Raw genomic sequence first — 41455 nt, forward strand, 5'->3', positions numbered from 1 at the left:
CCATAAAAGAGTAAACTAAAATTAATTAGTCTCTCAAAAATGAACAGTGTAGAAATTACTCCTTAGAAAGGAGGTGATCCAGCCGCACCTTCCGATACGGCTACCTTGTTACGACTTCACCCCAGTCATTGATCCTACCTTCGACACCTGCATCCCGAGGGTTAGCTCGGTGGCTTCGGGTATTACCAACTCCCATGGTGTGACGGGCGGTGTGTACAAGGCCCGGGAACGCATTCACCGCGACATTCTGATCCGCGATTACTAGCAACTCCAACTTCATGTGGGCGAGTTGCAGCCCACAATCCGAACTGGGATCGGCTTATTGGGATTAGCTCCCCCTTGCGGGTTGGCTACCCGTTGTACCGACCATTGTAGCACGTGTGTAGCCCAGGACATAAGGGGCATGATGATTTGACGTCATCCCCACCTTCCTCCGGTTTGTCACCGGCAGTCCCTCTAGAGTGCCCAGCATAACCTGCTGGCAACTAAAGGCAAGGGTTGCGCTCGTTGCGGGACTTAACCCAACATCTCACGACACGAGCTGACGACAACCATGCACCACCTGTCACCACAGTCCCCGAAGGGAAGGCCTTATCTCTAAGGCTGTCTGTGGGATGTCAAGTCCTGGTAAGGTTCTTCGCGTTGCTTCGAATTAAACCACATGCTCCGCTGCTTGTGCGGGCCCCCGTCAATTCCTTTGAGTTTTAATCTTGCGATCGTACTCCCCAGGCGGAGTGCTTAATGTGTTAACTGCGGCACTGAAACCTGTCGGCCCCAACACCTAGCACTCATCGTTTACGGCGTGGACTACCAGGGTATCTAATCCTGTTTGCTCCCCACGCTTTCGAGCCTCAGCGTCAGTAACAGTCCAGAGAGTCGCCTTCGCCACTGGTGTTCCTCCTAATATCTACGCATTTCACCGCTCCACTAGGAATTCCACTCTCCTCTCCTGTACTCAAGCTTTGTAGTTTCAAATGCTTACATTGGTTAAGCCAATGGCTTTAACATCTGACTTACAAAGCCGCCTACGCTCCCTTTACGCCCAGTGATTCCGGACAACGCTCGCCCCCTACGTATTACCGCGGCTGCTGGCACGTAGTTAGCCGGGGCTTCCTCCTTAGGTACCGTCAAAATTCTTCCCTAAGGACAGAGCTTTACGATCCGAAGACCTTCATCGCTCACGCGGCATCGCTGCATCAGGGTTTCCCCCATTGTGCAATATTCCCCACTGCTGCCTCCCGTAGGAGTCTGGACCGTGTCTCAGTTCCAGTGTGGCCGATCACCCTCTCAGGCCGGCTACCCATCGTTGCCTTGGTAAGCAGTTACCTTACCAACTAGCTAATGGGACGCGGGACCATCCTATACCACCGGAGTTTTGACTCATGCACCATGCGGTGCTAGAGTTTCATGGAGTATTAATCCCGGTTTCCCGAGGCTATCCTCCTGTATAGGGCAGGTTTCCCACGCGTTACTCACCCGTCCGCCGCTAGAAAGATTAAAAAATCATCCGAAGAATCAATTTTAATTTTCTCGCTCGACTTGCATGTGTTAGGCGTGCCGCCAGCGTTCGTCCTGAGCCAGGATCAAACTCTCAATAAAAATTTAAAGTTTGTTTTCCTTTGACCCAAAATTGAATCAAACGTTAGCTTAATTTAGCTTTATAATTTTACAACTTATAAGTTGTTGTTATCTACACTGTTCAGTTTTCAAAGACCAATTTGTTGTCGCTGTTTGCTGGCGACTCTTAATACTATATCAGGTTTCAAGTAGCTTGTCAAGAACTTTTTTTGTTTCCTTTTAAATTCTTTTTTCTCTTTAGAAAGACAAGCTTTCCTGACGACTCTTAGTACTATATCATTTTTTTTTAATGATGTCAAGAGTTTTTTATTCACCGTCTCTAGCGACATTTAATACTATATCATTTATATCTAATTATGTCAATAGCAATTTTAATTTGTCAAAATTATTATTAACATTGATATAATTATTATACATAAAATAGGAACTACTAAATAAAATTTTTTATTTCTTATTTTATGATTAAAAACTTTCATACCAATAAAGGTGCCTATAGCTCCTCCTATAAATGATAATAACAATAATGTACTTTCTTTTATTCTCCACTTATTATTTAATGCTCTTTTTTTATCTATCCCCATAAATATAAATGAAATAATAGATAATATTAAAATATAAGCAATAATTAAAGTGTTTAAATTAATTTTTTCAATCATATCAATTTTCCTTTATTTTTATAATACTTATTATATTATCATGTTTTCTAAATGAAAAAAAGTGTTTAAAATTTCAATTGAAATTTTAAACACTTTTTTTATAAATATTTTATTTAGGTTTACTTATAAACATTTGAGTAAAAACATATCCATATTTATCACTATCTTTTATACCAATTCCTATATGGGTAAAGTCAGGGCTTAATATATTCTTTCTATGTCCACTTGAATTCATTAAAGCTGTATGTGCACTTTCTACAGATTGATTACCTGCTAAATTTTCACCTGCATGAACATATTTAATACCAAAACTCTTCATCATCTCAAAAGGACTACCGTAATTTGGAGAATAATGACTAAAATAATTATTATCAACCATATCTTGAGATTTAACTCTTGCAACTTTTGTTACTTCAGTATCCACCTTTAATTTTGGTAAATTATTTTTTTCTCTTTCTTTATTAACAAGAGATACCATTTCATTCTCACTATTTGATAATGTTTTATTTGTTTCTTTTGCACTATCCTCATTCTTAACTGTTTTATTATCTTCATTTTGTTTATCTGTTTTATTATTTTTGTTTTGCTTATCTGTATTATTGTTCTCAGATTCATCTACAACAACAGGTTCTGCATCAGATTTCTTTACTGCACCTACTTCATTATTATCCAATTGAACAAGATACCAATCATCTAATTCTTTAGTTACATTTACTATTTGGTCTTTCTTTAAATTTCCAACAGTTTTAAAATTATCTCCTGACCCAGATTTAACATCACAATTGTCAGAAGTTATCTTTATGTTCTCAATATCTGTTTTTTCAAATATAGAAGATTCTTCTGAATTATTTTCTTGTTGTTTTTCTTCAGATGTACAAGAAATTAATAAAGAAGTTAATAAAAAACTCAATAAAATCATTATAATAATTTTCTTTTTCATAATTATCTCCTTTTTTCTTTTTAAAAATATGTCTAATTTACAGTTGATATTTTCATATATAGTATTTACATCTTTTTTAAAAATATTATAATGATTTCTTTTTAGAATTAATTAACAAAAGCATATAAACTTTTATATTTTTTATAATTATAATATTATATATTTTTTATATACTCTTATATAACAAGATGTAAAATATATTTAAGCTTATTTAAATTTTAAATCAATCATTTTTAAGTATATTTTAAGCTATACTTAAATAATTTTTAACAATATAACTAGTATATATAACCTATAAATAAACTTAAGAATATATTTTTGAAATAATGCTAAAATAAAAACCATGGCACTCATAGAAGTGTCATGGTTTTTACATAAGATACTATACTATTAAATCATACATTATACATATAGGTTTATCATTTCTAGGATCTATTTCTATTGCTGCATCAATATTAAAAACTTCTGCCAAATATTTTTTCGTCATTACTTGTTTTGGAGTACCAGAAGATATGACTTTACCATTTTTCATAGATATAATATAATCTGAAAACCTTGATGCTAAATTCAAATCATGTAGAACCATAACAATAGTTCTTTTTTCACTTTCATTTAAATGTTGAAGTAAAGTCAATATTTCTAATTGATGAGCTAAATCTAAATATGTTGTAGGCTCATCTAAAAGTATTAATTCTGTTTGCTGAGCTAATGCCATAGCTATCCATACTCTTTGTCTCTGTCCTCCAGATAAATTTCCAATAGGCATATCATTATAATCATTCATATTAGTAGCCTTTAATGCCCAAGTTATTATACTCTTATCTTCTTCCTTTAATCTTCCAAATCCTTTTTTATGAGGAAATCTACCATAAGAAACTAACTCTTCAACTGTTACTCTCTCAGGTGCATTAGGGGTTTGAGGTAAAATTGCCATTTGTTTAGCTATTTCTCTCGTTGAGAATTGGTCAATTTCTTTACCTGAAATATATATACTCCCATTTTTAGGCTTTAAAATTCTTGAGATTGACTTAAGAGTAGTAGATTTACCACATCCATTAGGACCTATTATAGTAGTTATTTTTCCTTTAGGGATTTCTATATTAAGATCATCTACAATAACTTTTTCTCCATATGCAATAGATAAATCTCTTGTTGCTAAACTTTTTTCATTCATTATATATAACCTTCCTTTGACAAATTTATTTAGAACTTTTTACTAGGTAAAGAAAATATGGTGTTCCAATTATAGACACTATAATTCCTGCAGGTATTTCTGTAGAAGGTAATATCATACGTCCTATTGTATCAGCACCTAATAGTAATAACCCACCTAATAATGCAGATGCAGGTAAAAATATCTTATGATTTGGACCTACTAATTTTCTAGATAAATGGGGAGCTATTAACCCTACAAATAAAATTGATCCTCCTACTGCTACACTTGCACTGGCTAAACCCACGGCTAAAATTGATAATATAATAAATTCTCTGTTAACATTTAATCCTAATCCTATTGCAGTTTCTTGCCCTGTATTTAATATATTAAGAACATTGGACTTATAATATATCATTATAAATAAAACTATAACTATAGGAAGTAGTACTAAAACATATTTCCATTCATCTCCCCATATACTTCCTGCTGTCCAAAGTTGAGTAAACTGAAACTGTTGTCTATTCAGTGATAACGTAATGAATAATGTAGCTGCATTTATTGCTGTATTAACTGCTATACCAGTCAATAAAAGACGAGTAGCAGAAATTCTTTCCTGTCTTTTATACGTTAAAATATAAATAATAATTGCAGCACATAATCCACCAGTAAAAGCTAATATAGGTAGTATTATTGTAGATATGCCCATTGTTGAAAAAATTGCTATATAAATTAATACAAAAAATCCTGCACCAGAACTAATTCCTAATATCCCTGGATCTGCTAAATCATTACCTGTCAATCCTTGTAATGTAGCTCCAGCAGTTGCCATTCCTATTCCTATAAGTACTGAAATAATAATTCTTGGTAATCTCAATTGGAATAAAACTAAATTTTGTTGATAAGTACCATTACCCATTAAAGTTCTAAATATATCTATAACACTCATATCAATTACACCAGAATTTATACTAAAAAAACCAACTGATAACAATAATAAAATTAATATAGTATATATAAGTATAACTTTAAATCCAATATCTCTAATCATTAAAAACCCATCCTTTCTTTTCTAGAAATATATAAAAAGAAAGGTACACCTATAATTGCAAATATAATACCAAGTGGTGTTTCATAGGGAGCATTTATTACGCGTCCAAATACATCGGCAAACAACATAAATATAGCTCCAAATAATCCTGAAGTAGGTATAACAAATCTATAATCATCTCCTACAAAAAATCTTACTATATGGGGAATGATTAAACCTACAAATCCCACTGGGCCAACTAAAGTTACAGCTATAGATGACAATATCAAAACTAATATTATTGAAATTATTTTAATCAATTTAGTTCTTTGTCCAAGTCCTTTTGCTAAGTCTTCTCCTAAATTTAGAATTGTAACTGATGGAGATATAATTATAGAAGCTACAGTAGCAATTAAGAACCATGGAGTAACAAATTTCAATTCTTGAAATCCAACATTAGCTACACCACCTACATTCCAATATGTAATCTGTTGTCCTACATTCCCAGTTATTGCAACAAATTGACTTAATGCAAGAAATAATAAAGATACAGTTGTACCTGCAAGAATAAGTCTATCAGGTCTTATATCCGAATTATCACTACTTGATATATAATAAGTTATTCCTACACCAATACTAGCTCCTAAAAATGAAAATAATATAATTTTTGTATATGACATATCCGGAAAAAATGAAAAAGATATGGCTAAAGCAAGTCCTGCCCCAGAATTAATTCCTAGCAAGCCAGAGTCTGCTAATGGATTTCTAGTAACACCTTGCATAATAGAACCTGCAATAGCAAATCCAGCTCCAACTAAAATATTTGCAATAGTACGTGGAACTCTAATTTCTCTAATTGTTTGATGAGCTATAACACTGGAATCAAATTCAAAAATCGCACTTATCACATCAGAAAATTTTATACTGGCTGCTCCTATAGCTATTGATAATAAAATACCTAAAAATAAAAGAGCAAATCCTATAACCATATAAATAATAAAATTATATGAATTATTTTTTTGATTTTTAAAATACTTATTTATCATAATTACATATGCCTTTCTTTAAAATAGCAATATCATTTTAAAAGTTTACTTGCTATTTTATTTTGATTTTTCTATAAGTCCATTTACAATTTCATTAAGTTGTGCTTTAGTTGAAAAAATATCTTGATATATAAAAGCTTTAGAATTATATTCTATTACATTTTCATTTTTTACAGCTTTGGTATTTTTCCAAACCGGATTATTTCCTACAGTTTCTATAGGATCTTCTTCCCATCCACCAATCATAATATAATCTCCTGAATATTGATCTAGCACTTCAAAAGAAATTGAACGCCACTGTTCACCATTAATTATTTCTTCTTCAACTTTTTCAGGTCCTTTCATTCCTAAAAGATCATACAGTACTTCTCCTCCACGACCTTGTTTATTTCCATATACAAAAACTTGTTTTTGACTTGTTTCAAAAAGAGATATAGTTTTATTTAATATTCCTGCTTCTTCTAATGTTGATTTAGATTCTTCTACTGTATTATTGAAATCTTCTAAAACAGCTTCTACTTTATCCTCTTTACCTAATGCTTTACCAATCAAATTAAGTCTTTGTTCTGTAGTAATATTTGTATAATCTACAAATATGGTTGGTGCAATTTTAGAAAGTTTGTCATAGTCAGTTTGAAAAGCTGTAATAATTAAATCTGGTTCTAAACTAGCTATTTTCTCCATTGAATATTCACCGTAAGAATCGTCACCATTAATTGAAGGGATTCCTTTTAACTCTTCTTCAAAGTATGCACCTTCATAAATATAAGTTGTCCCTACTGGCTTTACATCTAATGCTAGAGCATCCCCCATAAAATAATCAATTACTACTCTCTTAGGATCTGAAGGTATTTCTACATCTCCCATAGTTGTTGATACAACTCTTGTATCATTTTCTTTCTCTTTAGTTTTATCATCTTGAGTAGAACTTCCATTTGAACATCCTGATAAAATTAAACTAAAAATTAACAAAGCTACCCCTACATATGTATATTTCTTCATTATTTACTCCTCCTCCAATATTTTGTCTTATATAATTGTATAGAAAATGATAATCATTGTCAAATAAAAAATAATATAATTAAAGACTATTTAAAAATATTTTTAAATAGTCTTTAATTATATTATTCAGTTGAATGAGCTATTCTACTTGCTGCAGCTGCAGCAACAGCTGAAACTAAATCATCCATAAATGTATGAACTCTTTCACTATGTTTTTCTTTATTATCTAGTTCTTTTATAATACCTACTTTTTCTTTGTCTAAATATCCATAATTTGTTAATCCAATAGTTCCATATATATTTACTATAGATAAAGGTATTATTTCATCTATTCCATATAGTCCTTCATCAGTCTCTATAATTTCTTGAAGTGGATATGGTAGTTGCTTCTTTTCTGCTAACTCATCTAATGCTAATCCTGTAAGTATTGCATGCATAACTTCTCTTTTGCGTAATACTCTTTCAACATTTTCTATACAATATTCAAGAGTTAAATCCTTTTTATATTTCTTTTGTAGAAACATAGCTAATTCTGCTATATCTTTTATATTAACTCCTCTTTCTTCCATATTGTTTACAGTTAATCTGTATAGCTCTTCCGCATCGTACTTTTTCTTCATAATATCCCGCCTTTATTTTTAGTGACAAATATTATTTACCCATTTTAAATATATTTTAATAAAATAATATATTAAATAAAGAAAGGTCCTTATGTAAGAACCTTTCTTTATTAGCTTATTGTTAATATACACCTTTGTCATTTAAAAATTCATTATATTTGTGATCTGATTTTAATATATGATTTTCTATCCAATCAGCTACAAACATTAATGTATCCATTGCAACCTTTTTTTGTCTTAAATCAATATCTTCAGTTTGTATTTCTTTTATTTTATCAACAAATAAAGTATGTTGATTTTTATGCTCTTCTAATTCATTATATCCATATTTAGACATAAGTTCTTCTTCATAGTTAAAATGATAAACAGTATATTCTTCTAATTCTCTAATTATAGCCATTATTTCATCATAATGATCTCTATCATCCTTAGAAGTTACCAGTTTATATATATCATTTCCTATTTGAAATAATTTTTGATGTTGTTTATCTATTTCTTCTATATTACAACTAAAATTCTCTTTCCATTTAAACATAAAACTCCCCCAATTAAATAGTAAATTAGCTCATTACTTTACTCATGTTGTTAGAAAATTCTACTGGATCCTCTATAGGTAAACCTTCAATTAAAAGTGCTTGATTATATAATAAATTTGTATAAAGGTCTAATTTTTCTTTATTACCATTTTCATATGCATTTTTTAATGCTTTAAATACATTATGATTAGTATTAATTTCTAAAATTTTATCAGCTTCTATATTTTGATTGTTAGGCATTGATTTCAATACTTTTTCCATCTCTATTGAAACTTCACCTTCATTTGCAAGACATACTGGATGATTCTTAAGTCTCTTTGATGCTCTAACTTCTTTTACTTTATCTGATAATACTTTTTTCATATCTTCAAATAATTTATTATTTTCTTCTTTAGAATTATCTTTATTTTTATCTTCTTCTGTTTCTATTCCTAAATCACCACTAGATACAGATTTGAATTCTTTTTCTTTATAATTCATTATCATTTTTATAGCAAATTCATCTACATCTTCAATAAAGTATAATATTTCATATCCTTTATCTAATACTAATTCAGTTTGAGGTAATTTTTCTATTTTTTCTACAGAATCACCTGTAGCATAATAAATATATTTTTGACCTTCTGGCATTCTCTCAACATATTCATCTAAAGTTACTAATTTTTTCTCTTTTGAAGAATGGAACATTAATAAATCTTGTAACAATTCTTTATTCTGACCAAAGTCACTGTATACTCCATATTTCAACTGTCTACCAAAAGAATTATAGAATTTTTCATATTTTTCTCTATCATTATTTAATAGTTTTAAAAGCTCAGATTTTATTTTCTTTTTAAGATTTTTAGCTATAAATTTAAGTTGTCTATCATGTTGAAGCATTTCACGAGAAATATTTAAAGATAAATCTTCTGAATCTACCATTCCTTTAACAAAACTAAAATAATCAGGTAATAATTCACTACACTTATCCATGATTAATACACCATTAGAATATAGCTCTAAACCTTTTTCATATTCTTTAGTATAATAATCAAAAGGTATATTTTCTGGTATATATAATATTGCATTATATCTTATAGTACCTTCAACTTTAATATGAATATGTTTAACTGGTTTATCAAATCCGTAATGTTTATCTTTATAGAATTTTTCATAATCTTCATCTGTAAGCTGACTTTTGTTCTTTTTCCATATTGGAACCATACTATTTATAGTTTCTTCTTCTGTGTATTCTTCAGATTCTTCTTTATCATCTTCTTTTTGTTTATATTTAGTTACATCCATTTTTATAGGATATCTTACAAAATCAGAATACTTTTTAATTATATTTTGGATTTTATATTCTTCTAAATACTCATCATAATTTTCATCTTCAGTATTTTCTTTTAATTTTATTATGATTTCTGTTCCTATTTCTTTTTTATCGAAAGGTTCTATAGTATATCCTTCTGCTCCTTTAGAAACCCATTTATACCCTGTATCACTACCTAATGCTTTAGTTATCACAGTAATAGTATCAGCTACCATAAAAGCTGAGTAAAAACCTACCCCAAATTGTCCAATTATATCATAGCCATCTTTTAGTTGATTCATTTTTTTGAAATCAAAAGAACCACTTCTAGCAATAGTACCTAAATTATCTTCTAATTCTTCTTTAGTCATACCTATTCCAGTATCATATACAGTTAATGTTCTATTTTCCTTATCTGGATTGATTTTAATATAATAATCTTCTTGATTAAATTTTATATTATCGTCAGTTAATGCTTTATAATAGATTTTATCTATAGCATCACTAGAATTAGAAATAAGTTCTCTTAAAAAAATTTCCTTATGAGTATAAATTGAGTTAATCATTAAATCTAATAATCTTTTAGATTCTGCCTTAAATTCTCTTTTTTCCATAATAATCTCCCTTCCGTTGATGAAATTTATATATAATTATAGATTAGCACTCTCATATGAAGAGTGCTAATCTATAATTATTTTTATCATATTTTTGGGAATAAGTCAATATATATGAACTATCTTATTTACTGTTTATAAATTCATAAAATTTTTTTACCATTTCTTTATCCTTACCTTCTATATATCCTTCCGGAGTATCGCAGATAGAACTAGCTTCTATACCTAATAATCCTATAATTCTGTAATCACACTATATATATGCTTTCATTTGGTATACTACACTCATTGATAGATTTTTGCATAACTCTTTATAATTAAAATAGTAAAATAGAGAATAGTTATAATTAATATAATGTTTTATCTGATTTTCTATCTATTTCTATGATTTTAATTTTGCTATATCTTCTAATTTTTCTCTATGCAATATGCAAATCTTCCTCTGTCCTTCTTGTTCTATTATCCCTTTGTTTTGAAGATCTGTAAGTCTTCTACTCAGTGTTTCTCTACTGACTCCTATATAAGATGCTAAGTCCCTTTTAGTTATTTTTAAGTTTATTTTATTGTTACCTTCTGATAACTCTAATAAAATATTGGCTACCCTTTGTTCTACATCTTGTAGTCCTAGAGATTCTATTAAATTTTCTGCATCATTAAGTCTTGTACTTATCTCTTCTAGTATTTTTATAGCTATATCAGGATGTTTTTTTATTATTTGATTTAATTTATTCCCTTCTATAATACATACACTGGTCTTTTCTAATGTTTCTGCATTACTTTCTAAGGGAGAAGGAACGAATAAAGAAAGTTCTCCCATAAAATCTCCTGGTTCTAAAACTCTAATTATCTGTTCCTTACCTGATTCAGATATTCTAGTAATCTTTACTTTACCACTATTTACAACATAGAGTCTTTGAGACTCTTCACCTGCTAAATATATGGTTTCATATTTTTGATATTCCCTATGACTGGTTATCATAGCTATTTCAGACATCTCATCATAGGTTAGATTATTGAATATAGGTACTTTATCTATACAATTACTTTCTTCCTGATGAATCTTTTCCATTTAATCTCCCCTTTATTTTTCTCTATATTTTAATAGTCTAATTGCATTTATTATTACTAGTAATACACTTAACTCATGAACTAACATTCCAAAAGATAGGAATACTGTCCCTACTAATACTCCTATTAATAATAATGTTACTACTGCTATTGAAAAATAGATATTTTGTTTTATATTCTTTACAGTTGATTTACTTAGTCCTAAAGCATAGGATAATTTGTCTAACTTATCTGCCATTAAAACTACATCTGCTGTCTCCATAGCAACATCTTTTCCTACTCCTCCTACAGCTATTCCTAAATCTGCTGATGCCAATGCTGGAGCATCATTTACTCCATCTCCTACCATTACTGTAATTCCAGATTCTACTTGTAAGTCTTTTAATATTTTTACTTTATCCTCTGGAAGTAATTCAGCATAATAGCCATCTAAACCTAATTTATTTGCTACCCAATTGGCTACTCTTTCATTATCACCTGTTAGCATAATTAAATTTTTAATACCTTGTTTCTTAAGTTTATCTATTAGATCCTTAGCCCCTTCTTTTATAGTATCAGCTATGGATATAACTCCTAGTATATTTTCCTTATCTCCTATTATTACTGCAGTTTGTCCCTTTTCTTCCTCTTCTATAATATAATTTTCTATATCTTCTGATATATTTATTCCATTTAGTTCTATTAATTTTCTATTTCCAATCAGTACCTCTTTACCCTCTATTTTAGCCTTTAATCCATGACCAGTTATTATATCAGTATCTTCAGGAGCCGTAAGATTTCCACCTATTATTTCATCATATTTTTGTATTATTGACTTTCCAAGAGGATGTTCTGAATATATTTCCCCTTTTGCTGCTAATTTTAGTAATTCTTTTTCACTAATTCCAAAGGATTTAATCTTTATCACCTTAGGCTTTCCCTCTGTCAGAGTTCCAGTTTTATCAAAGGCTATAACCTTTGTCTTCCCTAGTTTCTCTATTATTTCTCCACCTTTTATTAATATTCCATTCTTAGCTCCATTACCTATTCCTGCTACTATTGATATTGGTGTGGATATTACTAGGGCTCCTGGACAAGCTATTACTAGAAGCGTTAGTGATAATCTTATATCCTTTGTTATTATATAAACTATTATTGCTAATATCATTATAGCTGGTGTATAGTATCTAGAAAATACCTCTAGAAACTTCTGTGTTTTTGCTTTTTTATCTTGTGCTTCCTCTACCATTTCTAAAATTCTTGCAAAAGTTGTATCATCACCAACTTTTTGTGCTTCTATCTTTAAGTATCCTGATTCTATAATTGTTCCTGAATATGCCTCATCTTCCTTTTTCTTATTTACAGGCATTGATTCTCCTGTTATAGAAGCTTGATTTACATGAGAGTTTCCCTCTATAACTACTCCATCTACTGGAATCTTTTCTCCAGAACGAACTATTACTATATCTTTTTCCATAACTTCATTAGGATCTATCTCTATTTCTTCTCCATTTCTTATAACTTTAGCCACATTTGGTGCTAAATCAAGCAATGACTTAATTGCTGATCTAGTTTTATCTAATGTTTTTGATTCTAAATAATTTCCTAACATAAATAAGAATGTAACCGCTCCAGCCTCCCAGTATTCCCCTATTATTAATGCTCCAATAACTGCAAGAGTTACTAGAGCATCAATTCCCAAAATCTTGTATTTCAATGCTCTTATGGCATTTAATGCTATAGGGTATCCTGAGAGAAAGGCAGCAAAAATCATTAGAATATCTGGTAATAATGATGAGTTTACTATTCTATCTAAAATCAATGATAATACTATAGCTATCCCAGATATTAAAACCCTTTGGCTCTTTGTAATTTTCATAACTTAGCCTTCCTTTCTCTCTAATATTCTATTATTTAATTCCTAATACATCGAATCCTAAATCTTTAATTACTTTCTTTATTTCATTTTCATCAGTTGAATTTTCATCAAATGCTACTTTTACTTTACTTGCATTAAACAACACTTCCACATTTTCCACTCCAAATGTACTTTTAACTCCTTTTTCTATTTTTATTACACAACTTGGACATGTTAATGTCTCTAATTTAAATGTTTTGTTTGTCATAATTATTACCTCCTAATATTTTTATTTTCTTTATTGTAACTACATTATAAGATGAATAGAAAAATATAACCTTGACTCTGGTCAATTTTTATAAAATAAAAACCCATTAGCTATAATTGCTATTATGGGCCTTTTGTTACAAATTTTAAAAGGACTCATTATGAGTCCTTTTAAAGCTAGTTTATCTATAATTTACATAAGTAAGATAGGCCTTAGCAATACCAATATAATATTGTGATTCTCTAATTATATGACTAACTACTACACTTACTACCACATTATCATTAATTTCACGACTTTCCTTCATCATATTACTTAAAAGAGCTACAAAATTTTCACTTTGACATAGAGTAAATTCAATTAAATCTATGATTTGATCCTCTAATTCAGGAGTTATTATATAATTTATTCTAGCTAATCTTTCAATGTATTGGGCAATAGTAGCTTCTATTGAACTTAGAGATTCATATTCTGCCTTTAACTTCTCTTGAAATTCCTCTTCTAAATTACTAGCTAATTCCCTTATAACTACTGTATGTTCAGCTTCTTGTCTCTTCCAGAACTCAGCTTCTTCTAAAATTCTTACGTGATTCTTATCTCCATAACAAAATTGCATCTATTTCTTCCTCCTTTTCATAATCATATTTAGTCAATATCATTATATGTGGAAGTTGAAATTGTGTACTTGTTATAAAGTGGAACCTAATATAGATTGTATTAATACTTTTTACCTATATACTTCTTGTTTTATCAGCTAAAATTATTGTCTTGGCCAGTTTAACTCCAGCCTTTTTTGATCTTTCCTTTAGTTCATACTCTGCTTGTGCCTCTCCACGTTCATATAAATAAAGTGCTTTGATACTTTCAACTGTTCTCCATCCCACGGATTGAAGAGTTAAATTAATTGCATCTGAAGTGAAACCCATATTTTCTATTGTTTCTTGCTCACAAATAGATACTGTCACTGCATATTTGCTACCATTTACTTCATTTAGACTTAGCCATACTGAACGATCTGTTTCGTCAAAAACCTCATATGCATATAATCTATCTAGAAATTTTTTAGTTAACCATGTAACATTATAAAAATATGTTGGAGATCCAAGTACAATACCATCTGATTCTTCTAATTTAACATATACATCTTCTAAATCATCTTTAAGTACACATTTACAAGTTTTTCTACATCCTTCACAAGCAATACATCCCTTAAAATCTAAATCTGATAAATATATTTTTTCAACTTCAAATCCTTTTTCTTTTACTCCTTGTAAAACGGAATCAACTAATATATCAGTATTTCCGTTTTTTCTAGGACTTCCTATTATACCTAAAACTTTCATTATGCACCTCCTTTCTTAAAACAACTATATATATAGTCATCTATTATTGTAACTACCTAGAAACTTAAAACCTTATCTACTACTTCCATAATTAACTTTGGAGTATTATTTACTACATCTGTCATATATACTCTTTCAGTCATTTTGTGTAAATCTTTTCCCCAGGGGCCTATATTTATTACTGGTATTCGTAATTGTTTCAAGTTTTCAAAATCTATTTCATATATATCATTCCATATAGGAGTATTTTCTTCTATATAAGTAACTACTTCTTCACCTTTAATAAGTGATGTATAACTTAAGTCTGATATTCCCATAAAGTATCTTTTAAGGTCATAGCTTTCTCCAAATTCTTTTGCTTTTTTATTTACTATTTCTTTTATATTTGAAATCTTTTTATTTACATCTAAATTTTCATTAGAAACTGGAGGATAATATGGTGGAGATATTCCTATTACTACAATAGGATCATTACTTTTTGTATATTCTAATACCTTTTTAATTAATATAAAGTTTGAATTTGGAATATTTATTTTTCCTTCATTAATATCCTCTTTTATTTTTTTTATTAATTCTTTATACTCTTTTTCAAATTCTTCTTTTCCATTTACTTTTGCTTCTTTATATATTTCATTAAAAAATTTAACTTTTGGAGTCCATGAAAGCATTTTATTATCTTTACTATAAATTTTATAATTATTATTTAAATTCTCTATTGATTCTTTAAAAGCTATTTCACATATGTGTTTTATTTTGTTTAATATTTCTTTTGGTGTTTGTTTAAGGGGTAAGATACTAAAATATCCTCCTGCTGCTTCTGGAACTGAGACATCATAATTTTCTTTAAAATCTCTTAAATATATCCAAGTTGGTGGAGGAGATACTTCCCCTAAATCAGTATCGGAAAAATTCATATTAGTTTCAATATTTATAGCAATCTTTGATAGTATAAGTAGAGGATTAAATCCTGAAAATATTTCTCCTATATGTGATTTGAAACCTTTTACATATACTATAGGCATAATTTTTCCTACAGAACCATCATATATTGTACCTATTTCTTTTTCTTTTCTTGTATGTGGTTCAGAGTTAATTAATAGTTCATATTTTAAGTTGAATTTATCTTTTAATTTATTTAATAATCCAATAGATTTTCTCATACCTATTGATAAATTTTCCTCATCTGGAACAGATAATAATAAGACATTTCCATTGAAATTTATTTTTTCACTATAATGCTTTAGTATTTCTAATTGAATGGCAGCACCAGCTTTCATATCAGCTGTACCTCTTCCAAAATACCATTTGCTAGAATTTAAATCTTCTTTTATCTCTTGTGAAAATTCTAATGCGTTATATTGTTTCTTTAATTCTTTTGGTGAATAAGCATATTTTTTAAATTTTCCATAGTCAAGACTATCAACTACATCATGATGATGTAGTAAAACTATAGTTTCTTCACCATTTCCTTTTACTAAAGCCCATATTACTTTTCTTTGAAATTCATCATTTACATCAAGTTTTCCATAGTGATTTTTATTATTCTTAAAATACTCAAATGTAGAAATATATTTATAAATATACTTTTCAATATCTTTTTCTAGTTTTGTTCCAGTATCACTTTTTATATTAACAATGTCTAATAATATTTCTTCTATTTTTTTATAATCCATTTTTATCTCTCCTAAGTTTAAATAATAGACATTTAATATTGATACCCATATTTTATTTCATATTATAATTTATCACAACACAAGTTAATTATTTTATTTTTATAAATTACATCATATATTGAATTAAATTTGACTATAATAGTTACGTAGGAGGCTTGATCATAAATGAATAAAATCTTTAAAAATATTAATTTATTATTTTACTTCTTTGTTTCTCTATTATTTATGGAAATACTATTTAGGATTGCAACTATAGGTGAAATAAAATATCAAGGTCTTATGATATCTGCTATATTTATGCTTGCTTTATCAATAATATTTTTTTTATTATCTAATTTTTTAAAAGGATGGTGTCAAAGTACTTTTGCTTCATTTTTACTTATATCAATTGGTGTTATTTATTCTTCTCAAATTGTATACTATAAATTTTTCAGAACTTTTTATAGTGTATTTTCTGCTGGAAATACATCTCAAGTTTTAGAATTTTCTAAGGATATTTTAAATGTAACTCAAAAAAATATTAAATGGATTTTGTTGCTACTACTACCATCGTTAATTGTTCTAATATTTGGTAAGAAAAGAATAATATCATATAGAGTAAAATGGTTTTATAAACTTGCATTAATTGGTTGTATTATTACTACTCATGTAATTGGACTTATAACTATATTTTCAAGTGAGAGAGAACAATATTCTCCCTATGATTTATATTTTAATAATAATTCTATAAACTTATCAGTCAATAAACTAGGTCTAATAACTACTATGAGATTAGATTTACAAAGACTATTAACTGGATGGTCTCCAAAACTAAGGAAACCAAATATAGATATTGTTGCTTATTCTAATAAGGATTTTAAAGAAGAAAAGATAGAATATAATACAATGAATATAGATTTTGATGATATGATAGATACAGAAAAAAATTCTACAATAAAAGAAATGCATAATTATTTTAACACAATAAAACCTACATCAAAAAATGAATATACAGGAAAATATGAAGGATATAATTTAATATTTATTACGGCTGAAAGTTTTGCTCCTTATGCTGTTCACAAAGATTTAACTCCTACTTTATATAAAATGATAAATGAAGGATATAATTTCACAAATTTTTATAATCCTATATGGAATGTAAGCACTACTGATGGTGAATATGTAGCTTGTACAAGTTTGATTCCTAAAAGTGGAGTTTGGAGTTTTGATAAATCATCTAATAATTATCTTCCATTTGTAATGGGAAATCAATTTAAAAAATTAGGATATAAAACATTAGCATACCATAATCATAGCTATAAATATTATAATAGACATTTATCTCATCCAAATATGGGCTATGACTATAAGGGATTAGGTAATGGTTTGAATGTAAAGAAAACTTGGCCAGAATCTGATTTAGAAATGATAGAAAAAACTATCCCAGAATATATAGATAATGAACCTTTTCACACTTACTATATGACAGTAAGTGGACATATGCAATATAATTTCTTTGGCAATCAGATTGCTCATAAAAACAAAACTTTAGTTGATCATCTTAATTATTCTACAGAGGCTAAAGCATATATAGCTACTCAAATAGAATTAGATAGAGCATTGAAATATTTATTAGATAAATTAGAAGAAAAAAATATTGCTGATAAAACACTAATAGTGTTAAGTGCAGATCACTATCCATATGGACTTAAAGACAAAACTATAAATGAGTTATCTGGACATAAAGTTGAAAAGAACTTTGAGATTTATAAAAGTCCTCTTATAATTTATACTGCTGATATGACTCCAATTACTATTGATAAACCTTGTTCTAGTTTAGATATAATTCCTACTATTTCTAATTTATTAGGACTAGAATATGACTCAAGACTCTTAATGGGAAAAGATATATTTTCTGATTCTGATCCTTTAGTCATATTTCTAAATAGAAGCTATATAACTGATAAAGGAAGATATAATGCAGTTACTAAAAAATTCATTCCAAATAAAGGAGAAGTTATAGAAAAGGAATATACTGATATGATTTCATATATAATAGATACTAAATTTTATTATTCTGCTAAAATACTTGAAACAGACTATTATAATAAAATACTAAATGAATATAAGAAAAAATCTAAATAAAATAAAGATAGATATATCTATCTTTATTTTATTTGGATGCATCTATTATTTGTTTTATAATTTGTTCTTCATTATTTTCATGTTTTACTATACCATAGCTTTCTTTGAATTTCCCATGTTTGTCCTCGAATTTTTTTATAGATTTTTCTACATTACTTCCATCACATGTTATTACTAGCTTTACTTTATTAAAGGGTACTTCTTTTAAGAATCTTCTAATTGCTGGTGCTGGTCCTCCTGCCCATAATGGAGATACTACTATATAATCTTTAGTTCTATCTATTTCGCCATCAACTTTAATACTAACTTGTTTATCTGTTGAAGCATAAAATCCACCTTTAATAAAACCTAATATTCCATTCCAATTTTTATCATCAGTAATTTCTATGACTTCATTATCAATTCCATTAGCTATTGTTTCTGCTACCATTTTACTTACTCCTGTTCTTGAAAAATACACTATATTATACTTCATAATCTCATCTCCTCTTAATCCTTTTACGACCTTTATATATACTTATAACTAAGTATAGTCATATTTTGTTAAGTATACAACAAGATTAAAAATTTTTTTTAAAACAACTATTTATATGATCATCTATTATTCCTATTGCTTGAAGATAAGAGTAAATAGTAATAGAGCCTACAAATTTGAATCCTCTCTTTTTTAAATCATTACTTATTAAATCTGATAAAGATGACTTTGATGGTACTTCATTTATATTTTTATAATTATTAACTATCACTTTATTATTAGTGAAACTCCATATATAGTTATTAAAACTATTAAATTCATTTTGTATTTCTATAAATTTATTAGCATTATTTATCAATGCCTTAATCTTTCTTTTATGTCTTATAATCCCTTTATCATTTAATAATTCTTCTATTTTTTCTTCATCATAATTAGCTATTTTTTTATAATTAAAATTATAAAATGCTTTTCTAAAATTTTCTCTTTTCCGTAATATTGTAATAAAACTTAATCCTGCTTGCATTAATTCTAATAATAAAAACTCAAAATGAACTTTATCTTCATAGACTGGAACTCCCCATTCTTTATCATGATAATCCATATAAAGCTTACTACCTTCTGCCCAATCACATCTTTTCATTTAAATTTCTCCTCTCTATATATTAAACTAATTTCTCCAAACTTTTTTACTTCTTTATTTAATGTTCAATTTTCTTTATTTTATCATATAGTAATTAATATAATGTTACATTGAAATAATAGAAATATATGATAAAATGTTTCTAGACTCGAAATATTTTATCACAATATGACAATAAAAAGGGTGTAATTCATGGTAAACTTATCAAATGATTTAACTCCAAAGAAGATGCGAAAAAATATATTAAATTTAGCATGGCCAGCAGCACTTAGAATGTTTTTACAAAGTATTGTTGGTATAGTAGATATTATTATGGTAGGTAGTATAGGAGCTCACGCATTAGCTACTGTAGATATTAGTAATAGATTTGTTTTTATAACTGTAGGAGTATTGTCTTCCTTAACTATTGGTGCAACTGCTTTAGTTGCTAGATTTAAAGGTGCTAAAGATGAAGAACAGGTAGAAAAAATAATCATTCAGTCTTTATTAACTGGGGCTATACTTTCAATATTAATTGCTATTTTAGGATTTATTTTTGCTAAACCTATATTAAATTTAATGATGATATTAATGGATGAAGTTGATCCTTACATTCTAAATAATGGTAATATATATCTAAAAATAGTTTTTACTTCTATGCTTTTTGCTCTCCCAACTTTAATGTTTAATTCAATATTACAAGGTCTCGGAGATATGAGAACTCCTTTATATATAATGGTCACTACAAATATTATTAATGTTGTTGGTAATTATATCTTTATTTTTGGTATAGGTCCTATTCCAGAAATGGGAGTAGCTGGTGCAGCTATTGGTACTGGTTTAGGTAGATTAGTAGGCTTTTTATTGGCTGGATATGTTCTTCTAAGTAAAAAGACATTAATTAAAATTAATTTTAATAGTAGAAAATGGAAAATTGACTGGAAGATTTTAAAGGAAATACTGCACATAGGACTTCCCGCTTCAATAGAGGAATTAGTTAGAAGAGGCAGTCAAATAATTTATACTATTTTAGTCGCTGGTCTTGGTACTATAACTATAGCTGCAAATGCTGTAGTTATGAATATAAACTCTTTGCCTATAATGCTTGGATTTGGTTTTGGTTTAGCTTCTACTACTTTAGTAGGTCAAAGTTTAGGTGCTAATAAAAAGAAACTTGCTGAAGCCTATGGAAAACAGACTACTATTGTTGCTTTATTTTTAATGATATTAATATCTATTCCTATGTTTATCTGGGTAGAATTTATAATTAGATTATATACAAATAATGTAGAAGTTATTTCTATGGCTAAGCCTGTTGTCCGATTAATTATAGTAGCTCAACCTCTCTATGGAATATTCTTAGTTCTTGCAGGAGCTTTAAGGGGTGCAGGAGATACTAGATATACAATGATTACCACTATAATTGGTAATTTAGGTGGGAGGATTTTATCTAGTTTATTTTTTGGATACGTTTTAAATCTAGGGCTTATGGGATTTTGGTTAGGAATGGTATTAGATATTGGTTCAAGAACTGTATTAATATTCTTTAGATTTCTATCAAAAAAATGGCAAAAAATTTATAAAAAAAGAGAAAATACTAAAGCTATGGTTACTAAATAAAAGTTATTAAAATAAACTTTGCATGAAAGCAAAGTTTATTTTTTATTCTTCTATTTGATTATTTATAACTTGATCTTATATTTTAGAAAATTCTATATGAAGCTCTTTGTCCATATTTTTATTGATATAATTAAAATACTCATCTAAAGCTTTTAATAATATATATATTTTTTCTTCTTTAGCATTCTCACCCATATGACCTACTCTAAATAATTTACCACTAAACTTCCCTATGCTTCCTCCAATTAAGATATCTTTCTCATCTTTAAGATATTTAAACATATGATCAAAATCTATACCTTTAGGTAATTCTATTGCAGTTAATGTATTTGAATAATGATCATTAGAATAAATTCTAAATCCACATTTAGTAAATGTATCTCTTATTTTACTAGCTAACTCCTTATGTATTCTTGTAAAGTCTCCTATATTAATCAATCTATCTAGTGCCACATTGATTGAATTTATAAGAGCATCGGAATGTGTATATGGAAATTTCTTATTATCTACTACATTAATCCAATTTTTTAAATTTACATAATAACCCTTTATATTGCTTTTTCTATTATTTAATATATCTAAAGCTTTACTGCTTAAAAATATAATTGTTCCTCCAGATGTAACTGATAAACATTTTTGTGTTCCTGCAAGTAAAACATCTATATTCCATTTATCCATTAATATTTCTTCTCCACCATAGGAAGATACTGCATCAACTATAGATAATATACCTTTTTCTTTTAATAAAGGACATATTTCATCTATAGGATTAGTAACTCCTGTAGGCGTTTCACAGTGTACTAAAGTAGCTATTTTAAATGGACCATTTTTATCTATAAATTTTTCTAACTCCTCAATATCTATCCCTTTTCTATAGTCTCCTTTAAAATATACTTTTTCTCCTCCATACATATCTACAAAGTCTCCAAACCCTTTACCAAATATTCCATTATAAATACACAGCACTCTGTCTCCTTCTTCTATAAAAGATGCACAGGCACTTTCTAAACCAAGTATTGCTTCTCCTAGCATAATAACTGGTATAGATTCTTTAGAATTAATTATCCTTTTAGCTTTATCACAGGTGTCTTCATAAAGTTCAAAAAAATTTTCATCCATATCTGTATTAGTATTTTTAATTGCAAGTGCATTTCTTACTTCTTCACTACATTGAGTAGGTCCTGGTGTCATTATTAATTTATCCATCTTAATACCTCCTAACATAAATTTACCTAAAATATTAAATATAGCTATACCACTATTAATTGATATAAATACACTTATAGCCTCTATCTGAATAATTCATCTCCACTTAAATTATATGAATATTGATAGAAAACCGCAATACCATTTAAACTTATGAGAAAAAATGTATCGATTCACTTATGAAAAATAAAAAACTCATTAACATTTTAAATGTCAATGAGTAAATAAATTATATTATATTATCAAATATTACAATTAATAATGGTATTAAAAGTGCAGTTATAAGTCCCGAAATCCCCATTGCGAGTCCACTCATTGCACCTTCTGTTTCTCCCATTTCCATTGCCTTTGCAGTTCCTACAGCATGAGAAGATGTCCCTATCGCAATTCCTCTTGCTACTTTATCATCTATTTTAAATATCTTACATACTAAAGGAGCTATAATAGCACCTATTATTCCTGTTATAACTATAGCCATTACAGTTATTGATGGAATTCCACCAATTGTTTGTGATATTTCTATTCCAATTGGAGTAGTTATAGATTTAGGTATGAGAGAATAAATCATTTTAATATCATAATTAAATATTTTAGTTAATGCCACTACACTAATAAAAGATGTTAATACTCCTGTAAATATCCCAATTAAAATTGGCATTTTATGTTTCTTTAGTAATTCTATTTGTTTATATAAAGGAATAGCTAAAGCAACAGTAACTGGTCCTAAAAATAACGATAATATATCTCCACCTTTTTCATAAGAACTTAATTGTATATCAAATATACTAAGAACTAAAATGATAAGTGTAATACTTATCAACAAAGGATGTAATACAGGAATTTTTGTTTTTTTATAAATATATAACCCTATCTCAAAAGCAACTATAGATATTAGTATTCCAAAATAAGGCGTTTCAATGAACCCTTCCATTATTTTTCACCCCTTTTAATTACTTGTTGTACTACTAATCCAGTAATAGCCATAACTAATATTGTAGTAAGTATAAGTATCAATGAAAAACTCAACCAAATATCAGTAAATTTGTCTAACAAAGCTATAAGTGCTACACCAGGTGCTATAAAGAAGAATGCTAAATGATCAAGTAAAAAGTTACTAACATCTTCTATCATTTCTAACTTAATCACTTTAAAGTATAATGCTGCAAACAATAATATCATTCCTATTATATTACCTGGAATAGATATTCCTAATATATTATTAATCATTTCTCCAATTATAAAAAATGTCAAAATGATAGCAAATTGTCTAAACAATTTCATATATATTTACCTCTTTCTGTATATTTTATTGTATATTAAAAAAGCTTCCAAACTTTAAGTTTAGAAGCTTTTTAGTGGTGCCCAGAGGCGGAATCGAACCACCGACACGAGGATTTTCAGTCCTCTGCTCTACCGACTGAGCTATCTGGGCAAGTGGTGGGCCTTCAGGGATTCGAACCCCGGACCTACCGGTTATGAGCCGGGCGCTCTAACCAACTGAGCTAAAGGCCCAATATCAATTTAATATGATATTGGTAGGACTAAGTGGACTCGAACCACCGACCTCACGCTTATCAGGCGTGCGCTCTAACCAGCTGAGCTATAGTCCTATAAAATATATAATGGTCGGGGTGGCAGGATTTGAACCCGCGGCCCTCTGGTCCCAAACCAGATGCGCTACCAAACTGCGCTACACCCCGTTATTTTATTTTGTTATTTTACCTACCAAAAATTTATGGCAGGGGTAGCAGGACTTGAACCCACGACGCTTGGTTTTGGAGACCAACGCTCTACCAACTGAGCTATACCCCTAAAAATCTTGGTGGGCCTTCAGGGATTCGAACCCCGGACCTACCGGTTATGAGCCGGGCGCTCTAACCAACTGAGCTAAAGGCCCAATATTGGCGGAGAAGGAGGGATTTGAACCCTCGCGCCCCGTAAAGGACCTACTCCCTTAGCAGGGGAGCCTCTTCAGCCACTTGAGTACTTCTCCATATTGGTGGTTGTCTCTAAATTAAAATGGCGGAGAGGGTGGGATTCGAACCCACGTGGGCTTGCACCCTAACGGTTTTCAAGACCGCCCCGTTATGACCACTTCGGTACCTCTCCATATTTGGTGACCCATCGGCGACTCGAACGCCGGACACCCTGATTAAAAGTCAGATGCTCTACCAACTGAGCTAATGGGTCATATATTTGGCTGGGATAGCAGGACTCGAACCTACGCATGCCAGGATCAAAACCTGGTGCCTTACCGACTTGGCTATATCCCAAAAATGGTGCACCTGGGAGGATTCGAACCCCCGGCACATGGATTAGAAGTCCATTGCTCTATCCTACTGAGCTACAGGTGCAGGTTATATTGGAGCGGGTGAAGGGAATCGAACCCTCGCGACTGGCTTGGAAGGCCAGGGCTCTACCACTGAGCTACACCCGCATATCTTTTTGGAGCGGAAGACGAGATTCGAACTCGCGACCCTCGCCTTGGCAAGGCGATGCTCTACCACTGAGCCACTTCCGCAAGTTGGTGGAGGAGACTGGATTCGAACCAGTGAAAGCACAGCTAACGGATTTACAGTCCGTCCCCTTTGGCCAACTCGGGAACTCCTCCCTATTTTATGGAGCTGGTGAGAGGACTTGAACCCCCAACCTACTGATTACAAGTCAGTTGCTCTACCAATTGAGCTACACCAGCATAAATATTAAACTCACAACTTTTAAAATTACTTTTAGTATAACTCATTACTCTTCCTAACTAAGTGATTCACACGAAATCATAAAGAAGATTTCGGTTCTCTACTCATACCAATTGAGCTACACCAGCATGTGTGTTACAAAAGTTTAATTGGCGACCTGGAAGGGACTCGAACCCTCGACCTCCAGCGTGACAGGCTGGCATTCTAACCAACTGAACTACCAGGCCAATTATGGTGGGCACAACAGGGCTCGAACCTGTGACCCCCTGCTTGTAAGGCAGGTGCTCTCCCAACTGAGCTATGCGCCCGAAACAACAAAATATTATGGTGACCCTACCGGGACTCGAACCCGGGTTACCGCCGTGAAAGGGCGGTGTCTTAACCGCTTGACCATAGGGCCATAATGGTTGCGGGGGCCGGATTTGAACCAACGACCTCCGGGTTATGAGCCCGACGAGCTACCAGACTGCTCTACCCCGCGATGAAATTTTATTTTATTGGTGCCGGAGATCGGAATCGAACCGATACGATCGTATGAGGATCGCAGGATTTTAAGTCCTGTGCGTCTGCCAGTTCCGCCACTCCGGCCAATAATGGCTCTCAGGGTGGGACTCGAACCCACAGCCTACCGGTTAACAGCCGGTTGCTCCACCATTGAGCTACCTAAGAATAAAAACTAGCAACGTCCTACTCTCCCAAGGCGTTACCACCTAAGTACCATCAGCGCTGAAGGGCTTAACTTCTGTGTTCGAGATGGGAACAGGTGTGACCCCTTCGCTATCGTCACTAGATTTATACTTAAATTTTAATTTAAGTCATGTTATTAATTTAGGATTGTACCCTAAAAATTACACAGAAAATATTTACAATTTCATTGGTCAAGTCCTCGACCTATTAGTATCCCTAAGCTAAAAGTATTGCTACTCTTACACCTGAGACCTATCAACCAGATAGTCTAATCTGGGGTCTTACTCACTAATGTGATGGGAAATCTAATCTTAAGGGATGCTTCGCGCTTAGATGCCTTCAGCGCTTATCATTTCCATACTTAGCTACTCAGCTATGCTCTTGGCAGAACAACTGATGCACCAGCGGTATGTCCATCCCGGTCCTCTCGTACTAGGGACAGCTCCTTTCAAATTTCCTGCGCCCACGGCGGATAGGGACCGAACTGTCTCACGACGTTCTGAACCCAGCTCGCGTGCCTCTTTAATGGGCGAACAGCCCAACCCTTGGGACCTACTACAGCCCCAGGATGAGACGAGCCGACATCGAGGTGCCAAACCTCCCCGTCGATGTGGACTCTTGGGGGAGATAAGCCTGTTATCCCCGGGGTAGCTTTTATCCGTTGAGCGATGGCCCTTCCACTCGGAACCACCGGATCACTAAGTCCAACTTTCGTTCCTGCTCGAGATGTATCTCTCGCAGTCAAGCTCCCTTATGCCTTTACACTCTTCGCACGATTTCCGACCGTGCTGAGGGAACCTTTGAGCGCCTCCGTTACCTTTTAGGAGGCGACCGCCCCAGTCAAACTGCCCAACTGACAGTGTCCCAAGACCGGATTCACGGTCTATGGTTAGAATTTTAGTATTACAAGAGTGGTATCCCAAGGATGACTCCATCAAGGCTAGCGCCCTGACTTCCAAGTCTCCCACCTATCCTGTACAAGTAATACCAAAATCCAATGTCAGCTTGCAGTAAAGCTCCACGGGGTCTTTCCGTCCTGCCGCGGGTAACCAGCATCTTCACTGGTACTACAATTTCACCGAGTCCATTGTTGAGACAGTGCCCAAATCGTTACACCTTTCGTGCGGGTCGGAACTTACCCGACAAGGAATTTCGCTACCTTAGGACCGTTATAGTTACGGCCGCCGTTCACTGGGGCTTAAGTTCATGCCTTCGGATTACTCCTAAGCAGTCCCATTAACCTTCCAGCACCGGGCAGGTGTCAGCCCCTATACTTCGTCTTTCAACTTAGCAGAGACCTGTGTTTTTGCTAAACAGTCGCTTGGGCCTATTCTCTGCGGCCGGATTAAGCTTTAAGAGTAAATCTTATCACCTTATCCGGCACCCCTTCTCCCGAAGTTACGGGGTCATTTTGCCGAGTTCCTTAACAATGGTTATCTCGCTCATCTTAGAATTTTCATCTCGCCTACCTGTGTCGGTTTACGGTACGGGTACCTACTTTACTCGATAGAGGCTTTTCTTGACAGTGTGGAATCAGTTAGTTCGCTACTTAAATTTCGCTCCCATTCGTATCTCAGAATTGTTTTAGCGGATTTACCTACTAAAACTCCCTACTTACTTAGACACACCAAACCAACAGTGTGATAACATATCCTACTGTGTCACCCCATCTCTCAAACGCAAAGAGGTAGTACAGGAATCTCAACCTGTTATCCATCGCCTACGCATATCGCCTCGGCTTAGGCCCCGACTAACCCTGAGAGGACGAGCCTTCCTCAGGAAACCTTGGGCTTTCGATGGGAAGGATTCTCACCTTCCTTTCGCTACTCATGCCAACATTCTCTCTTGTATATAGTCCACTACTCCTCTCGGTGTAACTTCAATCCATATACAATGCTCCTCTACCAACGCATAAAGCGTTCCGTAGCTTCGGTGGTAAGTTTGAGCCCCGGACATTTTCGGCGCAAAACCACTTGACCAGTGAGCTATTACGCACTCTTTAAATGAATGGCTGCTTCTAAGCCAACATCCTGGTTGTCTGTGTAGTCTTACATCCTTTTCCACTTAACTTACACTTTGGGACCTTAGCTGACGGTCTGGGCTGTTTCCCTTTCGACTACGAATCTTATCACCCGCAGTCTGACTCCTAAGAATATGACTATGGCATTCGGAGTTTGATAGGCTTTAGTAACACAAAGTGCCCCTTAGCCATTCAGTGCTCTACCTCCACGTCACTAATCTTAAGGCTAGCCCTAAAGCTATTTCGAGGAGAACCAGCTATCTCCGGGTTCGATTGGAATTTCACCGCTATCCACAGGTCATCCGATAGCTTTTCAACGCTAAACGGTTCGGACCTCCACGAAATTTTACTTCCGCTTCATCCTGCCCATGGATAGGTCACCCGGTTTCGGGTCTACGACATATAACTTAGTCGCCCTATTAAGACTTGGTTTCCCTACGGCTTCAGACCTTAAGTCCTTAACCTTGCTATATATCGTAACTCGTTGGCCCGTTCTACAAAAAGTACGCGGTCGCTCGTAAAAAGAGCTTCCACTGCTTGTAAACATAGGGTTTCAGGTTCTATTTCACTCCCCTTCCGGGGTTCTTTTCACCATTCCCTCACGGTACTATACGCTATCGGTCACTAGAAAGTATTTAGCCTTGGGGGGTGGTCCCTCCTGCTTCCCACAGAGTTTCTCGTGTTCCGTGGTACTCTGGAACAAAACCAAAAAGAATATGAGTTTCATCTACAGGACTTTCACCTTCTATGGTGGATCTTTCCAGACCCTTCGATTACTCGATTCTTTTCTTAACGGTAATGTCCACAACCCCAGTAAAGGAAACCCTTACTGGTTTGGGCTCTTCCCATTTCGCTCGCCGCTACTAAGGGAATCGATTTTTCTTTCTCTTCCTTGGGGTACTTAGATGTTTCAGTTCTCCCAGTGTTCCCTCAATTACCTATGTATTCAGTAATTGATACCTAAAGTTTATTTAGGTGGGTTTCCCCATTCGGAAATTCCCGGATCAAAGCCTGCTTGCGGCTCCCCGAGACGTATCGGCGCTTACCCCGTCCTTCATCGGCTTCTAGTGCCAAGGCATTCACCCTATGCTCTTAAAAACTTGACCGGTGAAATGTATAATTAGTCAAATGACTTACATTTCGCTAAAATTGTTTTAATATATTTCTGTGTAATTTTCAAGGTACAAAAGAGTAAACTAAAATTAATTAGTCTCTCAAAAATGAACAGTGTAGAAATTACTCCTTAGAAAGGAGGTGATCCAGCCGCACCTTCCGATACGGCTACCTTGTTACGACTTCACCCCAGTCATTGATCCTACCTTCGACACCTGCATCCCGAGGGTTAGCTCGGTGGCTTCGGGTATTACCAACTCCCATGGTGTGACGGGCGGTGTGTACAAGGCCCGGGAACGCATTCACCGCGACATTCTGATCCGCGATTACTAGCAACTCCAACTTCATGTGGGCGAGTTGCAGCCCACAATCCGAACTGGGATCGGCTTATTGGGATTAGCTCCCCCTTGCGGGTTGGCTACCCGTTGTACCGACCATTGTAGCACGTGTGTAGCCCAGGACATAAGGGGCATGATGATTTGACGTCATCCCCACCTTCCTCCGGTTTGTCACCGGCAGTCCCTCTAGAGTGCCCAGCATAACCTGCTGGCAACTAAAGGCAAGGGTTGCGCTCGTTGCGGGACTTAACCCAACATCTCACGACACGAGCTGACGACAACCATGCACCACCTGTCACCACAGTCCCCGAAGGGAAGGCCTTATCTCTAAGGCTGTCTGTGGGATGTCAAGTCCTGGTAAGGTTCTTCGCGTTGCTTCGAATTAAACCACATGCTCCGCTGCTTGTGCGGGCCCCCGCCAATTCCTTTGAGTTTTAATCTTGCGATCGTACTCCCCAGGCGGAGTGCTTAATGTGTTAACTGCGGCACTGAAACCTGTCGGCCCCAACACCTAGCACTCATCGTTTACGGCGTGGACTACCAGGGTATCTAATCCTGTTTGCTCCCCACGCTTTCGAGCCTCAGCGTCAGTAACAGTCCAGAGAGTCGCCTTCGCCACTGGTGTTCCTCCTAATATCTACGCATTTCACCGCTCCACTAGGAATTCCACTCTCCTCTCCTGCACTCAAGCTTTGTAGTTTCAAATGCTTACATTGGTTAAGCCAATGGCTTTAACATCTGACTTACAAAGCCGCCTACGCTCCCTTTACGCCCAGTGATTCCGGACAACGCTCGCCCCCTACGTATTACCGCGGCTGCTGGCACGTAGTTAGCCGGGGCTTCCTCCTTAGATACCGTCAAAATTCTTCCCTAAGGACAGAGCTTTACGATCCGAAGACCTTCATCGCTCACGCGGCATCGCTGCATCAGGGTTTCCCCCATTGTGCAATATTCCCCACTGCTGCCTCCCGTAGGAGTCTGGACCGTGTCTCAGTTCCAGTGTGGCCGATCACCCTCTCAGGCCGGCTACCCATCGTTGCCTTGGTAAGCAGTTACCTTACCAACTAGCTAATGGGACGCGGGACCATCCTATACCACCGGAGTTTTGACTCATGCACCATGCGGTGCTAGAGTTTCATGGAGTATTAATCCCGGTTTCCCGAGGCTATCCTCCTGTATAGGGCAGGTTTCCCACGCGTTACTCACCCGTCCGCCGCTAGAAAGATTAAAAAATCATCCGAAGAATCAATTCTAATTTTCTCGCTCGACTTGCATGTGTTAGGCGTGCCGCCAGCGTTCGTCCTGAGCCAGGATCAAACTCTCAATAAAAATTTAAAGTTCGTTTTCCTTTGACCCAAAATTGAATCAAACGTTAGCTTAATTTAGCTTTATAATTTTACAACTTATAAGTTGTTGTTATCTACACTGTTCAGTTTTCAAAGGCCAATTTGTTATCGCTGTTTGCTAGCGACTCTTAATACTATATCAGGTTTTAAGTAACTTGTCAAGAACTTTTTTGTTTCCTTTCAAATTCTTTTTTCTCTTTAGAAAGACAAGCTTTCCTGACGACTCTTAGTACTATATCAAATATCCATATGTTTGTCAATAATTTTTTTAAGATTTTTCAAATCACCTATATAATCATCTTTTATAGACCTATTATAGATTACTGCTGCTGGATGGTACAAAGGATAAACAATATATTCTTTTCTCATTATAGTCTTATTTATTTTCTTACCATGGTAATTACCTATTGTAACACTATCACTTTCTAATATTGTCTTAAAAGGTACATTTCCCAAAGTTACAATTATATCAGGTTTTATTATTGATATTTCTTCAAATAGATAATCAGAAAAATTATTTATTTCTTCTTTAATAGGTGTTCTATTAATATCTCTCCCTGTTTTTTTACTCTTCTTTGTAGGTCTATACTTTACTACATTTGTTATATAAATATCTTTTCTATCTAATTTTAATATATCTAAAAACTCATTTAAATATTTACCTGCAGCACCTACAAAAGGCTTTCTCTTTTCCTCTTCATTCTTACCAGGAGCTTCACCTATAAGTATTATTCTGCTATCTACACTTCCATTTCCTAACACTAATCTTTTTTCATTAAACTTTTTTTCTATGTTTTCATTAAATCTATTCATAATTGTTTGTTTATCCATAAATTTCTCCTTTTATAATTCTATAATTTGAATAAATAGAACTAACACATCATAAATATTACTATTATCTAATTATTTAAATGGGGGTATAAAAATGATTATATCTACAATTTTATTTGTTTTAGGTTTGATTTTAATTGTAAAGGGTGGTGATTATTTCATTGAATCCTCTATTGAAATAGCTAAAATTTCCAAATTACCAAAAATACTAATAGGAGCTACAATTGTAAGTATTGCTACAACTGCTCCAGAAGCTGTTGTGTCAATAACTGCTTCTTTTAAAAATTATACCCAAATGAGTGTAGGTAATTCAATAGGCTCTATAATTTGTAATACGGGTTTGATTCTAGGAATAACTGCTATTATAAGTCCTACTAAAGTTAAAGGTAATTTCACAAAATTAAAATCATTAATGTTAATACTATTTTTCATTATATTTTTAAAATTGTCTTTTGATAGAACTATTAACTATAGTGATGCTTGGATACTATTGATACTTTTAATTATATACATATTATTTGACTTACTAGTTATTATGCACAAAAAAAATAAACCTATGAAAGACCATGAAATTATTTATTCTAAAAAAAATTATATCAAAATCATTCTATTATTTATTATAGGTATTGTAGGTATTTTTATAGGTTCTAATCTACTTATAAATAATGGTATTGTCATAGCAACATTTATAGGTATTCCTGAAGCAGTTATAAGTCTAACATTAATAGCATTAGGAACTTCATTACCTGAATTAACCACTGCATTAACTGCCTTAAAAAAAGGTCATTCCTCACTATCTATAGGTAATATAATAGGTGCCAATATCTTAAACATATCTTTAGTTCTAGGTGCTTCTGGTTTTTTAAATGATCTTAACATATCTATACAAAATATTTACTTAGATTTTGTTATAGCATTTATATTAATATTAATACTAACACTTACATGTATATTTAGAGGTAAAGTCAATAGATTAGTAGGATTTTTACTCTTTCTGATTTACATGATATATTTATTTATTTTATATTATATATACTTTTAAAACAGCTATATAGACTAACTTTTTAAAGTTAGCCTTATAGTTAAAATATTAAGTGTAATATTGGAACAGATATTAATATTGTTATTATAACTCTTTCAACCCATATTATTAAAAAGTCTTTTAAGGTTAATGGTATTTCTGTGGCCATTATACAAGGTATTGACGCTGAAAAGAATAATATTTCTGAAACACTTACTATACCTATAAAAAATTTTGTAATCAAATCAGCTTCGGTAACTAATAATGCTGGTAAAAACATCTCAGCTATACTTAAAGCACTTGCTTTTGCTGCTAATAATGGACTTGGTAATTTCACTAATAATGTAAAAGGATAAAATATATATCCTAATATATCAAACAATGGAGTATATTCTGCTAAAATTAATCCTATTACCCCTATAGCCATCAATAAAGGTCCTATTGATAAGGCCAATTTTATACCTGCTTTTAAATTAATCCATATTGATTCAAATAATGTAGGTGATTTATCGAAAGCTTTCATTCCCTCTTTATAAGCTGTTTTAAATCTATTATTTTTAACTATTTTTTCGCTATCTCCTTTTTGACCATTATAATATAAATCTGGCTTTTTATTTAATGGATAAATTCTAGTTGTTATAGCTGTAACCACAAAGGTAATTATCAGTGTCAACCAAAAATATAATAACCACTTATCCATTATGCCTAATGTATTAGCTACTATTACCATAAATGTAGCTGATACTGTAGAAAATCCTGTTGCAATAATTGAAGCTTCTTTTCCAGTATATTTTCCTTCAGTATAAACTCTATTAGTTATTAACAGTCCAAGTGAATAACTACCTACAAATGATGCTACTGCATCTATTGATGACCTTCCTGGTGTTTTCCAAATAGGCCTCATAATAATTTGCATAAATACACCTATAAATTCCATTAACCCATAGTTAACTAAAAAGGCTAAAAATATAGAACCTATTGGTACTATTGTAGTTACTGGTATTACTATTTTGCTATAAATAAAAGGAATTAAATCCGGTTTTAACAATGCCTTGGGACCTATTTCAAAGATGCCCATAAATATGAATATAATACCAACTAATTTTAATATAGAGAAAATTGATGTAGCTTTATCTTTATTCCATGTTTTATTTATAAAAGGAAGTATACCACCTATTGTCACTATTAATCCAGCATATACTGGTCCAAATTTCGGGATAGATTTAATATAATTCACTATATGATCTAAAGGTATAGAGCTTTTCCCCATTATAGTAATAGGTACAAAAAACATAAAAATACCAATTAAAGAATATAAAATAAATTTGAAAATTTTGATACTTTCATTTTTTCCTTTGTCTTTTTTTATTTCTACCATAACATCACCTCTTATTAATTTATTATTCTGAATAATTAAGAAAAAGAAATATTTCCATTATATATATTATACTCTATTTTAATAAAAACACAAATAAAAAATGACAATAGGATTATTGTCATTTTTATCTATTATTTATCTTTCTAAAAACTAAATATGAATATACTGTTGTAAAAAACACTAAGACTAAAGCTCCTCCAATTGTTAACCAGATTGCAATTTCTCCTGTAATAAATCCTGAGATAATAAATAGTATTCCTAATACTACAAATACATATCTAGATGCTCTATGAGTTTTCTTCCATACTTCTTCACTTGCAAGAGTCCAAGGATTTCTTATACCAAAGAAATAATTATGCCTTATTTGCCCCATATAATTACCTATAATTATGAATAATATTCCCACCCCAAGATTTACTAAGAGCTGTATATTCATATCATGACCTAGTGATACATATATTGAAATCCAATGAATCACTATTAAGAATATAATTACTGTAAATATAGTCATGTTATAAGCTTTTTTATGCTTTTCATAGGATTCTTTTTTAGGATCAATTTTAGGTAAAAATTTCATTAATAAATAAAGAATTAATGGTAATAAAGCAGTAAAAAAAACTGCCTCTTTTCCCCAATATGAATTCACTTCTCCATCTATACCCCATTGTTGTGGAATTTCTTCTGGAAGATCATTATACACAAAAATTGTAGTAATAAATGATATTAATACTATAACAATCAAAATCCAATCTTTTTTCATCTCTAACTCTCCCCTCTAAAATCTAAAAACCATTTCATTACTTCTTGAACAACAGTAGTATTTAATGAATATATTATATTTTGACCTTCCTTTTCCCATAAAACTAATTCTGCATTTTTCAAAATATTTAAATGATGACTTATAGAAGGTTTACTTATATCAAATTTTTCCGATATTTCTCCTGCAGACATATCACTATCTCTCAAGTATTCTAGTATCTTACGTCTAGTAGGATCTGATAATGCTTTAAATACTTTGTTCAATTTATCACCTCATTTCATTAGATAGTTAGATAACTATCTAATTATATTCTATATATATATTATTTATTTGTCAATATAATTAAATATAGAAGCTATATAATTATATAGCTTCTATATTTAAATTAATATCTACAACCAAAGCTTGGATAGCAGAATAATACTACTAATAGTAAAAAGAAAAATAACAATTCGCTATTTACTCCTTCTTCTCCAAAACACCCTAATAATTTACCTCTAGTTTCAGACATTTAATATCATTCCTTCCTTTAATATGTTATTTGTTAATCTAATATATAATACACATCAAAGAAAAAAATGTGATAACTTTTTTATTATTTTGTAGAACGTATAAACATTTGAGTCCAATAATATCCTCCATTATTATCTTTAGCTATACCTACTCCGATTTCATCAAATGAACTACTTAAAATATTTTTTCTATGTCCTGAAGAGTTCATCCAACCTTTCATTACACTTTCTGCAGTTCTTTGACCATGTGCTATATTTTCACCTGCCGCTCTATATCTTATACCAAAATCTTTCATCATATCAAATGGTGATCCATAAGTAGGTGATGTATGTGAAAAATAATTTTTATCTCTCATATCTATAGACTTATATCTTGCTACTCTTGAAAGTTCCCAGTTCTTTTTTAAAGATGGCAAACCATTTTTATTACGTTCTATATTAACTAGTTTTATAACTTGATCTTCTATAGATTTAGTTTCCTTAATTGTTGGTATAGTTATTTTTTGTCCTGGATATATAAGACTAGGATTTTTAATTTGTGTATTTGAATTAATTATCTCACTTAAACCTATTTCATACCTTGACGCTATTTTCCACATAGTGTCCCCGTATTTTACTGTGTAAGTATTTTCTGCTGCAAATACCGGTACTGTCATTAAAATTAATATTATTATAAATATACTTGAAATTTTCTTTTTCATATTCTCCCCCTTAAAATTTTTATTAGGATTTTTTCATGTAAAAATAAATCTTATATAATCATTTGTCTTAAGATAATTATTAGGGGTTAGGATTGTTACAATTACTATTATAGGGTATAATGAAGTAATATTCCAGCTTTTAAGCGTTGTAATTTATGGAGACCATATCAAAATTTACTATAAATATTGTTAAATTTTAGCGTAATAGTTAGATATAACCTTTTAATTAATGTTTTTGGACATAATAAGCTATTAGTGGATTTTATAAGTCTTTATTATTATTAAATGGGAAAAAATATAAAAAGGAGGAATTTAAATGTTTCATAAAAATTTAAAAATAAAAAATAAATATAATAAATCACTTGCAGTAATTTTAGACATTCCAAAGTCAAATGTAAAAGATTATGTGATTTTTAATCATTGCTTTACCTGTTCAAAAAATTATAAAATTTATAATAATATCTCTAAAATACTGTTAGAAAATGGATATGCTACTATAAGGTACGATATGATGGGACTTGGAAATAGTGAAGGTGATTTTTCTGATAGTTCATTTACTACAAATATTGAAGATTTAATTTCTGTCTATGAATATATAAAAGAAAATTATAAGGCTCCTAAATTTCTTGTTGGTCACTCTTTAGGGGGCTTAATATCTATGAAAGCTTCAAGAAAATTAAATTCTATTCAAGGAGTGGCTACTATTGGCAGTCCTTTTAATTTTAATAATCTTATAGAAATATTTTCAAAATATAGTGATGAATTTGATAGAAAAGGCTATGCTAAAATCAACATATCAGGTAGAGATTTTAATATAAGTAATAAGTTTTTTAGAGAAATAAAAAATGAACCTATAGAAACTATGGTTCAAGACTTTAATAAATCAATTATTATATTTCATTCAGATGTTGATAGAGTTGTAAATTACCAACATGGTATAAAATTATTTAAAAATATTAATTCTCATAAAAATTTTATAACCCTAAAAAATGTTAATCATTTAGTAAGTGAAAGAAAGGATGCCTATTATATAGGAAATATATTAAGTAATTGGTTCAATAATATTTAAATAAAAAGAACTAAATTCAACAATTGTTGAATTTAGTTCTTTTTATTTTTTATTTCTCTTTGTATTTCTTTCAATGCTTTTTTTGAACCTCTTTCAATATCTCTTTTCAATTTTCTATCTTTATATGAAGTAAATAATGAACTTAAATCATAATTATCTGGATACAATAGTTCTCTTCTAGTTACAAGTTTTACTCTTTTAATATTTATTGATAAAAAATCATTATCTTTCATTATTTCTATGTTATTATACTTGTCTCTCTCATTATATACAATAGCATATTCACCTGTTTCAATAATTTGAACCTTATCTCCTACATTCAGTTTTGAATACTTATCTTTGTTTAAATCTGTTTGTTCTATTATATTTTTTCTTTTAATTTTACTTTTCTTTATAATATCATAATTATATTGTTTACTTTCTATATATAATTGGGCTTTATCCAGTACAGATTTTTTAATACCCATTTTTCTTGATATCCATAATGCATTACTTTCTCCACCTGTTCCTATTATCATTTCATATAATGGCTCAAGTGACTCTGGATTAAATTTCATATAAGCATTCTGAAAATCAATATGCTCTTCAGCATAATTTTTAATCTCACCATAATGAGTAGTAGCTATAGTTATAGAACCGATCTTATATAATTCTTCTAATATAGCTATAGCAAGACCTGCTCCTTCATTTGGTTCTGTCCCTGTTCCAATTTCATCAAATAAAATTAAAGATGAGTTATTTGCTTTATTCATTATGCTTGATATATTTTTCATATGGGATGAAAAAGTACTTAATGCATTTTTAATGCTTTGATTATCACCTATATCTACTAAAATATTTTCAAAAATTGATATTTCAGTACCTTCTTTAGCTTTTATGTGAAATCCTGATTGTACTGCCAATGTCAAAAGACCTATTGTTTTTAAAGACACGGTTTTTCCGCCTGCATTAGGTCCTGTTATAACTAAAGATCTATAGTCTTTTCCTATATTAAAATTCAATGGTATAGGATTTTCTAGTAATGGATGTTCTCCATTTATTATATTTATATATCCATAAGAATTAATTTTTGGTTCTATCCCTCCTATATTTCTACTATATTTTGCTTTAGCAAATATCATATCATATTGGGATATTAATTCTATGTTAATATTTATAGGTTTAATTTTCTCATATATTAATCCAGTTAAAAATGCTAATATTTGATATTCTTCTAATTTTTCTTCATATCTTAAACTATTTAATTCATTATTTAATTTAGAAACTGAATTAGGTTCTATAAATACCGTAGTTCCTTTAGTGGATATATCTACAACTTGACCTTCTATATTATTTTTATAAGAAGATTTAATAGGAATTACATATTTATCATTCCTCTTACTTATATAAAATTCTTGAATATATTTTTTATATTTTTGAGATGTCAAAAACTTGTTTAATTTTTCTTGTATTTTATCATCAATATTTTCAATTTTTCCTCTTATTTTCTTTAATTCTTTGCTAGCAGAAGAATCAACTCTATTATTTTTGATTGATTCATTTATTTCTTCTTCAATATCTCTAAATTCAGTTAATGATAAAGCATATTCACTTAATGTAGGTGCATAAAAATTATAATTCATCATGAATTTTTTAATTCTTCTACATCCTCTGAAAAAATCAGATATCTTAATAATTTCATTAGGATCTAGTTGGCCAACTTTTTCTACCTTATCAATCAAATATTTAATATCATATATACCATCAAATGGTATATGATTAGAATAATTTAATATACTCTTTGCCTCAGTAGTTTCTTTCAGCCTCTTTTTAATTGCATTAATATTAGTATAAGGCTTTAAATTATCAATCAATTCCTTCCCTAATCCACTTATACAATACTCTTTTATATTTTCTTTTAATTGGTTATATTCTAATACTTCAAATGTATTATTATTCAATTTTACTTCCTCCTATATTTATAAGTTATCTTTAAAATAGGACAACTTAATAAATAAGGATACGTTAATTTTAGTTAAACGAACTTATTTATTAAGTTGCCTAACTATCACAATTAACAAATTATTATTTTTAAACATAAAACATTCTCCTTATCAACATATTTGTATATAATATTATCTCATGATTTATAGTTAATTATCAAGACAAATTAACTTTATTTTAATTCAACTTTATGGATTCGATAAATTGTCAATAATATTAATATAATCATATATATAATTGTCAATAATATTGAATTAATTAAAAAGTCGCTATAATCTCCAATTAATATACTTGATTGTTTAACTAAATAATAGGGCGTAAATTTTACTGCATTTTCTATAATACCTATTGTTGGAATTAGATATATGATACTTAAACTAAATATTCCAGCTAATATACCTTTTTTAAATAAGCTACTAGTAAATAATATTAAGCTTAAATTAAATAAAAAATATATTGAAAGTATAATAATACTCCTAGATACTCTTAAGATACTTATTGTTTCATCAGGAAATAGTAATTTTGAATAGTAATAATTAATGCTAAATGCTATAAAAGTTATTATCATTATAGCTATACTATAAACAACATACTTTGCTAAAACTATTCCTGTAATATTTGCTTTATTTGAATAAGGTATTATAAGGGTCTTATTTTTGATTTCCTCAGATAATAACCCCATTAATGTTAATACTAAAACCAAATTTCCAATTTGAAATAAATTCGACATATAATTTTGTATTGCTCCTACTTGATTATAATTTGTAAGCTGTGATAAATCTAAACCTGGAGCTTGACTTTCCAATATATTTGGTAATAATTTCAACATTAATGGATCTAATAAAGCAAATATTATAAACCCTAAAGCTAATATTAAAAATTTATAGTTTCTTATTCCTTCCATTACTTCTTTTTTAAAATAAGATATAAAACTATTCATTTTCACTCACCACCTGAATAAATATATCTTCTAAATTTGCCCTTCTCAAATTAACAGATAATATAGACTCATCTATTTCTAATAATGTTTGTAGTATATATCTACTATCAATTTCTCTATCTACAATTAGATTCATAATATTATTTTTAAATTTAACTTCTTTAATCCAACTTTTATCTAACTTTTTTATTTTATCTGCTTCTACTTCATTTTTAAATTCTATATCATATATTGGTTGTAAATATCTCTTTTTTAATTCTTGTAATTTTTCTTCCAATATTATTTTACCACCATGTAAAATCCCTACTGTATCACAAACTCTTTCTATATCACTTAATATATGAGTAGATAAAAATACTGTAATATCTAATTTTTTAAGATCTTCTATTATATCTATTACATCTTTTCTACCCATTGGATCTAAAGCAGAGGATGGTTCATCTAGTAATAAAATTTTAGGATTATTATACATAGAAACAGCAATACCTAATCGCTGCTTCATTCCTCTAGAATAGCCTCCGATTTTTTTATTTATACTTTTATCAAGTTTTACTAAAGATATTAATTCCTTGTTTTTAGTATTTATTTGATTTTTATCATAACCTAATATTCTTCCTATAAAATTAAGATATTCCTTAGCTGTCATATAAGGATAAAATTTAGGTTCTTCAGGTAAATATCCTATAGCTCCTTTTAATTTTTCTTTGTTAGTAATCATATCTAAATCATTTATCTTTATATCCCCATCATTATAGCCTATTATGCCTGCTAATATATTCATAGTAGTAGTTTTACCAGAGCCATTATGACCTAAAAACCCATAAACATCTCCTTTTTTAACTTTAAAATCTACACCTTTTAATACTTTATTTTCACCATAGTTTTTAATTAAGTTTCTAACATTAATTATCATAACTATTCCTTCTTCCAAATATTAAGAACACAATAGGTCCTATAGTAGAAATAAATAACACTACTAAAGTCCAAACTATCTTGTTTAGATTTTTTACACCATTTTTATAGATAGATATAATACAAAAAACTTTAAGCCCAAATTCTAATATTATTACAGGTAATAACATTTTTATAATTTCCATTGTACTAAACCCTTCTAACATTATGAATCACCCCTTTAATAAATATGTGTTAGATTATTAGATAAATATCTAAATATCTAAATATTTAATATAAGTATAATATAGTATATTATACTTTGTCAATAATTATTAAAAATGAGCATAAAAAAACCAGCAACGTCCTACTCTCCCAAGGCGTTACCACCTAAGTACCATCAGCGCTGAAGGGCTTAACTTCTGTGTTCGAGATGGGAACAGGTGTGACCCCTTCGCTATCGTCACTGG

The 41455-nt window shown here is 30.9% G+C and carries 34 protein-coding genes, 21 tRNA genes and 5 rRNA genes; 4 read left to right on the top strand and 56 right to left on the bottom strand.

Annotation, left to right across the window (positions count from 1 at the left end; genetic code table 11):
- Nucleotides 1-66: 66 nt before the first annotated feature.
- From E0D94_RS13190 to E0D94_RS13265, 16 genes are all read right to left on the bottom strand, one after another.
- Nucleotides 67-1599, bottom strand: a 16S ribosomal RNA gene (locus E0D94_RS13190).
- Nucleotides 1600-1949: 350 nt separating this feature from the next.
- Nucleotides 1950-2234, bottom strand: a complete 285-nt coding sequence (locus E0D94_RS13195; RefSeq protein ID WP_130808026.1) for a DUF1294 domain-containing protein — start codon at nucleotides 2232-2234, stop codon at nucleotides 1950-1952.
- A gap of 109 nt (nucleotides 2235-2343) precedes the next feature.
- Nucleotides 2344-3174, bottom strand: coding sequence for a CAP domain-containing protein (locus E0D94_RS13200; RefSeq protein WP_130808027.1), 831 nt, complete (start codon nucleotides 3172-3174; stop codon nucleotides 2344-2346).
- A gap of 382 nt (nucleotides 3175-3556) precedes the next feature.
- The gene (locus tag E0D94_RS13205) at nucleotides 3557-4348 is read right to left on the bottom strand and encodes an ABC transporter ATP-binding protein (protein ID WP_130808028.1); all 792 of its coding nucleotides are present in this window, start codon (nucleotides 4346-4348) and stop codon (nucleotides 3557-3559) included.
- Nucleotides 4349-4373: 25 nt separating this feature from the next.
- Nucleotides 4374-5378, bottom strand: a complete 1005-nt coding sequence (locus tag E0D94_RS13210) for a FecCD family ABC transporter permease (RefSeq protein WP_130808029.1) — start codon at nucleotides 5376-5378, stop codon at nucleotides 4374-4376.
- Complete coding sequence (locus E0D94_RS13215) at nucleotides 5378-6403, bottom strand: FecCD family ABC transporter permease (protein ID WP_130808030.1); 1026 nt, start codon at nucleotides 6401-6403, stop codon at nucleotides 5378-5380. The genes E0D94_RS13210 and E0D94_RS13215 overlap by 1 nt, the downstream gene beginning before the upstream one ends.
- Nucleotides 6404-6460: 57 nt before the next feature.
- Entirely contained in the window at nucleotides 6461-7405 is a 945-nt protein-coding gene (locus E0D94_RS13220) for an ABC transporter substrate-binding protein (RefSeq protein WP_130808031.1), read from the bottom strand.
- A 122-nt stretch (nucleotides 7406-7527) separates the two neighbouring features.
- A complete protein-coding gene (locus E0D94_RS13225; RefSeq protein WP_130808032.1) occupies nucleotides 7528-8025 on the bottom strand; it encodes a phosphatidylglycerophosphatase A family protein in 498 nt (165 codons plus the stop codon).
- A 121-nt stretch (nucleotides 8026-8146) separates the two neighbouring features.
- Nucleotides 8147-8560 (bottom strand): bacteriohemerythrin, encoded by a 414-nt coding sequence (locus tag E0D94_RS13230; protein WP_130808033.1) that lies wholly within the window; start codon nucleotides 8558-8560, stop codon nucleotides 8147-8149.
- Nucleotides 8561-8585: 25 nt separating this feature from the next.
- Complete coding sequence (htpG, locus tag E0D94_RS13235) at nucleotides 8586-10466, bottom strand: molecular chaperone HtpG (protein ID WP_130808034.1); 1881 nt, start codon at nucleotides 10464-10466, stop codon at nucleotides 8586-8588.
- A 382-nt stretch (nucleotides 10467-10848) separates the two neighbouring features.
- Entirely contained in the window at nucleotides 10849-11535 is a 687-nt protein-coding gene (locus E0D94_RS13240; protein WP_130808035.1) for a Crp/Fnr family transcriptional regulator, read from the bottom strand.
- Between the two features lie 12 nt (nucleotides 11536-11547).
- The gene (locus E0D94_RS13245) at nucleotides 11548-13392 is read right to left on the bottom strand and encodes a heavy metal translocating P-type ATPase (protein ID WP_130808036.1); all 1845 of its coding nucleotides are present in this window, start codon (nucleotides 13390-13392) and stop codon (nucleotides 11548-11550) included.
- 31 nt (nucleotides 13393-13423) lie between these two features.
- Nucleotides 13424-13639: a heavy-metal-associated domain-containing protein gene (locus E0D94_RS13250; RefSeq protein ID WP_130808037.1), complete on the bottom strand. Its 216-nt coding sequence runs from the start codon at nucleotides 13637-13639 to the stop codon at nucleotides 13424-13426.
- A 181-nt stretch (nucleotides 13640-13820) separates the two neighbouring features.
- A complete protein-coding gene (locus E0D94_RS13255) occupies nucleotides 13821-14255 on the bottom strand; it encodes a DUF2935 domain-containing protein (protein WP_130808038.1) in 435 nt (144 codons plus the stop codon).
- A 115-nt stretch (nucleotides 14256-14370) separates the two neighbouring features.
- Entirely contained in the window at nucleotides 14371-14982 is a 612-nt protein-coding gene (locus E0D94_RS13260; RefSeq protein ID WP_130808039.1) for a flavodoxin family protein, read from the bottom strand.
- Between the two features lie 56 nt (nucleotides 14983-15038).
- Nucleotides 15039-16655, bottom strand: coding sequence for a M20/M25/M40 family metallo-hydrolase (locus tag E0D94_RS13265; RefSeq protein WP_130808040.1), 1617 nt, complete (start codon nucleotides 16653-16655; stop codon nucleotides 15039-15041).
- A gap of 165 nt (nucleotides 16656-16820) precedes the next feature.
- Between E0D94_RS13265 and E0D94_RS13270 the strand changes: the two genes are divergently transcribed.
- A complete protein-coding gene (locus E0D94_RS13270; protein ID WP_130808041.1) occupies nucleotides 16821-18779 on the top strand; it encodes an LTA synthase family protein in 1959 nt (652 codons plus the stop codon).
- 28 nt (nucleotides 18780-18807) lie between these two features.
- Here E0D94_RS13270 and E0D94_RS13275 read toward each other — a convergent pair whose 3' ends face one another.
- Nucleotides 18808-19254: a flavodoxin family protein gene (locus tag E0D94_RS13275; RefSeq protein WP_130808042.1), complete on the bottom strand. Its 447-nt coding sequence runs from the start codon at nucleotides 19252-19254 to the stop codon at nucleotides 18808-18810.
- 85 nt (nucleotides 19255-19339) lie between these two features.
- Complete coding sequence (locus tag E0D94_RS13280) at nucleotides 19340-19894, bottom strand: DNA-3-methyladenine glycosylase I (protein ID WP_130808043.1); 555 nt, start codon at nucleotides 19892-19894, stop codon at nucleotides 19340-19342.
- A gap of 192 nt (nucleotides 19895-20086) precedes the next feature.
- Between E0D94_RS13280 and E0D94_RS13285 the strand changes: the two genes are divergently transcribed.
- Nucleotides 20087-21493, top strand: coding sequence for an MATE family efflux transporter (locus tag E0D94_RS13285; protein WP_130808044.1), 1407 nt, complete (start codon nucleotides 20087-20089; stop codon nucleotides 21491-21493).
- Nucleotides 21494-21568: 75 nt separating this feature from the next.
- On the opposite strand, the gene E0D94_RS13290 is transcribed toward E0D94_RS13285, so the two are convergent.
- The 28 genes from E0D94_RS13290 to E0D94_RS13425 form a co-directional block, all read right to left on the bottom strand.
- Nucleotides 21569-22699, bottom strand: a complete 1131-nt coding sequence (locus E0D94_RS13290; protein WP_165442972.1) for a pyridoxal-phosphate-dependent aminotransferase family protein — start codon at nucleotides 22697-22699, stop codon at nucleotides 21569-21571.
- A 229-nt stretch (nucleotides 22700-22928) separates the two neighbouring features.
- On the bottom strand, nucleotides 22929-23633 hold the full coding sequence (locus tag E0D94_RS13295) for an LrgB family protein (RefSeq protein ID WP_130808046.1): 705 nt from the start codon (nucleotides 23631-23633) through the stop codon (nucleotides 22929-22931).
- Nucleotides 23630-23980 carry a CidA/LrgA family protein gene (locus E0D94_RS13300; RefSeq protein ID WP_130808047.1) on the bottom strand — a complete coding sequence of 117 codons (351 nt, stop codon included), beginning with the start codon at nucleotides 23978-23980 and terminating at the stop codon, nucleotides 23630-23632. The genes E0D94_RS13295 and E0D94_RS13300 overlap by 4 nt, the downstream gene beginning before the upstream one ends.
- A gap of 75 nt (nucleotides 23981-24055) precedes the next feature.
- Nucleotides 24056-24131 (bottom strand) — tRNA-Phe (locus E0D94_RS13305).
- Nucleotides 24132-24134: 3 nt separating this feature from the next.
- Nucleotides 24135-24211: transfer RNA gene (locus E0D94_RS13310), tRNA-Ile, on the bottom strand.
- A gap of 21 nt (nucleotides 24212-24232) precedes the next feature.
- Nucleotides 24233-24309: transfer RNA gene (locus tag E0D94_RS13315), tRNA-Ile, on the bottom strand.
- Between the two features lie 13 nt (nucleotides 24310-24322).
- Nucleotides 24323-24399: transfer RNA gene (locus tag E0D94_RS13320), tRNA-Pro, on the bottom strand.
- 36 nt (nucleotides 24400-24435) lie between these two features.
- Nucleotides 24436-24511, bottom strand: a tRNA-Trp gene (locus E0D94_RS13325).
- A gap of 8 nt (nucleotides 24512-24519) precedes the next feature.
- Nucleotides 24520-24596 (bottom strand) — tRNA-Ile (locus E0D94_RS13330).
- Nucleotides 24597-24601: 5 nt separating this feature from the next.
- A tRNA-Ser gene (locus E0D94_RS13335) sits at nucleotides 24602-24692 on the bottom strand.
- 27 nt (nucleotides 24693-24719) lie between these two features.
- Nucleotides 24720-24808 (bottom strand) — tRNA-Ser (locus E0D94_RS13340).
- Nucleotides 24809-24813: 5 nt separating this feature from the next.
- Nucleotides 24814-24889, bottom strand: a tRNA-Lys gene (locus E0D94_RS13345).
- A 7-nt stretch (nucleotides 24890-24896) separates the two neighbouring features.
- Nucleotides 24897-24972 (bottom strand) — tRNA-Gln (locus E0D94_RS13350).
- A 4-nt stretch (nucleotides 24973-24976) separates the two neighbouring features.
- Nucleotides 24977-25053 (bottom strand) — tRNA-Arg (locus E0D94_RS13355).
- A 9-nt stretch (nucleotides 25054-25062) separates the two neighbouring features.
- Nucleotides 25063-25136: transfer RNA gene (locus E0D94_RS13360), tRNA-Gly, on the bottom strand.
- A gap of 9 nt (nucleotides 25137-25145) precedes the next feature.
- Nucleotides 25146-25220, bottom strand: a tRNA-Gly gene (locus tag E0D94_RS13365).
- A gap of 4 nt (nucleotides 25221-25224) precedes the next feature.
- Nucleotides 25225-25310, bottom strand: a tRNA-Tyr gene (locus E0D94_RS13370).
- Between the two features lie 8 nt (nucleotides 25311-25318).
- Nucleotides 25319-25394: transfer RNA gene (locus E0D94_RS13375), tRNA-Thr, on the bottom strand.
- 151 nt (nucleotides 25395-25545) lie between these two features.
- Nucleotides 25546-25622: transfer RNA gene (locus E0D94_RS13380), tRNA-Asp, on the bottom strand.
- Nucleotides 25623-25627: 5 nt separating this feature from the next.
- Nucleotides 25628-25703, bottom strand: a tRNA-Val gene (locus E0D94_RS13385).
- Between the two features lie 17 nt (nucleotides 25704-25720).
- Nucleotides 25721-25795, bottom strand: a tRNA-Glu gene (locus E0D94_RS13390).
- Nucleotides 25796-25799: 4 nt separating this feature from the next.
- Nucleotides 25800-25876 (bottom strand) — tRNA-Met (locus E0D94_RS13395).
- 17 nt (nucleotides 25877-25893) lie between these two features.
- Nucleotides 25894-25983: transfer RNA gene (locus tag E0D94_RS13400), tRNA-Leu, on the bottom strand.
- 6 nt (nucleotides 25984-25989) lie between these two features.
- A tRNA-Asn gene (locus E0D94_RS13405) sits at nucleotides 25990-26064 on the bottom strand.
- Nucleotides 26065-26069: 5 nt separating this feature from the next.
- Nucleotides 26070-26186 (bottom strand): 5S ribosomal RNA (gene rrf / locus E0D94_RS13410).
- A gap of 83 nt (nucleotides 26187-26269) precedes the next feature.
- Nucleotides 26270-29208, bottom strand: a 23S ribosomal RNA gene (locus tag E0D94_RS13415).
- Nucleotides 29209-29349: 141 nt separating this feature from the next.
- Nucleotides 29350-30882 (bottom strand): 16S ribosomal RNA (locus tag E0D94_RS13420).
- Together the 16S, 23S and 5S rRNA genes with 21 tRNA genes alongside form the textbook arrangement of a ribosomal RNA operon.
- Before the next feature lie 254 nt (nucleotides 30883-31136).
- Nucleotides 31137-31730 carry a uracil-DNA glycosylase gene (locus tag E0D94_RS13425; RefSeq protein ID WP_130808048.1) on the bottom strand — a complete coding sequence of 198 codons (594 nt, stop codon included), beginning with the start codon at nucleotides 31728-31730 and terminating at the stop codon, nucleotides 31137-31139.
- A 94-nt stretch (nucleotides 31731-31824) separates the two neighbouring features.
- Between E0D94_RS13425 and E0D94_RS13430 the strand changes: the two genes are divergently transcribed.
- A complete protein-coding gene (locus E0D94_RS13430) occupies nucleotides 31825-32772 on the top strand; it encodes a calcium/sodium antiporter (protein WP_130808049.1) in 948 nt (315 codons plus the stop codon).
- Nucleotides 32773-32812: 40 nt separating this feature from the next.
- Here E0D94_RS13430 and E0D94_RS13435 read toward each other — a convergent pair whose 3' ends face one another.
- From E0D94_RS13435 to safA, 5 genes are all read right to left on the bottom strand, one after another.
- Nucleotides 32813-34129, bottom strand: a complete 1317-nt coding sequence (locus E0D94_RS13435) for a YjiH family protein (protein WP_130808050.1) — start codon at nucleotides 34127-34129, stop codon at nucleotides 32813-32815.
- A 124-nt stretch (nucleotides 34130-34253) separates the two neighbouring features.
- A complete protein-coding gene (locus E0D94_RS13440) occupies nucleotides 34254-34889 on the bottom strand; it encodes an SdpI family protein (RefSeq protein WP_130808051.1) in 636 nt (211 codons plus the stop codon).
- 2 nt (nucleotides 34890-34891) lie between these two features.
- Entirely contained in the window at nucleotides 34892-35152 is a 261-nt protein-coding gene (locus E0D94_RS13445) for an autorepressor SdpR family transcription factor (protein ID WP_130808052.1), read from the bottom strand.
- A 122-nt stretch (nucleotides 35153-35274) separates the two neighbouring features.
- Nucleotides 35275-35400, bottom strand: coding sequence for a hypothetical protein (locus E0D94_RS15155; protein WP_278044708.1), 126 nt, complete (start codon nucleotides 35398-35400; stop codon nucleotides 35275-35277).
- Between the two features lie 84 nt (nucleotides 35401-35484).
- Nucleotides 35485-36102, bottom strand: coding sequence for a SafA/ExsA family spore coat assembly protein (gene safA, locus E0D94_RS13450; protein ID WP_130808053.1), 618 nt, complete (start codon nucleotides 36100-36102; stop codon nucleotides 35485-35487).
- Between the two features lie 316 nt (nucleotides 36103-36418).
- Between safA and E0D94_RS13455 the strand changes: the two genes are divergently transcribed.
- A complete protein-coding gene (locus E0D94_RS13455; RefSeq protein ID WP_130808054.1) occupies nucleotides 36419-37171 on the top strand; it encodes an alpha/beta hydrolase family protein in 753 nt (250 codons plus the stop codon).
- Between the two features lie 32 nt (nucleotides 37172-37203).
- On the opposite strand, the gene E0D94_RS13460 is transcribed toward E0D94_RS13455, so the two are convergent.
- From E0D94_RS13460 to rrf (E0D94_RS13480), 5 genes are all read right to left on the bottom strand, one after another.
- A complete protein-coding gene (locus E0D94_RS13460; protein WP_130808055.1) occupies nucleotides 37204-39111 on the bottom strand; it encodes an endonuclease MutS2 in 1908 nt (635 codons plus the stop codon).
- Between the two features lie 215 nt (nucleotides 39112-39326).
- Nucleotides 39327-40094 carry an ABC transporter permease gene (locus E0D94_RS13465; protein ID WP_130808056.1) on the bottom strand — a complete coding sequence of 256 codons (768 nt, stop codon included), beginning with the start codon at nucleotides 40092-40094 and terminating at the stop codon, nucleotides 39327-39329.
- The gene (locus tag E0D94_RS13470; protein WP_242620550.1) at nucleotides 40087-41007 is read right to left on the bottom strand and encodes an ABC transporter ATP-binding protein; all 921 of its coding nucleotides are present in this window, start codon (nucleotides 41005-41007) and stop codon (nucleotides 40087-40089) included. Before E0D94_RS13470 ends, E0D94_RS13465 begins: the two co-directional genes overlap by 8 nt.
- The gene (locus tag E0D94_RS13475; RefSeq protein WP_130808057.1) at nucleotides 40997-41212 is read right to left on the bottom strand and encodes a PLD nuclease N-terminal domain-containing protein; all 216 of its coding nucleotides are present in this window, start codon (nucleotides 41210-41212) and stop codon (nucleotides 40997-40999) included. The genes E0D94_RS13470 and E0D94_RS13475 overlap by 11 nt, the downstream gene beginning before the upstream one ends.
- Before the next feature lie 127 nt (nucleotides 41213-41339).
- Nucleotides 41340-41455, bottom strand: a 5S ribosomal RNA gene (rrf, locus tag E0D94_RS13480).

Source organism: Senegalia massiliensis, from assembly GCF_900626135.1.
Taxonomy (GTDB): domain Bacteria; phylum Bacillota; class Clostridia; order Tissierellales; family SIT17; genus Anaeromonas; species Anaeromonas massiliensis.

What these genes read in the sequence shown, in the direction of transcription:
- E0D94_RS13215 (WP_130808030.1), bottom strand. Translation starts at nt 6,403, where the DNA reads ATGATAAATAAGTATTTTAAAAATCAAAAAAATAATTCATATAATTTT.
- htpG (WP_130808034.1), bottom strand. Translation starts at nt 10,466, where the DNA reads ATGGAAAAAAGAGAATTTAAGGCAGAATCTAAAAGATTATTAGATTTA.
- E0D94_RS13285 (WP_130808044.1), top strand. Translation starts at nt 20,087, where the DNA reads ATGGTAAACTTATCAAATGATTTAACTCCAAAGAAGATGCGAAAAAAT.
- E0D94_RS13470 (WP_242620550.1), bottom strand. Translation starts at nt 41,007, where the DNA reads ATGATAATTAATGTTAGAAACTTAATTAAAAACTATGGTGAAAATAAA.
- E0D94_RS15155 (WP_278044708.1), bottom strand. Translation starts at nt 35,400, where the DNA reads ATGTCTGAAACTAGAGGTAAATTATTAGGGTGTTTTGGAGAAGAAGGA.
- E0D94_RS13430 (WP_130808049.1), top strand. Translation starts at nt 31,825, where the DNA reads ATGATTATATCTACAATTTTATTTGTTTTAGGTTTGATTTTAATTGTA.
- E0D94_RS13220 (WP_130808031.1), bottom strand. Translation starts at nt 7,405, where the DNA reads ATGAAGAAATATACATATGTAGGGGTAGCTTTGTTAATTTTTAGTTTA.
- E0D94_RS13260 (WP_130808039.1), bottom strand. Translation starts at nt 14,982, where the DNA reads ATGAAAGTTTTAGGTATAATAGGAAGTCCTAGAAAAAACGGAAATACT.
- E0D94_RS13455 (WP_130808054.1), top strand. Translation starts at nt 36,419, where the DNA reads ATGTTTCATAAAAATTTAAAAATAAAAAATAAATATAATAAATCACTT.
- E0D94_RS13475 (WP_130808057.1), bottom strand. Translation starts at nt 41,212, where the DNA reads ATGTTAGAAGGGTTTAGTACAATGGAAATTATAAAAATGTTATTACCT.
- E0D94_RS13230 (WP_130808033.1), bottom strand. Translation starts at nt 8,560, where the DNA reads ATGTTTAAATGGAAAGAGAATTTTAGTTGTAATATAGAAGAAATAGAT.
- E0D94_RS13225 (WP_130808032.1), bottom strand. Translation starts at nt 8,025, where the DNA reads ATGAAGAAAAAGTACGATGCGGAAGAGCTATACAGATTAACTGTAAAC.
- E0D94_RS13435 (WP_130808050.1), bottom strand. Translation starts at nt 34,129, where the DNA reads ATGGTAGAAATAAAAAAAGACAAAGGAAAAAATGAAAGTATCAAAATT.
- E0D94_RS13250 (WP_130808037.1), bottom strand. Translation starts at nt 13,639, where the DNA reads ATGACAAACAAAACATTTAAATTAGAGACATTAACATGTCCAAGTTGT.
- E0D94_RS13195 (WP_130808026.1), bottom strand. Translation starts at nt 2,234, where the DNA reads ATGATTGAAAAAATTAATTTAAACACTTTAATTATTGCTTATATTTTA.
- E0D94_RS13280 (WP_130808043.1), bottom strand. Translation starts at nt 19,894, where the DNA reads ATGAAAAGATGTGATTGGGCAGAAGGTAGTAAGCTTTATATGGATTAT.
- E0D94_RS13290 (WP_165442972.1), bottom strand. Translation starts at nt 22,699, where the DNA reads ATGGATAAATTAATAATGACACCAGGACCTACTCAATGTAGTGAAGAA.
- safA (WP_130808053.1), bottom strand. Translation starts at nt 36,102, where the DNA reads ATGAAAAAGAAAATTTCAAGTATATTTATAATAATATTAATTTTAATG.
- E0D94_RS13205 (WP_130808028.1), bottom strand. Translation starts at nt 4,348, where the DNA reads ATGAATGAAAAAAGTTTAGCAACAAGAGATTTATCTATTGCATATGGA.
- E0D94_RS13245 (WP_130808036.1), bottom strand. Translation starts at nt 13,392, where the DNA reads ATGAAAATTACAAAGAGCCAAAGGGTTTTAATATCTGGGATAGCTATA.
- E0D94_RS13210 (WP_130808029.1), bottom strand. Translation starts at nt 5,378, where the DNA reads ATGATTAGAGATATTGGATTTAAAGTTATACTTATATATACTATATTA.
- E0D94_RS13465 (WP_130808056.1), bottom strand. Translation starts at nt 40,094, where the DNA reads ATGAATAGTTTTATATCTTATTTTAAAAAAGAAGTAATGGAAGGAATA.
- E0D94_RS13300 (WP_130808047.1), bottom strand. Translation starts at nt 23,980, where the DNA reads ATGAAATTGTTTAGACAATTTGCTATCATTTTGACATTTTTTATAATT.
- E0D94_RS13425 (WP_130808048.1), bottom strand. Translation starts at nt 31,730, where the DNA reads ATGGATAAACAAACAATTATGAATAGATTTAATGAAAACATAGAAAAA.
- E0D94_RS13275 (WP_130808042.1), bottom strand. Translation starts at nt 19,254, where the DNA reads ATGAAGTATAATATAGTGTATTTTTCAAGAACAGGAGTAAGTAAAATG.
- E0D94_RS13255 (WP_130808038.1), bottom strand. Translation starts at nt 14,255, where the DNA reads ATGCAATTTTGTTATGGAGATAAGAATCACGTAAGAATTTTAGAAGAA.
- E0D94_RS13440 (WP_130808051.1), bottom strand. Translation starts at nt 34,889, where the DNA reads ATGAAAAAAGATTGGATTTTGATTGTTATAGTATTAATATCATTTATT.
- E0D94_RS13200 (WP_130808027.1), bottom strand. Translation starts at nt 3,174, where the DNA reads ATGAAAAAGAAAATTATTATAATGATTTTATTGAGTTTTTTATTAACT.
- E0D94_RS13270 (WP_130808041.1), top strand. Translation starts at nt 16,821, where the DNA reads ATGAATAAAATCTTTAAAAATATTAATTTATTATTTTACTTCTTTGTT.
- E0D94_RS13240 (WP_130808035.1), bottom strand. Translation starts at nt 11,535, where the DNA reads ATGGAAAAGATTCATCAGGAAGAAAGTAATTGTATAGATAAAGTACCT.
- E0D94_RS13265 (WP_130808040.1), bottom strand. Translation starts at nt 16,655, where the DNA reads ATGGATTATAAAAAAATAGAAGAAATATTATTAGACATTGTTAATATA.